The sequence below is a fragment of the Uniformispora flossi genome (genome assembly GCF_049534875.1).
Classification (GTDB): Bacteria; Actinomycetota; Actinomycetes; order Streptomycetales; family Streptomycetaceae; genus Yinghuangia; species Yinghuangia aomiensis.
In genome coordinates this window covers 427,363-484,401 of record NZ_JBMULZ010000001.1, presented here as the reverse complement: position 1 = coordinate 484,401, position 57,039 = coordinate 427,363, and the positions used below count along the sequence as shown (strand labels likewise).

Annotated in this window: 50 protein-coding genes and 1 pseudogene (1 of these 51 only partly in view); 24 read left to right on the top strand and 27 right to left on the bottom strand. The window is 71.7% G+C overall.

Annotation, left to right across the window (positions count from 1 at the left end; translation table 11 throughout):
- From ACPA54_RS02170 to ACPA54_RS02120, 11 genes are all read right to left on the bottom strand, one after another.
- Positions 1-851, bottom strand: the start of a protein-coding gene (locus ACPA54_RS02170; RefSeq protein WP_423526175.1) for an SDR family NAD(P)-dependent oxidoreductase. The gene continues 5,326 nt to the left of window position 1, outside the view; 851 of the gene's 6,177 nt are visible here — the first part of the coding sequence; it begins with the start codon at positions 849-851; its stop codon lies beyond the left edge, outside the window.
- A 59-nt stretch (positions 852-910) separates the two neighbouring features.
- Positions 911-2,494 carry a PfaD family polyunsaturated fatty acid/polyketide biosynthesis protein gene (locus ACPA54_RS02165; protein ID WP_423526173.1) on the bottom strand — a complete coding sequence of 528 codons (1,584 nt, stop codon included), beginning with the start codon at positions 2,492-2,494 and terminating at the stop codon, positions 911-913.
- 21 nt (positions 2,495-2,515) lie between these two features.
- Entirely contained in the window at positions 2,516-3,646 is a 1,131-nt protein-coding gene (locus ACPA54_RS02160) for an SDR family oxidoreductase (RefSeq protein ID WP_423526171.1), read from the bottom strand.
- 205 nt (positions 3,647-3,851) lie between these two features.
- Entirely contained in the window at positions 3,852-4,520 is a 669-nt protein-coding gene (locus ACPA54_RS02155; protein WP_423526169.1) for a hypothetical protein, read from the bottom strand.
- A gap of 30 nt (positions 4,521-4,550) precedes the next feature.
- Positions 4,551-5,966: a tetratricopeptide repeat protein gene (locus tag ACPA54_RS02150; protein WP_423526168.1), complete on the bottom strand. Its 1,416-nt coding sequence runs from the start codon at positions 5,964-5,966 to the stop codon at positions 4,551-4,553.
- A gap of 136 nt (positions 5,967-6,102) precedes the next feature.
- Complete coding sequence (locus ACPA54_RS02145; protein WP_423526166.1) at positions 6,103-7,437, bottom strand: C25 family cysteine peptidase; 1,335 nt, start codon at positions 7,435-7,437, stop codon at positions 6,103-6,105.
- On the bottom strand, positions 7,434-9,338 hold the full coding sequence (locus ACPA54_RS02140) for a hypothetical protein (protein ID WP_423526164.1): 1,905 nt from the start codon (positions 9,336-9,338) through the stop codon (positions 7,434-7,436). The genes ACPA54_RS02145 and ACPA54_RS02140 overlap by 4 nt, the downstream gene beginning before the upstream one ends.
- Positions 9,326-10,267: an AAA family ATPase gene (locus ACPA54_RS02135; RefSeq protein WP_423526162.1), complete on the bottom strand. Its 942-nt coding sequence runs from the start codon at positions 10,265-10,267 to the stop codon at positions 9,326-9,328. Before ACPA54_RS02135 ends, ACPA54_RS02140 begins: the two co-directional genes overlap by 13 nt.
- Before the next feature lie 38 nt (positions 10,268-10,305).
- Positions 10,306-11,313 carry a hypothetical protein gene (locus ACPA54_RS02130; protein WP_423526160.1) on the bottom strand — a complete coding sequence of 336 codons (1,008 nt, stop codon included), beginning with the start codon at positions 11,311-11,313 and terminating at the stop codon, positions 10,306-10,308.
- On the bottom strand, positions 11,310-11,696 hold the full coding sequence (locus ACPA54_RS02125) for a hypothetical protein (RefSeq protein ID WP_423526158.1): 387 nt from the start codon (positions 11,694-11,696) through the stop codon (positions 11,310-11,312). The genes ACPA54_RS02130 and ACPA54_RS02125 overlap by 4 nt, the downstream gene beginning before the upstream one ends.
- A gap of 320 nt (positions 11,697-12,016) precedes the next feature.
- Positions 12,017-12,733: a hypothetical protein gene (locus ACPA54_RS02120; protein WP_423526156.1), complete on the bottom strand. Its 717-nt coding sequence runs from the start codon at positions 12,731-12,733 to the stop codon at positions 12,017-12,019.
- A 477-nt stretch (positions 12,734-13,210) separates the two neighbouring features.
- Here ACPA54_RS02120 and ACPA54_RS02115 point away from each other — a divergent pair, with 477 nt between their 5' ends.
- The 3 genes from ACPA54_RS02115 (at position 13,211) to ACPA54_RS02105 (ending at position 15,058) form a co-directional block, all read left to right on the top strand.
- The gene (locus ACPA54_RS02115; protein ID WP_423526154.1) at positions 13,211-13,495 is read left to right on the top strand and encodes a TM2 domain-containing protein; all 285 of its coding nucleotides are present in this window, start codon (positions 13,211-13,213) and stop codon (positions 13,493-13,495) included.
- Positions 13,488-13,940: a DUF2752 domain-containing protein gene (locus ACPA54_RS02110; RefSeq protein WP_423526152.1), complete on the top strand. Its 453-nt coding sequence runs from the start codon at positions 13,488-13,490 to the stop codon at positions 13,938-13,940. The genes ACPA54_RS02115 and ACPA54_RS02110 overlap by 8 nt, the downstream gene beginning before the upstream one ends.
- A gap of 719 nt (positions 13,941-14,659) precedes the next feature.
- Positions 14,660-15,058 carry a DUF2795 domain-containing protein gene (locus ACPA54_RS02105; RefSeq protein ID WP_423526150.1) on the top strand — a complete coding sequence of 133 codons (399 nt, stop codon included), beginning with the start codon at positions 14,660-14,662 and terminating at the stop codon, positions 15,056-15,058.
- A 122-nt stretch (positions 15,059-15,180) separates the two neighbouring features.
- On the opposite strand, the gene ACPA54_RS02100 is transcribed toward ACPA54_RS02105, so the two are convergent.
- Positions 15,181-17,442, bottom strand: coding sequence for an MMPL family transporter (locus ACPA54_RS02100; protein WP_423526148.1), 2,262 nt, complete (start codon positions 17,440-17,442; stop codon positions 15,181-15,183).
- Positions 17,443-18,069: 627 nt separating this feature from the next.
- Here ACPA54_RS02100 and ACPA54_RS02095 point away from each other — a divergent pair.
- The 3 genes from ACPA54_RS02095 to ACPA54_RS02085 are packed head-to-tail and all read left to right on the top strand — an operon-like array spanning position 18,070 to position 21,882.
- Complete coding sequence (locus ACPA54_RS02095; RefSeq protein ID WP_423526146.1) at positions 18,070-18,675, top strand: (2Fe-2S)-binding protein; 606 nt, start codon at positions 18,070-18,072, stop codon at positions 18,673-18,675.
- 7 nt (positions 18,676-18,682) lie between these two features.
- The gene (locus ACPA54_RS02090) at positions 18,683-19,699 is read left to right on the top strand and encodes an FAD binding domain-containing protein (RefSeq protein ID WP_423526144.1); all 1,017 of its coding nucleotides are present in this window, start codon (positions 18,683-18,685) and stop codon (positions 19,697-19,699) included.
- Complete coding sequence (locus ACPA54_RS02085; RefSeq protein WP_423526142.1) at positions 19,696-21,882, top strand: xanthine dehydrogenase family protein molybdopterin-binding subunit; 2,187 nt, start codon at positions 19,696-19,698, stop codon at positions 21,880-21,882. The genes ACPA54_RS02090 and ACPA54_RS02085 overlap by 4 nt, the downstream gene beginning before the upstream one ends.
- Here ACPA54_RS02085 and ACPA54_RS02080 read toward each other — a convergent pair.
- The 3 genes from ACPA54_RS02080 to ACPA54_RS02070 form a co-directional block, all read right to left on the bottom strand.
- Positions 21,870-23,339 carry an MFS transporter gene (locus tag ACPA54_RS02080; RefSeq protein ID WP_423526140.1) on the bottom strand — a complete coding sequence of 490 codons (1,470 nt, stop codon included), beginning with the start codon at positions 23,337-23,339 and terminating at the stop codon, positions 21,870-21,872. The two genes, ACPA54_RS02085 and ACPA54_RS02080, sit on opposite strands and share 13 nt — an antisense overlap.
- 246 nt (positions 23,340-23,585) lie before the next feature.
- Positions 23,586-24,500, bottom strand: a complete 915-nt coding sequence (locus ACPA54_RS02075) for a LysR family transcriptional regulator (protein WP_423526138.1) — start codon at positions 24,498-24,500, stop codon at positions 23,586-23,588.
- Positions 24,501-24,717: 217 nt separating this feature from the next.
- Positions 24,718-25,491: an SDR family oxidoreductase gene (locus ACPA54_RS02070; protein ID WP_423526136.1), complete on the bottom strand. Its 774-nt coding sequence runs from the start codon at positions 25,489-25,491 to the stop codon at positions 24,718-24,720.
- Positions 25,492-25,914: 423 nt separating this feature from the next.
- Here ACPA54_RS02070 and ACPA54_RS02065 point away from each other — a divergent pair, with 423 nt between their 5' ends.
- Positions 25,915-26,223 carry a hypothetical protein gene (locus ACPA54_RS02065; protein WP_423526134.1) on the top strand — a complete coding sequence of 103 codons (309 nt, stop codon included), beginning with the start codon at positions 25,915-25,917 and terminating at the stop codon, positions 26,221-26,223.
- Positions 26,224-26,227: 4 nt separating this feature from the next.
- Here the strand turns inward: ACPA54_RS02065 and ACPA54_RS02060 are convergent, their stop codons facing one another.
- Both ACPA54_RS02060 and ACPA54_RS02055 read right to left on the bottom strand, forming a co-directional pair.
- Positions 26,228-27,151, bottom strand: a complete 924-nt coding sequence (locus ACPA54_RS02060) for an ROK family protein (RefSeq protein WP_423526132.1) — start codon at positions 27,149-27,151, stop codon at positions 26,228-26,230.
- 64 nt (positions 27,152-27,215) lie between these two features.
- The gene (locus tag ACPA54_RS02055) at positions 27,216-28,130 is read right to left on the bottom strand and encodes a GntR family transcriptional regulator (protein ID WP_423526130.1); all 915 of its coding nucleotides are present in this window, start codon (positions 28,128-28,130) and stop codon (positions 27,216-27,218) included.
- Between the two features lie 294 nt (positions 28,131-28,424).
- On the opposite strand from ACPA54_RS02055, the gene ACPA54_RS02050 reads away from it, so the two are divergent.
- Genes ACPA54_RS02050 through iolD form a run of 10 tightly spaced genes read left to right on the top strand, consistent with a single transcriptional unit; the run spans position 28,425 to position 39,341 of the window.
- Entirely contained in the window at positions 28,425-29,579 is a 1,155-nt protein-coding gene (locus tag ACPA54_RS02050; protein WP_423526128.1) for a Gfo/Idh/MocA family protein, read from the top strand.
- A complete protein-coding gene (locus ACPA54_RS02045) occupies positions 29,576-30,556 on the top strand; it encodes a sugar phosphate isomerase/epimerase family protein (protein ID WP_423526126.1) in 981 nt (326 codons plus the stop codon). The genes ACPA54_RS02050 and ACPA54_RS02045 overlap by 4 nt, the downstream gene beginning before the upstream one ends.
- Before the next feature lie 52 nt (positions 30,557-30,608).
- Positions 30,609-31,997 (top strand): ABC transporter substrate-binding protein, encoded by a 1,389-nt coding sequence (locus tag ACPA54_RS02040; RefSeq protein WP_423526124.1) that lies wholly within the window; start codon positions 30,609-30,611, stop codon positions 31,995-31,997.
- Positions 31,994-32,950, top strand: a complete 957-nt coding sequence (locus tag ACPA54_RS02035) for a carbohydrate ABC transporter permease (protein WP_423526122.1) — start codon at positions 31,994-31,996, stop codon at positions 32,948-32,950. Before ACPA54_RS02040 ends, ACPA54_RS02035 begins: the two co-directional genes overlap by 4 nt.
- Before the next feature lie 3 nt (positions 32,951-32,953).
- Positions 32,954-33,784, top strand: a complete 831-nt coding sequence (locus tag ACPA54_RS02030) for a carbohydrate ABC transporter permease (protein ID WP_423526120.1) — start codon at positions 32,954-32,956, stop codon at positions 33,782-33,784.
- A gap of 5 nt (positions 33,785-33,789) precedes the next feature.
- On the top strand, positions 33,790-34,608 hold the full coding sequence (locus tag ACPA54_RS02025; RefSeq protein ID WP_423526118.1) for a 6-phosphogluconolactonase: 819 nt from the start codon (positions 33,790-33,792) through the stop codon (positions 34,606-34,608).
- Positions 34,545-35,717, top strand: a complete 1,173-nt coding sequence (gene iolC, locus ACPA54_RS02020) for a 5-dehydro-2-deoxygluconokinase (RefSeq protein WP_423526116.1) — start codon at positions 34,545-34,547, stop codon at positions 35,715-35,717. Before ACPA54_RS02025 ends, iolC begins: the two co-directional genes overlap by 64 nt.
- Entirely contained in the window at positions 35,714-36,610 is an 897-nt protein-coding gene (locus tag ACPA54_RS02015; RefSeq protein WP_423526114.1) for a Cgl0159 family (beta/alpha)8-fold protein, read from the top strand. The genes iolC and ACPA54_RS02015 overlap by 4 nt, the downstream gene beginning before the upstream one ends.
- Positions 36,607-37,473: a 5-deoxy-glucuronate isomerase gene (iolB, locus tag ACPA54_RS02010; RefSeq protein WP_423526112.1), complete on the top strand. Its 867-nt coding sequence runs from the start codon at positions 36,607-36,609 to the stop codon at positions 37,471-37,473. The genes ACPA54_RS02015 and iolB overlap by 4 nt, the downstream gene beginning before the upstream one ends.
- Positions 37,470-39,341, top strand: coding sequence for a 3D-(3,5/4)-trihydroxycyclohexane-1,2-dione acylhydrolase (decyclizing) (gene iolD, locus ACPA54_RS02005; RefSeq protein ID WP_423526110.1), 1,872 nt, complete (start codon positions 37,470-37,472; stop codon positions 39,339-39,341). The genes iolB and iolD overlap by 4 nt, the downstream gene beginning before the upstream one ends.
- Positions 39,342-39,584: 243 nt before the next feature.
- Here iolD and ACPA54_RS02000 read toward each other — a convergent pair whose 3' ends face one another.
- The 3 genes from ACPA54_RS02000 to ACPA54_RS01990 form a co-directional block, all read right to left on the bottom strand.
- A complete protein-coding gene (locus tag ACPA54_RS02000) occupies positions 39,585-40,394 on the bottom strand; it encodes an SAM-dependent methyltransferase (protein WP_423526108.1) in 810 nt (269 codons plus the stop codon).
- Positions 40,395-40,553: 159 nt separating this feature from the next.
- Positions 40,554-41,975: a VWA domain-containing protein gene (locus tag ACPA54_RS01995; RefSeq protein ID WP_423526106.1), complete on the bottom strand. Its 1,422-nt coding sequence runs from the start codon at positions 41,973-41,975 to the stop codon at positions 40,554-40,556.
- A gap of 72 nt (positions 41,976-42,047) precedes the next feature.
- On the bottom strand, positions 42,048-42,695 hold the full coding sequence (locus ACPA54_RS01990; protein ID WP_423526104.1) for a TetR/AcrR family transcriptional regulator: 648 nt from the start codon (positions 42,693-42,695) through the stop codon (positions 42,048-42,050).
- Positions 42,696-42,877: 182 nt separating this feature from the next.
- Between ACPA54_RS01990 and ACPA54_RS01985 the strand changes: the two genes are divergently transcribed.
- From ACPA54_RS01985 to ACPA54_RS01975, 3 genes are all read left to right on the top strand, one after another.
- On the top strand, positions 42,878-43,996 hold the full coding sequence (locus ACPA54_RS01985; RefSeq protein ID WP_423526102.1) for a DUF1214 domain-containing protein: 1,119 nt from the start codon (positions 42,878-42,880) through the stop codon (positions 43,994-43,996).
- Between the two features lie 101 nt (positions 43,997-44,097).
- The gene (locus tag ACPA54_RS01980) at positions 44,098-45,321 is read left to right on the top strand and encodes a sulfotransferase family protein (RefSeq protein ID WP_423526100.1); all 1,224 of its coding nucleotides are present in this window, start codon (positions 44,098-44,100) and stop codon (positions 45,319-45,321) included.
- Between the two features lie 403 nt (positions 45,322-45,724).
- Positions 45,725-45,970 carry a YgaP-like transmembrane domain gene (locus ACPA54_RS01975; RefSeq protein WP_423526098.1) on the top strand — a complete coding sequence of 82 codons (246 nt, stop codon included), beginning with the start codon at positions 45,725-45,727 and terminating at the stop codon, positions 45,968-45,970.
- Between the two features lie 34 nt (positions 45,971-46,004).
- Here ACPA54_RS01975 and ACPA54_RS01970 read toward each other — a convergent pair whose 3' ends face one another.
- From ACPA54_RS01970 to ACPA54_RS01960, 3 genes are read right to left on the bottom strand one after another with little or no spacing between them, the layout of a single operon-like run.
- Entirely contained in the window at positions 46,005-47,285 is a 1,281-nt protein-coding gene (locus ACPA54_RS01970; protein WP_423526096.1) for an NAD(P)/FAD-dependent oxidoreductase, read from the bottom strand.
- Positions 47,286-47,323: 38 nt separating this feature from the next.
- A complete protein-coding gene (locus tag ACPA54_RS01965) occupies positions 47,324-48,976 on the bottom strand; it encodes an MFS transporter (RefSeq protein ID WP_423526094.1) in 1,653 nt (550 codons plus the stop codon).
- Between the two features lie 45 nt (positions 48,977-49,021).
- Positions 49,022-50,194 (bottom strand): saccharopine dehydrogenase family protein, encoded by a 1,173-nt coding sequence (locus ACPA54_RS01960; RefSeq protein WP_423526092.1) that lies wholly within the window; start codon positions 50,192-50,194, stop codon positions 49,022-49,024.
- Positions 50,195-50,452: 258 nt separating this feature from the next.
- On the opposite strand from ACPA54_RS01960, the gene ACPA54_RS01955 reads away from it, so the two are divergent.
- The 4 genes from ACPA54_RS01955 to ACPA54_RS01940 all read left to right on the top strand — a co-directional run bounded on the left by ACPA54_RS01955 (position 50,453) and on the right by ACPA54_RS01940 (position 54,468).
- Entirely contained in the window at positions 50,453-51,043 is a 591-nt protein-coding gene (locus tag ACPA54_RS01955) for a TetR-like C-terminal domain-containing protein (RefSeq protein ID WP_423526090.1), read from the top strand.
- 213 nt (positions 51,044-51,256) lie between these two features.
- Positions 51,257-53,044: a DEAD/DEAH box helicase gene (locus ACPA54_RS01950; RefSeq protein WP_423526088.1), complete on the top strand. Its 1,788-nt coding sequence runs from the start codon at positions 51,257-51,259 to the stop codon at positions 53,042-53,044.
- A 2-nt stretch (positions 53,045-53,046) separates the two neighbouring features.
- Positions 53,047-53,607: a hypothetical protein gene (locus ACPA54_RS01945; protein ID WP_423526087.1), complete on the top strand. Its 561-nt coding sequence runs from the start codon at positions 53,047-53,049 to the stop codon at positions 53,605-53,607.
- Positions 53,608-53,730: 123 nt separating this feature from the next.
- The gene (locus ACPA54_RS01940) at positions 53,731-54,468 is read left to right on the top strand and encodes a hypothetical protein (RefSeq protein ID WP_423526085.1); all 738 of its coding nucleotides are present in this window, start codon (positions 53,731-53,733) and stop codon (positions 54,466-54,468) included.
- Positions 54,469-54,472: 4 nt separating this feature from the next.
- Here the strand turns inward: ACPA54_RS01940 and ehuA are convergent, their stop codons facing one another.
- The 4 genes and pseudogenes from ehuA to ACPA54_RS01920 all read right to left on the bottom strand — a co-directional run.
- On the bottom strand, positions 54,473-55,294 hold the full coding sequence (gene ehuA / locus ACPA54_RS01935) for an ectoine/hydroxyectoine ABC transporter ATP-binding protein EhuA (RefSeq protein ID WP_423526083.1): 822 nt from the start codon (positions 55,292-55,294) through the stop codon (positions 54,473-54,475).
- 76 nt (positions 55,295-55,370) lie between these two features.
- Positions 55,371-56,033, bottom strand: a complete 663-nt coding sequence (gene ehuD / locus ACPA54_RS01930; RefSeq protein ID WP_345674796.1) for an ectoine/hydroxyectoine ABC transporter permease subunit EhuD — start codon at positions 56,031-56,033, stop codon at positions 55,371-55,373.
- Positions 56,030-56,728 carry an ectoine/hydroxyectoine ABC transporter permease subunit EhuC gene (gene ehuC / locus ACPA54_RS01925; protein ID WP_423526081.1) on the bottom strand — a complete coding sequence of 233 codons (699 nt, stop codon included), beginning with the start codon at positions 56,726-56,728 and terminating at the stop codon, positions 56,030-56,032. The genes ehuD and ehuC overlap by 4 nt, the downstream gene beginning before the upstream one ends.
- A 25-nt stretch (positions 56,729-56,753) precedes the next feature.
- Positions 56,754-57,039 (bottom strand): annotated as a pseudogene (locus ACPA54_RS01920) (ectoine/hydroxyectoine ABC transporter substrate-binding protein EhuB); the annotation flags it as partial.

Here is a 57,039-nt window from a genome sequence, read left to right as displayed (position 1 = left end):
TCGGCCAGCCGCTTGAGGGCGTACATCACCAGGCCCTCGCCCAGCATGGTGCCGTCGGCGCCGTCCGAGAACGGGCGGCAGTCGCCGGTCGGCGACAGCGCGGGGGTCTTCGAGAAGCACATGAACGTGCCGATGTCGTTGAGCGTGTCGACGCCGCCGCTGATCATCAGGTCGCTGCGCCCCAGCGCAAGCTCGGCGACCGCGTTGGTGAGCGCGGCAAGCGAGCCCGCGCAGGCGGCGTCGGTGGTGTGGTTGGTGCCGTGCAGGTCGAAGCGGTTGGCGATCCGGCCGGCCACGACGTTCGGGAGCAGGCCGGGGAACGTCGCTTCCTGCCACGGCACGTAGTGCCCGGCGATGCTGTCGCAGATGGCCTGCGCCTCGGCTTCGGGGATCCCGTTCTCGCGCAGCGCCTTGAGCCACACCGGCCGTTGCAGGCGGGCGTTCATCTGGGTCAGGAGCTTGAGCGGACCCACGCCCAGGATGACGCCCGTACGCTCCCGTTCGGCCTCGCTCAGGCCGCCGACGTCCGCAACGACTTGCTCGGCCACCATGAGGGCGAGCATCTGCGCGGTGTCCGTCGCGGTCATCGTGGCGGGCGGGATGCCGAACGCCAGCGGGTCGAAGGGCACGTCGGGCAGGAACGCGCCGCGACGGGCGTACGTCTTGTCGGGGGCCGCGGGGTCGGGGTCGTAATGGTCCTCGACGAGCCAGCGCGTCGCCGGGACATCGGAGATCAGGTCGCGTCCCGCGACCACAGTGCGCCAGAAGTCGCCGGCGCTCCGCGAACCCGGGAGCAACGCACCGATTCCGACCACGGCGACGGGAACCTGGGTGCGCTGTTGCTGCGGCATGCTTCCTCTTTCGTGCCGTGTGGTGGGGATGTGCCGACGGTGCCGGTGGCGGTGCGGGGTCAGGCGAACCGGCGCGGCGTGAACGCGAACGCGGCGGCGGGCACCGCGACGCCGTACGTCCGGAGTTGGTGGGCGCGGGTGTGCACGGCCGCGCCTTCGAGAAGGTTGAGGGCGATCTGCACCACCGTGCGGTTCGCCGGGGCGGCCAGGAAGCCGCCCGCGGTCCAGCGGTTGAACGCCCCCATCGCCGGGCCGCACCAGAGCTGGTAGTCGGTGCGCCGGGCGGAGTCCCCGGAGATCGCCCAGCGGCTGGAGTTTCCCAGGTACCAGCGGAAGACCAGCGCCATGCGGTGCTTGGGATCCCGCTCGGCGCGGGTGATCTCCGCGGGGTCGCGGGCCGCCCAGAAGCGGCGGGTCTCCGCCCAGACGTCGTCGATCGACGCGCGCAGCACGCCCTCTTCGATCTTGGCGCGCACGGCCGGCGGGAGGGCTTCCAGCGAGGGGTAATCCCGGTAGGCGTCGTACAGCTGTCCGGCGCGGGTCGCGAACATCGTTCCACGGCGTAGCACTTGCAGGCGGACACCCATCTCGAACATGTCGGCCGCGGGTGCCATCGTGACGTCGGCGACATCGGCCTCGGACAGCATGGCTTTGGCGTCGTCGGAGATACCCGCCTCGACGGCGACCTGGTTCACCGACCCGGTCACCACGTACTCGGCTCCCAGGGCGAACGCCGCGGCGACGGCCCCCGGGGTCCCCAGTCCGCCGGCCGCCCCGATACGGACGGGACGGGCATACCCGAACCGCCGGACGACCTCGTCGCGCAGCATCAGCATGCGGGGGAGCAGCGCGCTCAGCGGCCGGTTGTCGGTGTGGCCGCCGCTGTCGGCTTCGACGGTGACGTCCTCGGCCACCGGAACCTCGGCGGCCAAGTCGGCTTCCTGCTGCGTCAGCTCGCCCCGATCCACGAGGGCGCGCAGCATTTCCGCCGGGGCGGGCGAGAGGAACTTCTCCGCGACCTCGGGGCGGGAGACCTTGGCGAACACGCGGGTTGCGCGGACGATACGCCCGTCCGCCGCCCGCGTCAGGCCGGAAGCCGAGCACAGCACCACCGCGGGCGTCAGTCCCAGGTATGCCGACGCCGAGACGCACGGCACCCGGTGGCGCGTCAGCAACGCGGCGACCCGGTGTTCCAGTTCCGGCTCGTTCGGCGAATGGATGAGGTTCACACCCCAGTTCGTTGCCTCGCCGAGCTGCGCCGCCAGCTCGGCGACCGCCCGCTCGACCGCGTCGAACGCGAGACCGCCCGCCCCGAAGAACCCCAGCATCTCCGCGCGGGCCATTGCGACGACCATGCGCGTCGTCGCAATGCCATTGGCCATCTCGCCCGCCACGTACGGGAAACGCACCCCGTGGGCCTCGCAGAAGGTGCGCCCGCCGAGCCATTCCGGGTAGAGCGGCGGCAGCGTGCCGACGCAACGCTCGGCCGGCCGGGTTCCCATCATCAGGCCGAGCCTGCGGCCGGGGGGATCGGACACCACCTGCGCGTGCTCGCGGACCCGCGCCGCGCAGGCGGCGATCCCCTCGGGGGAGAACACCGGCTCCGCGGCGGCAACCGGGCCGGGGGCGGCCAACAGGGACATCAACGTCTCCATCCGGCAGAGTCACGGTAACGACGCGCTACCGCCGGACAGCAGCGACGCCGGCTCCGGTGGTGGCGGCAGCACGCCGGAGAGCAGGTAAGGGAGATCGACGCGGCGCCGCGACGGCGACGCGCCCAGGGCGCAGCGCACGCGGGTGTCGTCGTAGCGCCGCCGGTGGTGCAAGTACGGCGTAAACCCCGGATACAGGTCGGTGGCCGCCTCCAGCGGAGACGCGTCGACGGGGCGCTGCGCCACTACTTCGACGCGCACGGGCGCCAAGCGTTCCATGACGGCGGTCACGGTGCCGATCGGGACGTCGTGGCCGTGCACGACGTGGTAGGTCTCGACGCCGCCCGAGCGCTCCCGCGCACCCAACTCGACCATGACCCGCGCGGTGTCCTCGACCGGCATCAGGTTGAGGTGCCCGCGCGGATGCCCGGCGAGCCGCAGCCGCAGCGGTGCGCCGCCCGCCCGGGGACGGCCGACACCGCGCAGCAGCGTCTGCAGCATGTCGTCGATGAACTGGAGCGGATGCTCCGGGAGTTCCGGATGCGGCGGTACGTCCGAGACCAGGATGCCCGGCCGCAGGACCAGCGCGGGGCGCCGGTGTTCGCGGGCCCATGCGCGGACCAGCAGCTCGGCCTCGTATTTGGACCGCTCGTACGCGTTCTCGAATCCGTGGCCGTCGTCCAATTCGTCCTCGTAGACTACGCCTTCGCGCCGTGCCCCGGCGACGAAGGCCGTGCTGACGTGGTGGACGACAGGTCGGCGGCACCCGGACGCGGCCAGCGCCAAAACGTTTCGGGTGCCTTCGACGTTCACCCGTCGCAGCCGCGCGGGATCGTCGTCCAAGCGGATGTTGCCCGCGCTGTGCCAGACGACGTCGACGCCGTCCGCCAACTCCCGGTAGGCGGCCGCGGACAACCCGAGCTGCGGCTGCGTCAGATCGGTGTCCACGATCCGCAGGCGGTCGGCCAGTCCGGCATCGAACTCATCTGCTGCATCGGTGAGTTCATAGAAGCGCATGATCCGGTGCAATGCCCCGCCGGACCCGGCGTGCGCGAGAACCGTCAGCATCCGATGCCGCGCCAGCAACTCCCGCACCAGCCTCAGCCCCAGGAACCCGGTGGCGCCGGTGAGAGCAACATGCACGAGCTGACGGCCCCAGACAGTCTGCGGAAGGTGACGACGGGCACCCGGCCGCGACCGACCGGGGCACGGCGAGCTTAGGCAGTTCGGGCGATCCACCCGCGGCCGAATTCCCTCGAAAGGGTCGGGTGAGGCGGGGGTTTCACTCGTACGGGGGTAACCGTGCGGGAGTTGTCGGCTGGTCCCCTCGGTCGTTCGACCGAGAGCGTCAGGCGTGGGATTCGGAAGCCTCCGGCTCGGGCTGGGCCAAGTCGTGGATGCCCTTGCCCTCGGAAGCCCTCACCAGGAAGTCCTCCCAGACCTCGGTGATCCCCGTCTCCTCCTCGTAGCTGAAGCGCACGGGCTCGCCGGTGCGCTTCAGGCGACCGGCCGTCATGATCAGTTGCGGACGGCTGTACTGCGGCAACCCGCACAAATCGAGTTCGGAGGGGCTCACGAGTTCTACGGTGCGCCCGGTGCCGTCGGCCATGTAGGTGACCCGGCACCGCGAGGAGTCCATCGAGTCCCCCGCCCATGCATAGACCGAGGGCAGCAGCCCGCGGTCGGCGAGGATGTCGACGGCCCGTTCGATCATCGCGCAAGCGGATGCGATCTCCGCGTCACCGGGGAACTTCTCCGCGGCATGGACGACGCGGTTCCGCACATCGACCACGCTGCCGCTTTCCAGCATCGCAGCCACGTCGCGGAGCGCGGCCAACAGGTCGCGGCGGCTGTCCTCACTCAGATCCAGGATGAGCCGCGTGTGGAGGAAGGGGAAGGCGTAGATGGAATACGACTTCGCAGCGAAGTAGGGCGTGCTCTCGGTGGGCCTGCGGAACGCGTCGGGGGTTTCGAGCGCAATCTCGCACTTCGCCGCCAGGACCCGGAAGGACTGCACGAGTACCCCGAGGGAGTTCCGGGGCCGACGCTATTCGGTGTCCCGTGCGCGCAGCCGGGCAAGGGCGGAACGCGACAGCTTGGTTTGGGGATGTGCCGGTCCCAGAACGCGGCTGCGGTCCGCCACCACCGCCTCGAATTGCCGTACTGCCTCCGCGGTGTCTCCCACTTGTGCCCGCCAATGGGCCAGATGGTGACGGGAGTTCAGAGTGCCTGGGTGGTCGGGTCCCAGCACGCGGGTGCGGTCCGCGACCACGGCTTCGAACTGCCTTACGGCACCTGCCGGATCTCCTGCCGAGCCGGACCAGAGGGCCAGTTCGTGGCGGGCGGTCACCGTGTCCGGATGATCCGCTCCCAGCACGCGGGTGCGGTCTGCGACCAGGGCTTCGAACTGCCGGACGGCCTCCTCCGCGCGCCCCGCCCTGCCCGTCCAGTGCGCCAGATTGTGCCGAGAGCCGAGCGTGTCCGGGTGGTCCGGCCCCAGCACCCGGGTGCGGTCCGCGACCACGCTTTTGCCGTGCCGGACCGCCCTCGCGGTATCCCCGGCCTGACCCAGCCAAAAGGCCATGTTGTGCCGTGCGATCAATACGTCCGGATGAGCCGATCCCAGAATTCGGACGCCGTCGGTGACGACCGCCTTGAATTGCCGTACCGCCTCCGCCGGATCTCCCGCTTGCCCTGACCAGAACGCCAATTCGTGTCGTGACGTCAGAGTGTCCCGGTTGTCCGCTCCCAGGGCACGCGTGCGGTCTGCCACCACGGCTTCGAATTGCCGGACCGCCTCCGCCGCGTCCCCCGCCCGTCCCGTCCAACGTGCCAGGTTGTGCCGCGAGGCCAACGTTCCCTCGTCGTCCGGCCCGAGGATGCGGGTGCGGTCTGCCACCACGGCTTCGAATTGCCGTACCGCCTCCGCGGCATCGCCCGCCTGCCCCGACCAGAACGCCAGGTCGTGCCGAGCGGCCAGCGTACTGGGGTGATCCGCGCCAAGGTCGGCCGCACGCTCCGCCACGAAGCCGGCGACGGTGTTCCTCTCACGGGCGGCAGTGCCTTGTTCGAGGTTGCGCAGCCATAGTTCAATCGCGCCCTGCCGCACAACCGAGACCTCGGGAACGGCTTCGCCGAGCGGCTCTTCCGGAGGTGACGCGGTTTTGTGGGCCGGTGTCGGAACAACGACGACCTCCACCACCCGCTCGGCTGCCCCGTCGTCGGCGTCACCCCGCTCGATCATGAGAGACCGTGACCAGAAGGGGATACCTCCGGCGGTGACCAGGCTGACGCGTAGTTCCCAGAGAGCGTCCTCCCCGGCCGCGGGGTCCGGAGTCACCACGAACCGGGCGGGACCGTAGGTGCCGCCAAATCGGTGCAAGGCCAGCAGACCGTCGCCGACCGACCGCACCGTGACACCACCGCGTCCGTCCACCATGCAACCGACGATGTGCTCCTCCACGTCGTCGCCCCACTCCGGTCCGTCTCCGTCCGGCTCGAGGTCGACGGTTACCAGGTAGTCCCGCCCTGGCACTGCCTGTCGGGGCCAGGCGATGACGGGCCGGAGCCGGATGGCGTCCGACCGACGCCGGTGTCCCTCACTCGTCATCGCCCGTACCTCCTCGCGGCGGGCAGATCCGAAGCCTTGCGTAGGGGTGTCCGAAGTACACGTAGGTGTACGCGTCGAAGAACCCCTCGAACTCCGCCGCGTACGGCGCGCGGTCTTCCTCCTGGTTCGCCAGCGCCACCCGCCGGGCATATTCGGCCCGATGCCGCATCAGCTGTTCCGCGATCACGACATGGTCCCGCACGCAGGCTTCCATCAGCCGGGCGGCGAAATCGTGTGAGTGATCGATGCTGATGTCACCGGTCGTTGCGATCACGCCACGTGCGCCGCGTCGAAGGAAGACCTCCGCGAAGCTGCGCCCGTCCGCGCCCACCGGGCGAGCCGTGTTGCATCCGTTCAGGAGCACAATCGCGCCGGCGCGGGCGAGTCCCGGCATGGGGTCCGACAGCCTGTCCAGCGACGACTTCCCCAATCTGGAGTTCCTGCCGTCGTCGCCGCGGTGACCGTGATAGCGAGCGACAACGAGCGCGACCTCCGGAATGTCCTCCATCAGTCTCCGGTACAACGCGTGCATGGACCGCGTGCGCGCCTCCACTTCGTACGGCGACAGCGCACTCGACGCATCGCCGAGCCCCGCGTCGAACTCGATGTCCTCACTCACCAGCACGCCACCCTCGCAGCCGTCCGGCGAGGCGTCGTACGTCCACATCCGCGCTCCGTCGAGCACCGATGTCCAGCGCACCACGGGAATCAGCTCGCCTAGCCACCCCTGGCGTTCCGCGCCGGCCACCTTGCCTTCGAACTTGAACAGTTCCCAGGGCATTTCGTCGCCCGTGTCGTCCCAGACCACCAGCTTGGGCGCGTCCTGATCCGCAAGGAAGCCGCGCAGCCACATGACCAACGTGCCCATGCTCGACCAGGCAGCACGCACCTGGTCGTACGCCTCGCCCCACGCGTCCGCCTTGCCGTTCGCATTCTGGTCTTTTGCGCGCGTCACCAGGTCCGCGACGCGGATGTCACGGACGTACTGGGTGCCGAGTTCCCGCTCGGATGCCGCGACGGCGACCTTCCCCTTGTGGTGGAAGTGCAGCTGCACGCACCGCCGCCCCTTGAATTGGGTGCTGGTGACGCGCAGGAGTGCCACGTCGGGGGGTAATGCCGCGGAGAGGTGTACGTCCGTCGCTTCGAAGTCCCTCGGGTCCGTTTCGCGGCCCGCGGTGTCTCTGTCGACGGCTGCTCCCGACAGCACGGTGTCGGGGTCGGTCTCCGTCCCGATGCGCGCGGCGGGAACGGCACGGTCCGCGGTCAGAAGCCGCTTGACGGGTGCGATCAGCCGTTTCACCGAGCGGCGTTGGTCTTGGCTCACGCCCCCTCCGGGCCGGTGCCACAGGGGGAGACCGCCGTCGTGTCGTCCACGGTCCACAGCCGTCCGCGCAAGGCGATCGCCAGTTCCGCCGGAAGATCGGCATACGCCCGTCGCCCGGGTGCGATGACCGCGGTGTCGACCCGTCCGAGCTTGGCGATGGCCCGGGCCCCGGTCAGGGCGTCATCCACACCCCGTCGACCGACCCGGCGCGGCGTTTCACCCCGCAGGCTCGCCGCCAACGGGACATTGCCGCGCCCGTCCGTCACCGCGACGAACAAGACGGTCCCGACACCGGAGCGCCCGCGCCGTACGAATCGCCGGACCTCTTGCGCCGCCAAATCGATCGCGTGCGCCAACGGGGTCGCGCGCCCGGGAGCGCGGTCGAAGCAGGCCAGGAGCTGCGGGTCGAGCAGGGAAGCGGCCCGGCAGCGCTCGGCGCGCAATTCGGACTCGGTGTCCCGGTGACCGAGTTCGATGGCGGTCACCGCCGCCTGGGCCTCGTAAGCCCAGCGGAGGTGTGGGGCGAGCGCAGGGTGCCAGTCCCAGCCCTGGCGGCACGAATGATCAAGGAGCAGCACGAGCGCGGCCGAGGGGACTCCGCCTCGACGGTAGCGGCGCAGGTCGGCCGCCGAGATGAGCAGGCCCCGGTCGTGCGGATGCGGATCGGCCGCGGTCCGCATCCGCCTGGCGGCTTGGAACTTCGCGGCTTCCAGGACCGTCGGCACGATCGCCGCCGCACGCGGATCCCGGGTGGAGACGCTGCCGAGCGGCCGTCCGTACTGGTAGCGCCCCGCCATTCCCGGCAGATGGAGTACCAGCGACCGTGGTTCGGGAAGTGCGTCGGGGTGATCCTCGGGGTAGCTCGTCCAGACCTCCGGCACTGATTCGGCCGGCTCCGACCGGTCCGTATGGTCGGGACTCGCCACGGCCAGCCGCCCCGAAGGCTCCGCCTCGTCGGTTCCTTCGCCATACCCGGTCATGTCGTCGGAGCTGCGGCCCTCGGTGGTCGAACGGTCGACCGGCGCGGTCCGGGTAAGCCCCAGCAACGCCACAGCCCTGTCGATGTGTTCGGAGATGACCTCGTCCTCGTCGGCGCTGCGGGCAAGCCAACGTGCCATGCGCGCCGCGGAGAGATCGCGCCTACGGGTTACGGCAAGATCGACAGCGCCGACCAGACGCAGACATGCCTGGGCCGACATGCGGGGCATGCCATGTTCGGCAGTATCCGGCGGCTCCCGCAGCCACCTGCTCAACAGGCCGATGTCCAGGTCCGACGGGTCCAGCCGGTCTCCCCAAGAGTCGTTCTGAAGGCGTCGCAGGTCCGTGGCCAGCCCACCGGCATCCACACGCATCGGAAAGCGGTCGAGCACATGTGGTGACAGGTTCATCGCGTCGACCCGGCGGCACGCGGCAATCCAGCGCGCCCGCGGCGCCCATCGGGCCCGGCAACCCGCCATTTCCACAGATGCGGCGTCGGCCCCTGCCACCGTGACCACCGCGCGCAGCACGACGGGCCCGGCGGAGGCCAGATCGGGGACCACCACGACCGGCGGCGCTTCGCCGGGCAATTCGGCAAGCGGGCCAGGGCCGATCCGGAAACCGTCCCGGGTCGGACGAGTGTCGGTCCACAGTTCGGCGTCGGTGTGCCACGGTCTGAGAGTGACGACGCGTGAGCCGACATACGGATGTTTCCCGTCCGGCTGCCCAGCACCTTTCCGCGTCCGCTGCGCCGTCCGCGTCATCCGAGCCGCAACTCTCGTGGCGAGCACCTGCAGCCAGTCCGGGTCCAGGTCGATGAGCAGGACGCCACCGCCTGCGTGCTCGTCCGCCAGGCAAGCGAGTACCGCTGCGACGCGCTCCGCGACCGTTGGGCCCTGACCCGCGGTCATCAGTTCCGCCACTCCGCGACGGCGTCGGCGACCCGCTTGTCATCCTCCTCGGTCCAGTCCGGCATCGTCCCGGTTTCGCCGCGTGAGCGGCGGTGAATCAGGGCGAGCTTGGCCACGGCCTTGACATGCTCGACACCGACTTCCGGGCTCCCGGTCAGTGCCGCATACGCTCGTGCGCTGCGCAGCAGCACCAACTCTCCGCGATGTCCCACCAGCTCGAAGGCACCGGCGATCGCGGCGCAGGCGGCGATGGTGTGCGGGCCAAGGGGCAAACCTGCCACCCGGGTCCGTGCGGTGCGCAGCTCGGCGGCGCGCGTAGTGCCGGCTCCTGCGTCCGACCCGGTCTCGAAGGAGAGCACCGCCTCGATGATCCGCGCGCGGTCCGCCGTATCCGTTACCGCGTTCGCCTCCGCCACGAGCGCGAAGCGATCGAGGAGTTGCGGACGCAGGGCGCCTTCCTCCGGGTTCATGGTCCCGACCAGCGTGAACTCGACACGCCGCGCAGGTTCGGCGAGGTTCTCCCGTTGTACGTCCAGGATTCCCGTGGACACCACGTCGAGGATGATGTTGACGAGGAAGTCGTCCAGCAGGTTGATCTCGTCCACGTACAGCATTCCGGCAGCCGACTCTGCGGCGTCGACCAAAAGCCCCTGTTGGGGTTTCGCCTCACCTTGCATGAGCTTGTCGATGTGCCAGCCGCCGAGCACCCGGTCCTCGGTCGCCCCGATCGGCAGCGTCACCGGAAGCTCGCCCGCCACCATCACGGCGAATGCCCGAACAGTCGTGGTCTTCGCGGTGCCGCGCTGACCGGAAGCCAGTACACCGCCGATTGCCGGGTCGACGTAGGCAAGTTCGAGCGCGAGCTTCAGCTCCGCCTGGCCGACTACCAGTTCGTACGGTAGGACCCGCCGTGCGGCGAGGTCTCCGTTGCTCTCCGGCACGGCGGCTGCCGGGTTCGGGACGGGGCGGTCGGCTCTTGTCATGGGTTCTGCCCCGTATTCGGCGGAGTCGTCGGTGGCGTGGCGGGGATCGGAACTGACGACGGCTCGGCGAATCCGAAGGTCGGCGCCAACGGCAGTCCCTGCCGCCACAGCATGGACAGCTGCTCGTTCAAAGCTTGCTCGTCGGCCCAAGTCCGAGGACGCGGCACGGCCAGTGCGTCGTACATGTCGAAGCGATGCAGGTCGAACGCGACGTACAGAGCATCGCCGTACGCCAAGGCCTGCTGCACCGCACCTTGATATGCCGCGACCGCGACCGCCAAGGGCAGCAGCGCGACCAGCGTCCACCATTCGGTGCGGCAGAGAACGACCACGGACACAGCCGCCGTGGCTGCCATCGTCACCGACAGCCGGGCGGATGCGTCGAGGCGGTCGCGGTGGTCGTCCACGATTGCGAGCATGCGCTCGCCGAGGACCGGATAGAGGCGCGGCCAGGCCGCGACCGTGTCCAGCCCGTAGACCCGACCGGCGCGGTCCTCGGCGGCGGCGAGGGCATTGCCGAGCGCGGTCGCACGCAGCACGTGCGTCGGTTGCGGGAACCTGCGGCGGAGTTCGGTCGCCGCCAGCCCTGCTTGGCGGATCTCCGCCGCGCCGACCACGGCGGCGGCCGGGACCTGCGCTGCGGCTTCGAGCCTGTTCCGACACCGCAGTTGCCGCGCATGCAACCGGCTTCCCCCCAGCCACGTCGGCCAGTTGCCCTCGACCGCGGCGACCATGACGCCCTGCAAGGGTTGGAGCAGCAGCGCAACGAACGTCACGCCGACCACGATTGCGCCGATCCGGACGGCGGTGAGGCCGCCGGCAGCCTGCCAGGCGTGGTCAAGACTCATGCCGCCGTCGGCGGGTGCGTGCCAGGCGCGTGCACCGGCGCCCACGAGTGCCAGCACGAACAGCACCGCGGCATAGATCGGAAGGTAGCCGGTCAGCATGAACCGGCGGCCGGTGTCCAGCCCGGACTGAGGTGTGACCGACCCGCCCAGTCTCACGGGCGAAGCGCCATCGGGCCGTGCGCGGGCGCGGTGTCGGTGCATTCGGGCACCGTGCGTGGATCGTGCATCACACGCGTTGTCTCGGCGCCGCACTGTGCGCAGTAGTACACGATGCGCTTGAACTCGGTGGGTTTGCCGCTGAGGCGGGCCCTGTCGGCGGCCCCAAGGTCGGCGGCTGCCAGGCGCGCCGCGGCGATCGAAGCCGGTGTCGCGGTACCCAACACCGTTCCGTCGGCCACTACGACGACAGCCTTGAGTCCGGGGTGTGCCGCGAACAGCCCCTGGATCACCCGTGCGACGTCCGGCGCGCGGTCGGCGGTGCCGACCGTCACGCGGACTTCGCTGCCGACCGCCGGGTCGGCCTCGCCGTCGAGCAGCACCGCAAAGCGTTCCCGGAGCCACTCGATCCCCGACTCGGACATGCGCCCCCGCCACGTCGATCCTGGCCACGACGCCGTGGACGGCGCGGGACCCGAGAGGGCTCATGATAGAGATCACCGCCTCGGGAATCCGGCGATTCGTGGCCTCTCACCACCGTTCGGCCCAGTTCCGCGAGCCGGCAAGCGGCACGGCCGTTCGACCACATGCAGTGGCGTCCGGTTTTCCGACTCCGGAACGGTTGCGACCGGGACACCGCCGCTGAGGCTTTTCCCTCTATGCGGTTGGTTGCAGTAGGGAGAAAGCCGTTCAGCTCCGAGAGTCAGGCAGAGCCATTCTCGGATGGGGGCGGCGTGCTCTCCGTCGTCGAGGGCCACGCGGTCGGAGGCGGGCCAAACGCGCGACGAGCGGCCCGGGCGGTCATCGTTGCCAGGGCAGCGTTGGCGCCGCCCCCTATCACGGCGCCGATACCGAACGGTGCCACTCGGCCGAGCACGATGATTCCCTGCTTGGTCCCGTACTTCGTGACGAAGTTCTTCCCCAGGACCTTGTTGATCTGACGCAACGTTTCGACAGGCACCTTGGCGACGACCTGTCGCCCCCAGTGTTGCCCCGTACGCTCGGCGACCTTGGTGATCGTCGCCGAACCGCTCCCACCGAGCATGACGCCCAGCACGATTGTTCGGCGGCGTTCGATCTCGTCGATGCGGACCCCGTGGACTTCGGCGACCGAGAGCGCGAAGAGGGCGCTCAGTTCCAGCGAGGTGAGAATTTCGCCCGCCGACATGGTCAGTGCGATCCCCGTGCCGACGCCGGGAGCGGCCGCCGCTCCTCCGACGGCGGCGCCGGTTCCCGTCAGGGCACTCACGTACATCCGCTCGAGATTGCGAACGACCTGTGCCGGAGTCGCCTCCGGGTTCCGCTGGCGGGCGCGGGCGATGTTCTTGCGCACCAGCGGGCTCTGGGCGTCAATTGCCTTGTCCAGGAGGTCGAGGACTCGCTGCCCACGCACCGGCTCGTCGGGGCCACCTGTCGCCATACCGTGAGCTTCTCCTCAGGTTGCCGTGCCCATGGGGTTGCCGGTTCGCCCTGGCGGAGCCGGCTCCGCGGTCGGGCCAACCGGATCATCAAACGGCAAAAGGCAAGGCGGCCACGGCGGTTGGTCCCGCCGGCCGCGACGCCGAACTCTACAACGAGGAGGGGGACTTCATCGAGCGAATGTTCGGTAAGTCGGCCTTTCCCGGCCATGCTGCCCGATGCGAGACCGGGCATCAGTGGGCAAATCCTGCCTCACCATGCAGGGTTTAGTTACGCATAGTGAGTGGGGTAGGTGAAAACTGCCAACTGGGTGGGAGTGGCAGGTGGGCTTCCCTAATATCAGCGAACCGCCCAGGGAGAAGAAGCGGTTCTTCTCGGTCTGCTGTGACTTCCTGCGCGCTTCTCTGCCGACGATCCCGGCCTCACGCACGGCCAACGTCGGTTACTTAAAGCAACCCTCACGCTTCAGGGAGTCCCCATGTCCTACGCCGCCCCCGGCGCGCCCGTGCCGGACCCGAACGCGCCGTTCGGCTACGACCCCAGCGGTCGTCCGTTCTCGCAGAAGTCGAAGGTCGCCGCCGGCGTCCTTCAGATCCTGCTGGGCACTTTCGGCGCCGGCCGCTGGTACACCGGCCACAAGGGCATGGCGCTCGCCCAGCTGTTCACCTGCGGCGGCCTCGGCATCTGGGCGCTGATCGACGGCATTCTCTTCCTCACCTCGAACGACCGCACCGACAGCAAGGGCTTCGTCCTGCATGGCTGACCGGGCATACGACGCCGGTACGCGCGGCCTGCGGCACAATCGCGCCGGCCGCGCGTACCGGCGTGCCCGTCCCCTCCTCGCGCCGCTCGGCCTCGCCGCCGCTGCCGCCGCAGGCAGCGCATACCTGCTCCTCGGCGCGAACCCGCACGACCCGAACTCCCTGCTTCCGGCTTGCCCGTGGCGCTGGGTCACCGGATTCCAGTGCCCGGCATGCGGCGGCACACGCATGGCGTACGACCTGCTGCACGGCGACCTTGCCGCCGCCTTCACGGACAACCCCGTGCTCCTCGTACTCGGCGTTCCGACCGCCGCTTTCCTCTTCGCCGGCTGGCTGCGCGCCGGCATACGCGGCGAGCGCTACCAAGTACCGATCGGGCGCCACGCCCAGACCGCCATCCTGGCCATCGCCGCGCTGTGGGTCCTGGCCCGAAACCTGGTCATCTGAATGGCTACTGCCGCCCGATGAAAGCGGTGTGGGAACGAGCCGTCCAGCCCGAGGAGTACGTGATCTGGCGAACAGCCCGTCGAACCAGGCACCGCGCGCCGTCATCGTCGTTTACCAGCGCCCGGTCCGCCCGGGCCCGCCTCGCGGAACGACTGCGGGAGTTGCGGCTCGCCTCGTCCGCGTACGCCGCGGGCCTCGGCGTCAACCGGGCCCCCGCGGGCAGGAGTCCCGATTCCACCAAGTCGCCCACGGAAATCCACGGTTCACCCGACATCGCCTGGGCGGGAATCGCCGCCGCCGCGGGATAGCTCGGCGCGTACGACTGCTCACCAAGCAGCTCGAACGCCTCCCGGACCACCTCGGCAATCAACCGCCGCCGCGCCGCAAGGAAGCCCTCGTGCTGACGACCTCTACGAAGAACCGGCCGCCGACCTGAAGGCCCGCCTGGCCGCATTGGCGGAGCCGGAACTCGTGCCGCGTATCGAGATCACCCACATCGACCAGCCGGCGCACCGTGTCACGGGGAAGAACGCCGCTCCGGGCCGGGGCCGGAACCGGGTGGACGACCGGGTGGAGCTGCGGACCTTCTTGCCGCGCCGCCCTGCCGATGCGCCCTGACGTCCCGGACCGTGGCCCCGGCCGGGGTTTCCGACGCGTCGGGACGGAAAGCCGCCTCATCACAGCAACCGCCGGCCGGTGCCACGGAAAGGAAGACGGCAATGCCCGACGACCGAGGCAGTGACAAGCACGGTCCGATGCTGGACGACGCGATGCGGTCCGAGGTCGACAGCGAACTGCGCAGCGGCCACTCGAGCCGCATGCACGAGTGGCGGGAGGCCGAACCCGAGGGCGACGACCAGGCCCCGGCATTCCCGAGAGGCGGACCGCAGCCGGGCAGCAGCGAAGGGCTCACCCCCGCGGACGTCGAGTTCAGGTCCCAGCTCGCACGGCACCTGGACCGGTCCACCTTCCCCGCCGACCGCAACGCCCTCGCCCGCGGCCTGGTCGCGCACCACGCGCCTGATCCGCTGGTGCAGGCCGTCCGCGGGCTGCGCCGCGGCCGGACGTACCGCAACGTCGACGAGGCCGCCCGGGCGATCTTGCACCCGAAGGGCTGAGGCCCGGGAGTTCCTCGAGAACGTCGTCGAGCCGCACGCCGCATCTCGCACGCCGCAATGCCGCAGCCCGGCGGGTCCGGAAGGACCGTCGCCGGGCTGCGGGTGCCGGGGTTTGCGGGAGGTCAGACGCCCGCGGGTTCGCGGTCGCGGTCGTCGTCGGCGGACGGCCGACGCGGTTCCGCGGTGGCGCCGTGGCCGGCGGCGATGTGCTTGCGCAGGCTGTCGCCCTCGACGTCGACGTTCGGCAGGATGCGGTCGAGCCACTTGGGCAGCCACCACGCGGACTTGCCCAAGAGGGCGAGCACGGCCGGGACGAGTGCCATGCGGACGACGAACGCATCGAGGAAGACCGCTGCGGCGAGGCCGAATCCGATCATCTTGATCATCGAATCGGTCGCCCCGATGAAGCCGGCGAAGACCGCGATCATGATGATCGCCGCGGCGGTGACGACGCGGGCGCCGTGCCGGAAGCCGTCGACCACGGCCTCGCGCGGTTTGGCCCCGTGGACGAACGCCTCACGCATGCCGGTGACCAGGAACACCTCGTAGTCCATCGCCAGGCCGAACACCACGCCGACCAGGAAGATCGGCATCATGCTCATGATCGGGCCGGTCTGTTCGACGCCGAAGAGTCCGTTCAGCCAGCCCCACTGGAAGACCATGACCACCGCGCCGAGTGCCGCGGTGACCGACAGGAGGAAGCCGAGGGCCGCCTTGAGCGGTACCAGGATCGACCGGAACACCGCGATCAGCAGCAGGAACGCGAGCCCGACCACCAGGGCCAGGTAGGGGAGCAGCGCGTCGTTGAGCTTCTGCGAGAAGTCGATGTTCAGGGCGGGGGTGCCGCCGACGAGAGTGCGTGCCCCGGTGTCCGAATCGGCCCGCTCGACCACGCTGCGGATGTCGTGGACCAGCGTCTCGGTCTTGGTGTCGCTCGGCCCGGTGGAGGGGGTCACCTGGAAGGTGGCGAGATGGCCGGCACGGTTCTGCACGGCCTCGCCGACGGACGCCACGCCGCGGCCCTTCAGCGTCTCGACCTCGTGGCGGACCGCCTGCACCGCGGCGTCCGGGTTACTGGTCTTGGCGGTGTCGACGACCAGCAGCAGCGGCCCGTTGAAGCCGGGGCCGAAGTTCTCCGCGAGGATGTCGTACGCCTGCCGCTGCGTCGTACTCGTCGGCTTCGCGCCGTCGTCCGGCAGGCCCAGGTTCATGCTCGCCGCGGGCACCGCGATCGCGCCGAGGCCGACGACGGTCGTCAGGAGCACCGCCACCGGGTGGCGGAGCACGAAGCGCGCCCAGCGCGAGCCCATGTTCGGCTTGTCGGCGGCCGGCCGCGTTCCGGCCTCGGCGTGCCGGGCGGCACGCTTGCGGTCCTTGCGTCCGAAGATCCGCTTGCCCGCGAAGCCGAGCAGGGCCGGGACGAACGTCAGCGCGACCAGGACCGCGATCACGACGGTCGACGCGGCGGCCAGACCCATCTCGGTGAGCATGGGGATGTTCACGACGGCCAGACCGGACAGCGCGATCACCACCGTCAGCCCGGCGAAGACCACCGCGGACCCGGCGGTGCCGACCGCCCGCCCGGCGGCTTCCTCGGGCTCCCGGCCCAGCCGCAGCTCGCTGCGGTACCGGGAGACGATGAACAGCGCGTAGTCGATGCCGACCGCGAGGCCGATCATCATCGCCAGCGTCGACGTGCTCTCCGACAGGTCGAACACGCCCGCCAGCGCCGTGATCCCCGCGATGCCGACGCCGACGCCGAGGATGGCGGTCAGCAGCGGGAGGCCCGCGGCGATCATCGCGCCGAACGTGATCGCGAGGACGACGGCGGCAATCGCCACACCGATGATCTCGCCGTTGCCGACGCTCGACTCGGCCTGCAGCGCGTCACCGCCGACCTCGACGGTCAGACCGGCGGCCTTGCCCTGCTGCACGGCGCCTTCGAGCACGTCCCGCGTCGAGTCCTTGAGCAGGTCCGACCCGACCGTGTAGTCCACGGTGGCGTAGGCGGTGGAGCCGTTCTGGCTCACCGTCGCCGCGGAGAACGGGTCGGACATCCCGGCGACCTCAGGGGTGCCCTGGAGGGCGCCCATCGTCTTCTCCACACCGGCCCGGTTCTGCGGCGCGTCGATGCGCTGGCCGTCGGGGGCGCGGAACACGATCCGGGCGGTGGCGCCGCCGCCGGCCGCGTCGGGGCTGCGCTCGTCCAGGAGGTCGATCGCCTTCTGCGCTTCGATCCCGGGTATCGAGAACGGCTTCGCGGCGGGCTTGGACGCGGACGCGGCACCCACGCCGACGGCGACCAGCACGGCCACCCAGAGCAGGAGGACCAGCCGCCTTCGGCGGAACGCCGCGCGTCCGATGCGGTACAGGAATGTGGCCATGGAAGGTGTCTCCGGGTGGTCGAAGGCAGAAGCCCTGGGCGAAGGCAGGCAAGGGGGAGCGCTCCGTGGCGCGGCAGTGCCGCGCACCGGACGGACCGCGGAAATGCCGACGGGTACCGCGGCGGAGGCACGCGGCACGTCGGTGTCGACGGAGCGGAAGTGAAGGAAGGAAAGAGAAGAAGGAAAGGAGTCGAGGGGCGCGGGAACGGCAGCGCGTTCGGCGGACGCGGCCTACGGCCCGGGTCGGGCCGTCATCGACGGGTCAGGCGTTGCCGCGTCTGCCGCGGGTCCGGACGCGCGCCGTGGCCCGGCAGAAGGGCTGCGCGGTGTCGTCGGCGGACCGGCGGTGCGGGTCGTGCATGCGGGAAATCTCCAGAGTGGGCGAATCCGCGGTCGGCCGAGCGGCGACCCGCAGGATTCGTCGGGTGTCGAACTCTGACAAGTATTCCGGCGGATTCCCGCCCGCGGCTCGTCCCGAGGTTCCGAAAGGCACTACTCCCACGGGCGTAGGGCCCTCCGGCCGTACCCTCCGCGCGGTGCGGGCGTGTACGCCGCGACCGGTTCGGGTAGCCGCCACCATTCCGGGCCGCTGGAGCCCGGAGAACCGCGAGCGGTGAGGGAACGACCATGCCCGGAACGCGTGCCGAGGGCGGCGAGGTCGAGGTCGAGCTGCGGGTCAACGGAGAACCGCGGCGGGTGCGCGTCGAGCCGCGGGTCACCCTGCTGGACGCGCTGCGCGAACGCCTCGCGCTTACCGGCCCCAAGAAAGGCTGCGACCTGGGCCAGTGCGGTGCCTGCACGGTGCTCCTCGACGGACGGCGCGTCACGTCCTGCCTCACGTTCGCGGTCATGCACCAGGGCCGCGAGGTCACCACGATCGAAGGGCTGGCCGGCCCCCTGAGCGAACCCCGAAGCGACCCCCGAACCGACGCCCGAAGCGGCCCGAGAAGCGACGCCCGAAACGGCACCGCAGCCGACCCGGAAGCCGACCGGGAAGCCGGATCCGAAGACGCGCTGCACCCGATCCAGCAGGCGTTCGTCGATCACGACGCCTTCCAATGCGGTTTCTGCACGCCCGGCCAGATCATGTCGGCGGTCGCCCTGGCCGACGAGGGGCACCTGGGCGACGACGACGAGATCCGCGAGTGGATGAGCGGCAACCTGTGCCGCTGCGCGGCGTACCCCAACATCGTCGCGGCGATCGCCGCGGTCCGGGACCGGAAAGAACGGTAGGCCACCTGTGCGGCCCTTCTCCTACACCCGTCCCGCCGACCTCGAACAGGTCTGGCGCGAGCACGGTCCGGACACCATGTACATCGCCGGCGGCACCAATCTCGTCGACCTGATGAAGTGCGGTGTCGCCCGGCCCGCACATCTGGTGGACATCGGCGCCCTGCCGCTGGACCGCGTCGAAGCGGACGCGGGGACGCTGCGCGTCGGCGCCCTGGTGCCCAACAGCGACTTGGCCGCCCACCCCGAGGCGCGCCGGATTCCGATGCTCGCGCAGGCGCTGCTGTCCGGCGCGTCGCCGCAGTTGCGGAACCTGGCGACGCTGGGCGGCAACCTGATGCAGCGCACCCGGTGCGGATACCTCAGGGACACCGCGATGCCGTGCAACAAGCGGGTCCCCGGGTCGGGGTGTGCGGCCATGGACGGCGCTCATCACGGCCACGCCGTACTCGGCACGAGCGAGCACTGCATTGCCGTACATCCGTCCGACCTTGCCGTCGCGTTGGCCGCGCTCGACGCGCGCGTGTCCGTCGCGGGGCCGAACGGCGCTCGGGAGGTTCAGGCCGACGCCTTCCACCTGCTACCCGGCGACACTCCGGAGCGCGAAACCGTCCTGGGGCCCGGGGAATTGATCACCGGAGTAGCGATCCCGCTGGAACCCGTCGGAGCGTATTCGCATTACGTGAAAGTGCGCGAGCGCGCGTCGTTCGCGTTTGCCATGGCCTCGGCCGCGGTCGGGCTCGATGTGCGCGACGGGGGGATCCGCGACGCCCGGATCGCGCTCGGCGGCGTCGCCACCGTCCCATGGCGGGCGCGCGCCGCGGAACGCACCCTGATCGGCGCCGCCCCCGATGCGGCGGCGTTCGCCCGCGCCGCCGACGCGGCGACCGAAGGCGCGCGGCCGCGGCGCGACAACGCCGACAAGGTCGGTCTCATCCGCGGGGCCGTCCTCCGGGCACTCCACGCGCTCACCGCCCAACCCCCACCGCCGCCGACGGCGACCCCACGCGACGGAGCGCCCGCATGAACGCGATCGGAGCGCCGTACCCGCGCAGAGACGGCCGCGCGAAGGTCACCGGGGCGGCGCACTACACGGCCGACATCGCCCTGCCCGGCCTCGCGTACGCGACCGTCCGGCAGAGCACCATCGCGAAGGGCCGGATCACGCACACGGACACCGCCGCGGCGGAAGCGGCGCCGGGCGTGCTCGCGGTGCTCACCGCGGCCACCATGCCGCGACTCGTACCGGTGGCGTCGTTCTACTCGGCCGGGGCCGGTCCCGTGGGCGACGGCCGGCTGCCGCTGTCCGACGACCTGGTCCACCATCACGGGCAGCACATCGCGGTCGTCGTGGCCGAGACTCCGGAGCAGGCGACCGCGGGCAGCGAACTCGTCCGGGTCGACTACGACGAGGAAAGCCCGGTCGTCCGCATCGAGGACGCCCGCCCGGAAATGCCGCCGGGACGTGAGGACGTCGTGCGCGGCGACCTGGGCGCCGGACTGGCCTCGGCCGACATCCGCATCGACGCGCACTATGCGACGCCCGCGCAGCACATGAACTCCATGGAGCCCTGCGCGACGACGGCGCACTGGTCCGACGACGGCCGCCTCACCGTGTACGACTCCACCCAGTTCCTCGGCGGCGTCCGGGAGGCGCTCGCCACCGCGTTCGCGTTGCCGCTCGACCGGGTGCGTGTTCTCTCCGAGTTCGTCGGCGGCGGATTCGGCAGCAAGGGCACGGTCTGGCCGCACGTCCTGCTGGCCGCCGCCGCGGCGCGCGTCGTCGGACGGCCGGTCCGCCTGGTACTGACACGTCCCCAGATGTTCACCTCCTGCGGAAACCGGCCCACCACCCGCCAGCACGTCGTCCTCGCCGCCCGGCACGACGGTGTGCTGACCGCGATCGAGCACGAGGCGGTCACCGCCACGTCGCCGGGCGAGAACGTCGTGGAGTCCACCGGAGGCTCGACGCCGATGCTGTACGCGTGCCCGAACGTGACCGTGCGCCAGCGCATCGCCCGCCTCGACATGCCGCCGCCGACCTTCCAACGCGCCCCGGGCCGCGCCCCCGGCTCCTTCGTACTGGAATCGGCCATGGACGAACTCGCCCACGCCCTGGGGCTGGACCCGATCGAACTGCGGCTGCGCAACCACGCCGACACCGACCCGGTGTCCGGCCGCCTGTGGTCCGGCAAGCACCTCAAGGAGTGCTACCGCCTCGGCGCGGAACGGTTCGGCTGGTATCCGTACGACCCCACACCCGGTGCCCGCCGCGACGGCGACCTGCTGATCGGCACGGGCATGGCGACCGCGACCCACGCGATGGACCCCGGCCGCGCGTCGGCGCAGGCCGAACTGCGGGCCGACGGCACGGCGGTGGTCAGTGTGGCCTCGCACGACATCGGCACCGGGACCTACACGGTTCTCGGCCAGATTGCCGCGGATGCCCTCGGGCTGCCCGTCGACCGCGTCGCCGTGCGGCTCGGCGACACCGACCATCCCGAGGCGCCCCCGTCGATCGGGTCGCAGACAGTGGCCCACGTCGGTCCGGCGGTGCGCCGTGCCTGCGAGACGGTCCGCGACGATGTCCTCGCGCGGGCGGCCGCCGACCCCGACTCGCCGTTCCACGGCCGACGGACCGCCGACCTCGACCTGACCGCGGACGCGCTCGCCGCGGAACTGCGCCGCGCCGGCGGCGAGGCGGTGACGGCGGTCGGCCACTACCGGCCGGATGCCGGGACCCCGTACGCCGTCCACTCGTTCGGCGCCCTGTTCGCCGAGGTGGCGGTCGACGCGGTGACCGGAGCGGTGCGTGTCCGGCGACTGCTCGGGGCGTTCGACATCGGCCGCGTCGTCAACCCGCGCACCACGCGCAGCCAGCTCGTCGGCGGCATGACCTTCGGGCTGGCACAGGCGCTCATGGAAGCCACCACGACCGACCCGCTGCGCGGCCACGTGGTGGAACCGCACTTCGCCGGCTACCACATCCCGGTCAACGCCGACATCGCCGACGTCGACGTCCTGCTCGTTGACGTGCCCGATCCCCACATCAGCGACCTCGGCGCCCGCGGCGCGGGCGAGATCGGCGTCGTGGGCTCCGGCGCCGCGATCGCCAACGCCTACTTCCACGCCACGGGTATCCGGGCCCGCGAACTGCCCATCACTCCCGCGCGTTTCGTTGCGGAGGGGAGCGCGCGTCAGGGCGCCTGATCCGCGAGCGGTGTGTGCTCACCGGAAGGCGCGCCATCGGGACGGGGTTCGGCCTTGCCCGGGGTGCGGTGGCGGTCGTTCCGCGGGATCACCAGGGCCAGGACCAGACCCGCGGCGCAGCCCGCGAGGCCGATGGACAGCACGGTGACGAACGCGGATTGCGTCGGCGCGCTGGGGCCGCCCGGGAAGTCGCGGGTGCCGTTCGCCAGCACCGCGCCGGTGATGGCGGCGCCGATGGCGGTGCCGGTGGAGCGCATGAGGCTGTTGAGGCCGGTCGCGGCGGCGGTGTCCTCGGCCGGTACCGCGCCGATGACGAGCGCGGGCATGGCGGCGACGGCCAGGCCGATGGCGAAGGAGATCACGCAGGTGGCCATCAGGACGTGCCACGGTCGGCCGAGCAGCCAGGGGGCGGCGGCGTAGGCGACGCAGAGCAGGCCCGCGCCCGCGACGAGCGAAGTCCGGGGGCCGTGCGCGCGGGACAGGCGGCTCGACAAGGACGCGGCGGTCATCGTGGCCACTCCGGCCGGCATGAGGACGAGGCCGGAGACGGCCAGGGAAAGGCCCATCCCGTAGCCGGTGGCCTCGGGCATCTGCAGGATCTGCGGCCACACCAGGCTCTGGACGTACATGCCGAAGCCGACGACCAGCGTGGCCGCGTTGATCGTCAGGAGGCGCCGTCCGGAGGCCCGCCGCAGGTCCACCAAGGGCTCGCGGGTCCGCAGCTCCCAGACCGCCCACAGACCCAGCACCAGCACGCCGCCGGTGCCGAGGCCCGCCACCGTGGGGCTGGTCCATCCCCAGTCCCGGCCTTTGCTCACCACCAGCAGGAGCGACCCGAGTCCCGCGCACAGTCCCGCCGCACCCAGGCCGTCGAAGCTGCCGCTGCGGCGGCCCGGCCGGGCCGGGACGACGCGGGTGACGGCCGCGGCGCACAGGAGCCCGAGCCCGGCGGTGACCCAGAACATCACGTGGTGGTTCGCGGTCTGGACGACGAAAGCCGCGACCGGAAGCCCGAACGCATAGCCGGCGCCGCTGGCCGCGCTGATCATGCCGACGGCGGAACCGAGCGCCGCGGCGGGAAGCTCCTCGCGGGCGATGCCGATGGACAGCGACACCACGCCGAAGGCCGCGCCTTGCAGGGCACGTCCGGCGATCATCGGCGCGAGCGAGTCCGCGAGGGCGCAGACGACCGATCCGCAGGAGAGCAGGAGGAGGGACGCCAGCAGGAGCCGGCGGCGGCCGTACATGTCGCCCAGGCGCCCGGCGATGGGATTGGCCAGTGCGCCGGTCAGGAGGGTGACCGTGATGACCCAGGACGTGTCCGCGGGGGCTGCGTGGAGCAAGTGGGGGAGGTCGTGGAGCAACGGGACGACGAGGGTCTGCATGACCGAGACGACGACGGCGCACGCCACCAGGACGGGGACGAGGGCCCGGGGCCGACCGGCGGGTTCGTGCATCAGGTCGCCTCCGGGCGCCGCCTGACGGTGCGTCAGGATTCGGTGGTGTCCCGGCAGTCCTACCGGCCCAGGGGCGCCGCATCAACAGCGCCGTGTCCTGCTGTGCGGGCTCTGACCTGGGCATATATCGGCCGCGGTGATGAGTCGGGCTGCCTTGCCGCGGCTTGCGGCGCGACCGACCGGCGTGATCGATCGCCGTGATCGATCGGTGGGGACGATCAATCGGTGGGGCGGCCGTGGTGAAGGTCACGCCCCGACCGGCCGGAGGCCCTCCGTCTCCGCGAACAGCGCCGTGACCACGCGGACGAAGCCCGGCAGCGCCGGATGGCGCTCGTCGACGCGCCACACCAGGTGCCGGTCCAGGCCCGGCACGGCCTCGGCGATCGGCACGTACCGGACGCCGGGAATCGGCTCCCGGCGCGCCTGGTGCTCGAACACGATGCCGACGCCGAACCCGGCCAGGACCCGCGCGGCGACGTTGTCCCCGCCGACCACGGTGCCGGCCGGGGCCACGGGCTTGCCGGTCCGGCGCAGCGCCTCGGCGAAGCGGTCGTACAGCTTGGGGTTGATCTCCCGAGGCCAGCCGATCAGGGGCTCGTCGGCGATCGCGCCGAGCGGGACCTCGGCTTCCCGGCCGAGCGGGTGCCGGTCCGGCAGGACCGCCACCAGCCGTCCGTGCTGGACGACGGTGGACGCGAACGTGTCGTCGAGTTCCGGGGTCCAGCACAGGGCCGCGTGCAGGCGGCGGTCCCGCAGCAGCTCCATCTGACGCAGTGTCGGCAGCTGTCGGAACGTCGGAACCGCGGTCGGCGAAAGCCGGCGCAGCGCGGGGACGGCGCGGGAGACCAGCATCTGCCCGAGCTCGGGAGGACAGCCGACGACGAGTTCCTCGGTCTGTTCGCGTGCGAGGGCCCGGGCCCGCTCGTAGGCCGAGGCCAGGGCGTCGTATGCCGCGCGGGCCTCGGGCAGGAACGCCTGCCCGACCACGGTGAGCCGGACGAGCCGGGTGTGGCGCTCGAACAACGGCGCCCCCAGGTCGCGCTCCAGCCCGCGCACGGCCTGGCTGACCGTGGACTGGGCGAGCGACAGCGCGTCGGCCGCCCGGCCGAAGTGCAGGTGGTCGGCGACGGCGAGGAAACACTCCAGCCTGCGGATGTCCATGGGCGTCCTCTCCGCTCTGTCCGGCGGCAATCTACCGGGGCGGAAAGGGCGGCCGCCCCGGTGCCGGGCCACCCTGGCGGCCGGTCGGGGCCGGCGGGCGGCCGCCGCTGTCGTCGGGGATGCGGATCGTCGGCGGGTGCCCGGTGATGCCGGGGCCGTCGACGATCCGCGCCGTGGGTCGGGTGCGGCAGCGCGGGACAAGTTGCGTCGGTCCCGCTCAGGCGTCGGCCAGCCAGGCTTCGAAGGTCGGGCCGGCGAGCCGGGCGTGCGGTCCGGGGAGGAGGGCGCCGCTTTCCAGGAGGTCGCGGTCGGGGGTGTTCGGGTCGCTGACCTCGACGACGTCGACGGTTTCGCCGCGGGCGGCGTAGACGAGCTTGGCGACCTCGGCGAGGTTCTCCTCACGCGGTCCGGCGATCTCGGGGAACGGGCGCTGCGGGGTGGCGCTTTCGGGGGCGGGGCCTTCGGCGAGGTCGGCGAGGGCTTCGGCGACGGCCGAGGCGGCGACGAGCTGGGTGCGCATGACGGGGACGTAGGCGGTGTCGCCCTGGCGACCCCAGCTCACCAGGAGTTCGACGAATTCGTGGAACTGCGCGGCGCGCAGGATCTGGACGGGCAACGGGCCTGCCGTCAGGGCGTTTTCGTGGACGACCTTGGCGCGGTTGTAGCCGCCGGTCGACTCGTCGATGCCGATGATCGACACTGAGACGATCCGGGCGACGCCGGCCGCGGCGCCCGCCTCGTGCAGGTTCTCCGCGGACGCGGTGAAGAACGCGACGGCTTCCTTCTCGTCCGGGGACGGCGTGCTGGCGGTGTCGACGACGATCTCGACACCGGCGAGTGCGTCGGCCAGGCCCTTGCCGGTGACCACGTCGACGCCTGTGGCGCGCGACAGCGCCACCACATCGTGGCCGCGCTCCTCGAGAATCCGGACGACGTGGCTGCCCAGGCGGCCGGTCGCACCCACAACGGCGATCTTCTTCGGCTCGGACATGGCGGTTCTCCTCGGTGCTCGCTGGTGCTCGCGGGGCGCGAACGGGGTTCCGCCCCCGTTCCCGTTTTTGTTCGACGCAGCACTGACGGATGCGGTGCGGACGATGTGACAGGCGCGCCGAATATCTTTCGTGGCGCATCCCCGATCGCGGCCGCCATCCGCACGGACGCCACTCGGGGCGCCTCCCGGGCGACACCGACCCCGAGACGCCGGCGGCGTTCTACGCCGCCGTGATCCAGGGCATGAATCAGCAGGCCTGCGACGGAGCTTCGCGCCAGGTCCTGGAAGCGGTGGCGGAATCGGCCATGCGGGCCTGGCCGGACACGAAGGCGTGACAATCACGCACACGTTTGAGTCAGCCGGTTCTCCGTGCGGCACCGCGCTTGCATCCTGGACATCAGGATGCGGGCAACGGGGGTGCGCGTGGATACAGCGTGCGGGTGTGCCGGGGCGTTGTGGCTGCTCGACCCCGTCGTCATCGTGGCACTGTTCGTTGTCGGCGCGGTGCTGGCCGTGTTCCTGCTCCTCGTGCTGATCGCGCTCGCGTACGGAATGACGCTGTCGGGCGGTACGGCCGTGCGTGGCGCGGTGCGTCACGTGCGGCAGCAGGGCGAAGCCGACGAAGCCCACGACGAGGACGACCCCGACGAGCCGCCCCCGCTCCCGATGTTCACGTGGTACGAGGAGACGGCAGACACGTCGCGTCGCCCGCGCTTCGGCCGGTCGAGCTGAGCGGTCAGCGTGCGCCGGGCAGCAACGCCGCCCCGATCAACCCCGCGTCCGGCCCGAGTTCGGCGCGGCGGAGCGGCGGCGGCCCCGGGCGGGCGGCGGTGAGCGCCGTATAGGTGCGGGTGAGGGCCGCGGAGACCGGGCCGTCGGTGGTGCCGAGGCCGCCGCCGAGGACGACCGCACGGGGGTCGAGGAGGCGGACCACGGCGGCGAGGACGGTGCCGAGGGCGCGGCCGGCGGTGTCGAGGACGGCCGCGGCGTCGGGGTCGCCGTCGGCGGCGAGGGCCGTGACTTCCCGGGCGCCGGGGGTGGGGGTGCGGCCCAGGGCGGTGTAGCGGTCGCCGATGCCGCGGCCGGAGGCGAACTGTTCGAGGTTGCCGGCGAAGTCGGGGGCGACCGAGGCGGGGACTTCGAACTCGCCGAGGGCGATGGCTTCGCCGCGGGCGCCGGGCCAGACCGTGCGGTCGACGACGAAGGCCGACGACAGGCCGGTGCCGAGGGAGACGTACAGGAAATCGCCGAGGTCGCGACCGGCGCCGTGTGCGGCTTCGCCGAGTGCGCCGCAGCGGACGTCCGAGCCGACGGCGCGGGGGACGTCTTCGAGGCCGGCGGCCTTGAGCGCGGTGTCCAGGGTGTCGAGAGGCTGGTCGTCCCAGGCGAGGACTTCGCGGCTGGTCACCAGGCCGTCGGCGGCGACGTACTCGGGCAGGCCGACGCCAAGGCCGGCGACGTCGAGGCCGCGGGCGGCGGCCTCCGCCAGCAGGTCGGCGATCGCGGCGGTGGTGCCGGCGAGGCCGGGGTCGCGGAGGCGGCCCGCGGTCGCGGTGCGGCGTTCGCGGCGCAGGACGATCGTGCCGTCGGCGGCGACCAGCCCGGCGGCGATCTTGGTGCCGCCGACGTCTATGCCCGCGGTGACGGTCGTGCTGTGCATGGTGGCTCTCCGGGCGGGTGGGTCCGGACCCCGCGGTCCGGCAGGCAGGCGGATCGGGCGGGGGTCAGGCGCCGCGCAGCAGCGTCGCCTCGAAGCGGTACGCGTCGCCGCGGTAGATCGCGCGGCCGAGGAGGACCGGGGTGTCGGTCTGGTCGTGCGTGATCTCGTCGCAGACCAGGACCGGGCTGCCGAGGGGGATGCCCAGCAGGTCGGCTATGCGGTGGTCGGCGGCCTCGGCGTGGGCGGTGTAGGCGCTGCGCATGACGTGCACGCCACTGTCCTCAAGAAGGGAGAAAAGGGATATATCAGTCAAATCAGATGAGGCGACGGTGTCTTGTGCGCGCGCCAGCACCGTGGTGTCGACGCACACCGGCACGTTTTCGAGCCCGCGTACGCGCACGATCTCCACGACCGGGGAGGCGGGTGCCGCACGCAGCCGCTGGGCTTCCTCGTAGGTCGCCGAACGCAGTTCGCAGGACAGCACCTGGGCGCTGGCGGTCAGGCCGCGGGCCCGGGCGACCTCGCTGAAGCTCTTGAGCACGCTGGGGGGTTCGCTGACCATGTCGGCGCGGACGAACCAGCCGCGCTGGGCCGACGCGTGGACGCGGCCCTCGGCCTCCAGGATCGCGAGGGCGAGGCGCAGGCTGCTGCGGCTGACCCCGACCCGCTTGGCCAGCGCCCGCTCGCCGGGCAACTGGCTGCCGGGCAGCCAGACGCGCTGGTCCAGCAGGCGGGAAAGCTGCTGGTGGGCGAGCTGCACAGCCGGGCCGGCCGAAGCCAGGGGCGGTGGTCCGGTCTGCACGTCGGCGGCCTCGGCTGCCGGGCCGCCCGGAACGGGTCCGCCCGACGCCGCGCCCGCGGGTATCGCCGGCGCCGGCACGGCTGCCCCGTCCGCGCGGCTATCGCCGTGCCCCGGCGGGGAGTTCCGGTCGCCTTCCGAGTCCCCCATGCGCCGGTCGAGCGCCTCGTTGGTGGTCATGAGCGGGGACTGTACCAGGCTGACCAATCGTCAGACCAGATGTGAATGTGGTCCAATCTCTGGACTAACTGGTCTGAGGTGGTGCAGGATCACCGAGGCGCCAGGAAGCGGAACATCCGATTCCGGAAATCCCCCCGCCGCCCGCACCCGCGGCGCGGCCCCGGTGGACCGTCCTCCGGAAGAGGCCCGCTTCCCGGCGTCCGCGGCATCCCGCGCGGTGCCGCCACCGCAACGACACCCGCCGCGGCCGGACCGCCCGGGTCGTCCCGTAACGCAGGAGCCGAGGAAGCCTCTATGCCGGTACGTCAGCCCGTCCGTCTCGCCGTCGTCGGCGCCGGGACGATCTCGCAGTCGGTCCACCTGCCGGCCGTACACCGTCTCGCGGCGCTGTTCGAGCTCGCCGCCGTCTGCGACCTGTCCCCGTCGCGCGCCGCCGCCGTCGCCGCACGCAACGGCGTGGGGGTCCGCGGCACCAGCGACTACGCCGAGATCCTCGCCGCGCCCGACGTCGACGCCGTCCTGCTGGCCACCCCCGGCACGCACGCCCGCGACGCCCGCGCCGCCCTGGAGGCCGGCAAGCACGTCCTCGCCGAGAAGCCCCTGTGCCTGACCACCGCCGAGGCCGCCGAGCTGGGCGCGCTCGCCGAGTCCAACGGCCTCGTGCTGCAGGTCGGCTACATGAAGATGTACGACCCGCTCACCGAGGTGGCCGCCGCCGAGCTGGCCGCCCTGGACACCCCGCGTACCGTCCGGGTCACCGTGCTGCACCCGGCGGACGAGCCGCAGGTCGAGCACCTGCGCATGGCGACGCCCGCCGACGACGCCGACATGTCCGTCGTCGAGGCGGCCATGGCCTACGAAGCGGAGCGCACCGCCGAAGCCCTTGGCGACGTCCCCGCCGAGCTGGCCCGCTACTACCGCGACGTGCTCAACGGCTCGGTCATCCACGAGCTGTCCGTGCTCCGCGCCCTCGGCTTCACGCTGCCGGACACCTTCGAGACCGCCGAGCTGTGGCCGTGGCCGGTCGACGGCGAGCCGCCGTGCCTGCTGGCCACCGCCCCGCTCGGCGCGGACGGCGCGGCCCGCCTGGTGCTGAACTGGAACTGGCTGCCCGACCACCCGGACTACGGCGAGGAGATCGCCGTCCTCGCCCGCGACGGGCGGCTGCACCTGGACATGGCCGCGCCGTACCTGACCGACGTGCGCAGCTCGCTGCGCGTCGAGCGGGCCGCGGACGGCGTGCGCCGCGACAGCGTGGTGCGCACCGGCTACGACACCGGCTTCGTCCGCCAGCTCGAGGAATTCGCGTACGCGGTACGCGACGGCGCCCCGGTGCGTTCCGGCGCGGCCGGCGCCGCCGAGGACATCCGCTGCCTCCAGGCCCTGCTCGCCGCCCTCGCGGCCCGCGCGGGCGTCACCGTCGGCGGCGAAGCGGGAGGTGCCGCATGAGCTCCGACCCGAAGCCCGTGGTCGACGCGCGCGCCAACCGGCCCGCGAACCTCCCCGACGGCATCCGCCTCGGCAACGCCCCCGTCAGCTACGGCGTCTACGGCGAAGCCGCGGGCGGCGACGGCACCTCGCCCGAGGCGCTCCTGAAGTCGATGGCCGAAGCCGGCTACGAAGGCAGCGAACTCGGCCCGCCCGGATTCTTCGGCACCCCCGACGAGACCGCCGCGCTGTTCGCCACGTACGGCCTGGCCCCGGTCGGCGCCTACATCCCCGTGCACTACGCCCTCGGCGACGACGTCGTCGCGTACGACATGGCGCGCATGGAGCAGACCTGCCGCGAACTCGCCGCGTGCGCCGAGAAGTCCGGCGAGGAGCCGCTGGCCATCCTCGCCGACGAGGGCAGCGAGGCACTGCTGCACAACCCGGCCCGGCCGTGGGACGACCGTTCCCTCGCGCTCGACCCGGCCGGGTGGGACCGGCTCGCCGCACTCTCGGCCAAGGCCGTGGAGTTGGCGCGCCGCTATGGGCTGCGCCCGTCGTTCCACCCGCACATCAGCACCTTTATCGAGTCCCCGTGGGAGGTCGACCGCCTCCTCGAACTCACCGAAGTCGGCATCACCCTCGACATCGCCCACCTCCAGCTCGCCGGCGGCGACCCCGTCGCGTGCCTGGACAAGTGGCGCGACCGCATCAACCACGTGCACGTCAAGGACGTCGACACCGGCGTCCTGACCCGCGCGAAGGCCGCCGGGCGCACCGACTTCGACGAGTGGTGGGCGGACGTGTGCGTGCCGTTCGGCCGCGGCGACGTCGACATCGACGCGTTCCTCGCCGACCTCCTGCGCGGCGGCTACCGGGGCTGGCTGCTGGTCGAACAGGACCGCGCCCCGACACCCGCCGACGAATACCCCGCGGTCGCCGCCGAGCAGGCCGCGAACCTCGCCTGGCTGGCGGACAAGGTCGCCGCCCACGCCTGACCCTCCCTCCCGGAGCCCGCCTCCGGAAGAGTCTCCGAACGGAGCAAGGACCATGAAGAAGCTGCGCTTGACCGGGGCCGTGGGGGCAGCCCTGGCCGGCCTGCTGGTGGCCGGCTGCGGCGTCCCCGGCGCCGGGACCACCGCGTCCTCCGGGTTCGACGGCCCGCGCATCACCGAGCGGGTCACCCCCGAGGACGTCGCCAAGCTCGGCGACACCACCCTCCGCGTGCTGGCCGACGCCGGCGAGGAGGACACCCTCAACGCCCTCGTGCCGCTGTACGAGAAGAAGTACCCGAACGTGAAGGTCAAGGTCACCACCAAGGGCTTCGACGACCTGATGAAGACGGTCGTCAACACCCTGTCCGGCGACGACGCCCCCGACCTCGCGCAGGGCAACCAGGGCTACGGCACCGACGGCCCGCTCGTCAAAGCCGGGCTGATCCGGCCGCTCGACGACGTGCTGCGCACCTACGGGTGGGAGAACTTCCTGACCGACGGCACGCTCAAGCAGTGGCGCTGGTCGGCCGGCGGCACGATCTTCGGCGCGGGCAGCCTGTACGGCATATCCCCGGTCACCGAGTACGTCGGCGTCTTCTACAACACCGACAAGCTCGCCAAGCTCGGCATCGAGCCGCCCAAGACCTACGCGGAGTTCACCGCCGCGCTGGACAAGGCCAAGGCGGCCGGCGAACAGCCCCTCATGCTCGGCAACGCCGAGAAGTACCCGGCGAGCCAGGTCATCGGCCTCGTGCAGGCGCAGAATACCCCCAGCCGCGACATCCGCAGCTGGCTGGCCGGGGTGCCCGGCTCGGCGATCACCGACGCCGGCACCGTCGACGCCGCCCGGACCGTGCAGGACTGGGCGGGGCGCGGCTACTTCGGACCCGGCTACAACGGCATCAGCGCGGACGACGCGGCCGCCAAGTTCGCCCAGGGCCAAGGCGTCTTCTACGTCGCCGGGTCCTGGAACGCGCCGAGCCTGCAGGAGAGCATGAACGGCCGCGTCGGCTTCACCCTGCCCACCCGCCCGGACGGCACCCGCGCCACGGTCGGCTCGATGGGCCTGGGCTGGCACATCGGCACCAAGACGAAGAACCTGACCGCCTCGGTCGCGTTCCTCGACATGCTGATGAGCGACGAGTTCGCGCAGAACCTCACCGACGTCGGCCGCACCCCCGTCACCGGACACGGCACCGTCAAGGCGGCCAGCCCGGTCGTCGAGCAGGTCAACGGCATCGGCACCAAGCTGCTCGCGGACGACGGCCAGAACTTCTACCTGGACTGGGCGTCGACCACGATGTACGACACGGTCGGCGCGAAGACCCAGGACCTGCTGGACCGGCGCACCAGCCCGGAGGGCTTCGCCACCGGACTCCAGGACGACTGGAAGGCGTTCCAGCAGAAGCAGCGCGAGGACGCCGCCGCCGGGGCCGGATCATGACCGCGGTCACCGAGGCCCGCACCGCCGCCTCCACCCCGGAGGCGGAGGTGCCGGCCCGGCCCCGCAAAGGCGCGGTCGCCGCGTGGGCCTCGCGGCAGTACTGGCCCGCCTACCTCTACCTGCTGCCCGGCGCCGTGTTCTACGTGCTGTTCGTGCTGCGGCCGCTCGGCCAGACCGCGTGGATCTCGCTGTTCCGCTGGGACGGCCTCACCGAGGGCCGCTGGGCGGGGCTCGACAACTACCGCGACCTGTTCCACGACGGACGCATCCCGTCCGCGCTGGCGCACTCGCTCGTGTTCGTCGTCGCCTACGCGTTCCTGCCCGTCGCGCTCGGACTGGTACTCGCGGGGCTGATGTCCCGCATCAAGGTGCGCGGCCTGACGTTCTTCCGCGCGGTGCTGTTCCTGCCGCAGATCCTCGCCACCGTCGTCGTCGCCGTGTCGTGGCGCTGGATCTACGACATCGACGGCCCGCTCAACGCGGCGCTGCGCGCGGTCGGCCTCGGCGGCCTCACCCGGGCCTGGCTCGGCGACTACGACACGGCGCTGCCCGCCGTGGCCGTGGTCGGCACGTGGGTCATGTACGGCCTGTGCATGGTCCTGTTCCTGGCCGGCGTGCAGAAGATCCCCACCGAGCGGTACGAGGCGGCCCGCCTCGACGGCGCCGGCCCGATCCGCGAGTTCTTCGCGGTGACGCTGCCCGCACTGCGCGGCGAAATCGCCATCGCGCTGGTGCTCACCATCACGTACGCGCTGCGCAACTTCGACCTCGTCTGGAACACCACCGCGGGCGGCCCCGGCACGTCGACGACGGTGCCCAGCGTGTTCATCTACCAGGGCGCCTTCATCACGCGCGAGGTCGGCGGCGCCGCCGCGATCAGCGTGTGCCTGACCGCCGTCGTGCTCGTGGTGACCGGCGTCGTCATGCGCCTCGTCCGCGGAAAGGAGGACTGAGCCGTGCCCACCAACCGCCGTCACACCGTCATCGGTCACGCGATCCTCGTCATCGCGGCGATCGTCGCGCTCTACCCCTTCGTGTCCGTGCTGCTCCTGGCGTTCAGCGAACCGGGCACCAAACGCAGCGGGTTCACCATCCCGAAGTCGCTCAGCTTCGACAACTTCAGCGAGGCGTGGCACCGCGGGCTGTTCTCGCACGCGCTCACGTCCAGCCTGATCGTCGCGGTCGCCGTCGTGGTGGGCACGATCGTGCTGGCCACGCTCGCCGGATACGCCTTCGCGTTCTTCCCGTTCCCCTTCAAGGGGCTGTTCCTGCTGCTGCTGTTGGTGGGGCTGGTCATGCCGTACGAGGCGACCGTCATCCCGCTGTACTACCAGCTCAAGGACTGGCACCTGACCAACACGTACTGGGCGCTGATCCTCCCGCAGATCGGGCTGTCACTGCCGTTCGCGGTGTTCTGGATGCGCACCTTCTTCGTGTCGACGCCGGCCGCGCTGCGCGAAGCCGCCTCGGTGGACGGCGCCTCGAAGTTCCGGGTGCTGCGCTCGATCCTGCTGCCGATGGCGATCCCGGCGATCGGAACCCTGGCCACGCTGCTGTTCCTGTTCGCGTGGAACGAGTTCCTGCTCGCGCTCGTCCTGGTGCCGGACAACCCCGACGTGCAGACCGCCCCACTGTCCCTGTCCTTCTTCGCGGGCAACCGCCGCAACAGCGACCCGGGTGTCACCGCGGCCGCCGCGGTCCTGGTCGCCCTGCCGATCCTCATCAGCTACATCGCTCTCCAGCGCCGCATGATCAGCGGCATGCTCGCGGGCGCCGTCAAGGAGTAAGCACCATGCCAGCCTCCCTTCGCCCGCGCGTCTTCGCCGGCCCCGCCGACCTCGGCCGGGCGCTCGCCGAGGAGATCGCGGACGGAATCGCCAAGGCCGCGGCCGCCGGACACCGCTACGTGCTCGGCTGCCCGGGCGGCCGCAGCCCCAAGCCGGTCTACGACGCGCTCGCCGCGCTGACCGCCGAACGCGGCCTCGACCTGCGGCACGTGGTGATCGCCATGATGGACGAGTACGTGCTGCCGGTCGGTGACGGCTCGTCCGGTGTGTTCGTCGACGTCGACCACACCGCGCACAACTCGTGCCACCGCTTCGCCGCCGACGAGATCGTCGGCCCGCTGAACGCGGCCGCCGGCGAAGGCCGCGGCATCCCCGCGGCCTCGGTGTGGTTCCCCGACCCGGCCGACCCGGCGGCGTACGAGACGCGGCTCGCGGAGAGCGGGATCGACCTGTTCATCCTCGCCTCCGGCGCGTCCGACGGGCACATCGCCTTCAACCCGCCCGGCGCGGCCGCCGACAGCATCAGCCGCGTCGTCGCACTCGCGGACACCACGCGCGAGGACAACCTGGGCACCTTCCCGGACTTCGCCTCGATCGACGAGGTGCCCCGGCACGGGGTGACGGTCGGCGTGGCCACGATCGTCCGGCACTCGCGACGCGCCGTCATGGTCGTGCACGGCGCGCACAAGCGCGAGGCCGTGCGCCGCCTGGCGGCCGCGGGCGGCTACGACCCGGCGTGGCCGGCGACGCTCGTCGTCGAATGCCGCGAGCCGGACCTGTACGTGGATGCGGCCGCGGCCGCGGCCGACGGGGAAACGGCGTGACCGCGCCGCGGTTCGACCTGGTCACGCTCGGCCGGGTCGGCGTCGACCTCTACCCCGAGCAGGTGGGCGTCGGGCTCGCCGAGGTGCGGACATTCGCCAAGTACCTCGGCGGCAGCGCCACGAACGTCGCGGTGGCGGCGGCCCGGCACGGGCTGCGTTCCGCGGTGACCACCGGCGTCGGCGACGACCCCCTCGGCGGGTTCGTCCGCGCGGCGCTGCGCGGCTTCGGCGTCGACGACCGCTTCGTCGTGACGGTGCCGGGCGCGCAGACGCCCGTGGTGCTGTGCGAGATCTTCCCGCCGGACGACTTCCCGCTGTACTTCTACCGGCCCGACGCGCCGGACATGCGGATTCGGGCCGACGACCTGGACGCGGAAGCGCTGCGTGCCGCGCGCGTGGTGTGGGTGACCGGCAGCGGACTGTCCGCCGATCCGTCCCGGACCGCCACCCTCGCGGCGATCGCCGACCGGCCGCGCGACGAGGCCGGCAACGACACCGTGTTCGACCTCGACTGGCGGCCGATGTTCTGGTCCCGCCCGGAGGACGCACCCGCCTGGTACGCCCGTGCCCTGGCACACGCGACCGTGGCCGTCGGCAACCGCGACGAGGTCGAGGTCGCCGTCGGCACCCGCGACCCGGACGAGGCCGCCGACCGGCTGCTCGCCCGCGGCCTGCGCCTGGCCGTGGTCAAGCAGGGCCCGCACGGCGTCCTCGCGCGCACCCCGTCCGAGGAAGTCCGGCTGCCACCCATGCCCGTGGACGTCGTCAACGGCCTCGGCGCGGGCGACGCGTTCGGCGGCGCGCTGGTGTCCGGCCTGGTGGCCGGCCTGCCGCTCGCCCGGACGCTGGAACTCGCCAACGCCGCGGGCGCCTTGGTCGCCGCCCGGCACTCCTGCGCGGACGCGATGCCGACGACCGGCGAACTCGACGAGTTCATCCGCACCGGAGTGGCCCCGCCGGAGGCGCCTGCCGACCGGTCCGTTCCGGCGGCACCTGTTCCCGCGAACCCTGCTTTTGCGGCACCTGTTCCCGCGGCACCTGTTCCCGCGCCGTCGGCCGATATCCCGGCCGCCGCCGCGTCCCGTACCGACAACGGAGGATCCCGTTGAGCACCGAGACCAGCAACGCCATCGCTTCCGTGGTCCGCACCCGGCTGACCGACCCGGCGGCGATCCGCCGGACGGCGGACGCCCGGCCCCGGTTCGCGCGTGAGGGCTTCGCCCGGCCGCTGTTCATCCTCGCCGCGGACCACCCGGCGCGCGGCGCGGTCGCCGCGGGCGGCAACCCGACCGCGATGGGCGACCGGCACGAACTCCTCGCCCGCTGCGCCGAGGCGCTCGCCCGGCCCGGCGTCGACGGTTTCCTCGGCACCCCGGACATCGTCGAAGACCTCATGCTGATGGGGGCGTTGGACGGCAAGCTGGTCCTCGGCTCGATGAACCGCGGCGGCATTCCGGGTGCGACGTTCGAACTCGACGACCGCTTCACCGGCTACGACGCGCGCGGCATCGCCGAGGGCGGCCTGGACGGCGGCAAGGTCCTGCTGCGCGTCGACCCCGCCGAACAGGGCACCGCCGAAACCCTCCTCGGCACCGCGAACGCGGTCAACGACCTCGCCGAGCGCGAACTCCTTGCGCTGATCGAGCCGTTCAAGTCGGTGCGGGAGAACGGCAAGGTCCGCAACGTCCTCACCGCGGACGCGCAGATCTGGGTCAACAACATCGCCGCGGGCCTCGGCCGCACCTCCGCGTACACCTGGCTCAAGGTGCCGGTCGTGGACGAGATGGAGCGCATGATGGCCTCCACCACCATGCCGACGCTGCTGCTCGGCGGCGAGGGCGGCGGCGACGTGGACGCCATGTACGCGTCGTGGCAGAAGGCGCTGGAGATCGAGCACGTGCGCGGCCTGATCATCGGCCGCACGATGCTGTTCCCCCACGACGGCGACGTCGCCAAGGCCGTCGACACCGCGGTGTCGCTGCTCGGGCGGGACGACGCATGAGCCTGCACCTGCGCTACGGCGCCACGGGGTCGGACGGCTTCACGGTGGAGGTGACGCCGGAGGCCGCGGGCTGGGCGTACAGCTCGCTGCGGGTGCTGGAGCTGGCCCCGGGCGGGTCGGCGACGTTCGGGACCGGGGACAGCGAGGCGATCGTGCTGCCGCTGTCCGGCGCGTGCTCGGTGGCGGTCGACGGCAGGTCCTTCGAACTGACCGGTCGTGCCGACGTGTTCGCGCGGGTGACGGACTTCGCGTACGTGCCGCGCGATGCCGAGGTGACCGTCACGTCCGAGGCCGGCGGCCGGTTCGCGCTGCCCGCCGCCCGGTGCGACCGGCGCCTGGAGGCCGCCTACGGGGCCGCGGAGGACGTCTCCGTGGAGATCCGCGGCGCCGGCAGCGCGACCCGCCAGGTGAACAACTTCGCGTCGCCCGACGGCTTTCCCTGCGACCGGCTGGTCGCGGTGGAGGTACTGACGCCGGACGGCAACTGGTCGTCCTACCCGCCGCACAAGCACGATGAGGCACACGACGGCGAAGCCGTTCTCGAGGAGATCTACTACTTCGAGATCGGCGGCAGCCCCGCGGCCGCACCCGGCTTCGGCTACCAGCGCGTCTACGGCTCCGGTGTCGACGAACTGTCGGAGGTCCGGCAGGGCGACGTCGTCCTGGTGCCGCGCGGCTACCACGGGCCGTCGATGGCCGCCCCCGGCTACCCGATGTACTACCTCAACGTGCTCGCCGGGCCGCACGCCGAGCGGACCATGGCCTGCTGCGACGACCCCGACCACCACTGGGTGCGGGACTCGTGGGAGTCCCAGGAGACCGACGCGCGGGTGCCGATGTGCGACGCGTGGGGTGCGCGGTGAGCCGCGGCACGCGGCGGCTGACGACCGCCCAGGCGCTCGTGGCCTTCCTCGCCCGGCAGTACACCGAGCGCGACGGCGTCCGGCAGCGGCTGATCGAGGGCTGCTTCGGGATCTTCGGGCACGGGAACGTGGCCGGGATCGGGCAGGCACTGCTCCAGCAGCCGGGCGATCTGGCGTACCACCAGTCGCGCAACGAACAGGCGATGGTGCACGCCGCCGTCGCGTACGCCCGCACCAAGCGCCGGCTCTCGACGCTGGCGTGCACGACGTCGGTGGGCCCGGGCGCCACCAACATGGTCACCGGGGCGGCCCTGGCGACCGTCAACCGGCTGCCGGTCCTGCTGCTCCCCGGCGACACGTTCGCCACCCGGGTCGCCTCGCCGGTCCTGCAGGAACTCGAACTCCCCTACGCCGCGGACATCTCCGTCAACGACGTGTTCCGTCCGGTGTCGCGGTTCTTCGACCGCGTGTGGCGGCCGGAGCAACTGCTGTCGTCGGCGACGCAGGCGATGCGCGCCCTCACCGACCAGGCCGAGACGGGCGCCGTCACGCTGGCGCTGCCGCAGGACGTCCAGGCCGAAGCGTGGGACTTCCCCGAGGAGTTCTTCGCGGACCGGGTATGGCACATCCGCCGTCCGGCACCGGACGACGCGTCCCTGGGCGCGGCGCTGCGGCTGCTGCGGGACGCCGCGCGTCCGCTGATCGTGGCGGGCGGCGGGGTCGTGCACTCCGACGCGTCGGACGCGCTGGCCGCGTTCGCGGCCCGCACCGGCATCCCGGTCGCGGTCACCCAGGCGGGCAAGGCCGCGCTCCCGCACGGCCACCCGGCCGCGGTCGGAGCGGTCGGCCACACCGGCACGACCGCCGCGAACGCGCTGGCCCGCGACGCGGACGTGGTCATCGGCATCGGCACGCGCTGGCAGGACTTCACCACCGCGTCGCGCACCCTGTTCGCCGACCCCGACGTGCGGTTCGTCAACGTCAACATCGCCGCCTTCGACGCCGCCAAGCAAGCCGGCGTCTCGGTGGTCGCCGACGCGCGTGCCGCGATCGAGGCCTTCGACCGGGAACTCGCCGATTGGCAGGCTCCCCACGTACACCGTTCGCGGGCCGCGGAACTCGCCGCGGACTGGGACCGGGTCGCCCAGGCCGCCATCGACCACGCACACACGCCCCTGCCCAGCCAAAGCGAAATCGTCGGCGCGGCCAACGCGCTGATGGGCCCGCGCGACGTGGTCGTAGGCGCGGCGGGATCGCTTCCCGGCGACCTGCACAAGCTGTGGCGCCCGGCCGACCCGCTGGGCTACCACGTCGAGTACGGGTTCTCGTGCATGGGCTACGAGGTCGCGGGCGGCCTCGGCGTCAAGATGGCCGCACCGGACCGCGAGGTCGTGGTGATGGTCGGCGACGGCTCCTACCTGATGATGGCGCAGGAGATCGCGACCGCGGTCGCCGACGGCATCAAACTGGTGATCGTGCTCGTCGAAAACCACGGCTACGCCTCGATCGGCGCCCTGTCCGAATCCCTCGGCTCCGCGCGCTTCGGCACCAACTACCGCTACCGCGACGCCGAAACGGACCGCCACGAAGGCGGCATACTCCCGGTCGACCTGGCCGCGAACGCCGCCAGCCTCGGCGCCCGCGTCCTGCGGGCAACGACCCTGCCCGAGTTCCGCTCGGCATTCGCCGAGGCCCTGGCAGCGGCGGAAACGACGGTGGTCCACGTCGAGACGGACCCGCGCGTGCCCTCACCGTCGTCGGACGCATGGTGGGACGTCCCGGTCGCGGAGGTGTCGGAGTTGGAATCGACACGAGCGGCACGGGTGGCTTACGAGGAGGCCAAGCGGGGGCAGCGGCCGCTCGTGTGAGGGGGCTGTGGCGCGGGGGTTCCGCGGGGGTAGCGAGGGGGCGGTGAGGGGCGGTGCCCGGTCGGTTGTGAGGGTGATCGACCGGGCACCGACGCCGGGGCCTTGCGGCTCAACGCGGGTTTCGGCCGCGGTTGGCGTCACACGTGACAGTGCACATGCACCAGGAGTGCGTCGCCGGACAGATCGATCAAGTAGCGGGGACTGGTGAGCCCTTCAAGCGGCGTTCTGCGCTCAGCCGCCGGGTCAGGCCCCCGCCGTCCTCCGCAGCTTTCCGATCCCGCCCCACGACACCCGCTGATACGGCGGCAGCGGGTCGGCGATCGGGGTTGCGGGACGCCATGCCGCCAGGGGGACGACGCCCGGTTCGACGAGGTCGAAGCCGGCGAAGAAGGCCTCGATTTCGGCGGAGCTACGGAAGCGGCCGCTGCCGAGGGTGCGGAGCATCAGCTTCTCCATCTCGGCCGCCTCGGGGCCACTCGCGCAGAAATGGGTGAGGTAGAGGTAGCTGCCGGGGGCGACGGCGTCGCGGTAGGCGGCGACGACGCCGTTCGGGTCTTCCGCGTCGCCGAGGTGGTGGATGACGCCGAGCATCAGCAGGGCGATCGGGCGGGAGAAGTCGAGGAGGCCGACGACTTCGGGGCGGGACAGCACGTCGGCGGGGTCGCGCAGGTCGGCGGTGGCGACCTTGGTGTACGGGTTGCTCGCGAGCAGCGCGCGTCCGTGGGCGAGGACGATCGGGTCGTTGTCGATGTACGCGACGCGTGCCTCGGGATTGACCGACTGCGCGATCTCGTGCGTGTTTTCGCCACTCGGCAGCCCGGAGCCCAGGTCGAGGAACTGGTCGATGCCCTGCTCGGCGAGGAACCGCACGCCGCGCCCCATCATCGCGCGGTGCGCCTGCGCGCCGATCCGGGCACCGGGGAGAACCCGCAGCGTCTCGTCGGCTATCGCCCGGTCGACCTCGAAGTTGTCCTTGCCGCCGAGGATCGCGTCGTACACGCGGGCAACGCTGGGTACGGAGACGTCGATGCCCTGGGGATCCCAGTCGCGCATCGGATCGCTCGTCCCCCCGGCCGCCTGCACCGCCGTCCCAGGTGTTTCAGGTGTCTCCAACGCCGTTCCCCCGTCCGCTCGTTGATGGCACGTCAGGGCCGCACCGGAGGCAGAGTAACCGAACGGTCGCACGTACGGGTCCGCGGCGGCGTGTGTCGTTCAGAAGCGGGCGATCCCCGAGGCGGTTGCGGCGGTGAGCCAGTTGGCGTAGGCGGCGAAGAGTTCCGGGAACAGTGCGGGGTCGGTGATGAGGCCGGGCTCGTCGAGGGCGAGGAAGTCGCAGTTGGCGGCGGGGCGTGCGGGGAGGTCCGTGACGACCTGCCGGAGCGTGGTGAAGGCGGTGGGGCCGAGGCCGATGAACTGCCAGAAGACCGGAAGCGCGGCCGCTTCGGTGAGGGTTCGGGCGAGCGGGGCGGAGTCGGTGAGGTCGGAGGCGGTGAAGAAGAGGACCAGGGTGGGGCGGCTGCCGGCGGGGGCGTCGTAGGTGTCGGCGAGTTCGGCGGCGACGCGGGCCTGGTTGGGGATGATGCCGTGGCGGAGCGCGTGCAGGCGGTCGCGCTTGAGCCAGTAGGGGAGTTCGGCGACGGACAGCTTGCGACGTAGGCGGGTATGGCGGTTGACGTACGCCCACACCTCCGCCTCCGCGTCGTCCGCCGCGCAGGCGGCCACCGCGGCGAGGCGTTCGATCAGTGCGGTGATCGCGGCGTGGTTTTCCATGTGCTCCTGGAGCGTGAGGCCGCCCGGCCGGCGCGCCTGGGGCGGCCTGATGATGTCCGCCATGTCGGCCGAGGCGTCCATGGCCACCACGACCCGTGCGCGGAGCCCCGACAGCCCGCAGGCGGCCATGGCCGCGGCGGCATCGCGCTTGCGGTACTCCATCCGCAGCGCGAGGGCGCGGTCGGAGAGGCGGGCGGAGTCCGCGGCGGGAGGGAAGCCGCCGAGGGCGGGGCCGGGCGTCGGCGGGGGTGCGGCGGGGCGTGCGGGCAGCGGGGGAGGCGTCGAGGGGCGGGGTGGGACGGCTGCTGGGGTCGGTGCGTGCGGTGTGGGTGCCGCCGCGTGGGAATCGTCGTCCACCGTCACGCCGTAGTCCTGTGCGAGTCCGGCCAGGCCGGAGGCGTACCCCTGTCCCACGGCGCGGATCTTCCAGGCAGCGCCGCGGCGGTAGAACTCGGCCAGGACCAGCACGGTCTCCGGCCCTGTGGCGGTGACGGCACACGTGGCGGCGAACCCGGCGCCGAGGGCGGTGACTTCGGTGCGGAGGCCGGCGACGTCGGCGAAGGCGCGTCCGTCCGTGGACGCGGCGACGATGACGCGGGCCACGTCCGCGGGCAGGACGTCGAGTGCGACCCGGACGCATGCCTGGCCCGGAGCGTCCGAGGCCGTGCACCGCACCGCGCCGTTGCCCCCGGTCGGCTGGTTGTAGAAGACGAAATCGGCGTCCGAACGCACCTTGCCGTCGGTACCGAGCAGGAGAGCGCACACGTCGACGGCCGGGGCTCCGGGGCGGGCGTCCCAGGTCACCGTCGTCGCGAAGGCGCGTTCCGAGACGGGCGCGTTGGCGCCGGCGGAAAGGGTCAGCATGGCCTCATTGTTCGATCGGCCGCGGCACCCGGAATCCGCTGTCGCGAAACGGTGACACGAAGCGGCCGTGATTCAGGGGTGACCCTGAGCGGAGGGCCTGGGCAGTTCCTGCTGCGCTGCCCGCGAGCCGAACGCCCACGTCAGCAGTTGCGTCAAGTGGGCGGTGATCACCGGGGGTTCCGCCCGGTCCAGGAGCAAGTGCATCGTGATGGCGCCGGTGACGGTCTCCGTGGTGAGGACCGGGTCGATGTCCGGGTGGACTTCGCCGCGGGCTTGGGCGGCGGTGAGCAGGGCGTCGAGGGAGTGGCGGATCGGGGTGATGAGGTGCTTGGACAGGCCCGGCAGGGTGTCGGAGGTGCCGATTTCGGCGAGGAGGCCGCGGACGCCGGCGCGCACGTCCGGGCGGGCCGCGTGGGTGACCATGGCGTCGACCCAGGTGCGGACGTCGTGGTCGAGGGGGCCGGGGAAGGTGCTCGGCCAGGTCGTGGCCTCGGCGGCGAACATGGCTTCGGAGACGAGGGCTGCCTTGGTCGGCCACCAGCGGTAGACGAGCTGCCGGGTCACGCCCGCGCTGCGGGCGACTTCGGCGAAGGTGACGCCGGGGTAGCCGTCCGCGACGAGGATCGCGCGGGTGGACGTGAGGACCGCGCGGTGGCGTTCCAGGTCGCGGGGTCGGCCGGCGGGGCGCGGGCCGCGCGCGGTGCTGTGTTCCTGGGTCACCACGATCTCCCGAGTGTGCGCGCGAAAGGGCCCGGATCGCCCCCGGGCGACGCTACTTGATGCCGGTCGGCGAGCGGAGATTCGGCGCCTCCGGCCCTTCATCTATTTCCATACACCTTGTATGTTAACGCGGCCGGTGGGACACGGCGTGCAACTCGGCGTGCCACGAACAGGAGACGACGATGAGCGAGACGACGGCCTACGAAGCTCTGGAGAGCGTCCGCGCGCTGCGTGAACTGCACGCCGCGATCGGCACCCGGCTCGACGGGGTCCTCGCCGACGCGCGTACCGAGGACGAGGCGGCGCAGGCGGCGCTCATGCTGCTCCGGGTGCTGGCGATGTCCGTCGAGGTGTCCGCGGACGGCCACCCGCGCGCCCCGCACTTCACCCGGATGGACACGCCCGGCCGCAAGGTCGGCGGCGACAATCCGGACGCGGAGTACGACTCGCTCCGGCTGAACGGCGCGCACCGCTACCGGATCCGGGGCAACGCCGGGACCGTCGCGCACCTGAGCATGACGTTCACCGCGGCGGCGGGGGAGCGGCGCAGCACCTTCGACTACCGCAACCAGAGTTCGCTCGGGCTCGACGGCGACGGCGACTTCACGCTGGTGCTCGCGCCGACCGAGCCGAGTGAAGCGGGGACGTGGATCAAGACGCCCGAGGGGCCGTACTCGATCCTCATCCGCCAGTTCATCGGCGACCGTACGCAGGAGAGCCTGGCCACGTACTCCGTCGAGGTCCTGGACGACGCCGAGCAACTCGCGCTGGTCCCGCACCGCGACGGCGAGATCGCCGCCGGGATCCGCGGGGCCACCGGCGCGTTCCGGTTCATGACGTCGCTGAACCGCATGGTGCACCCGGAACTGTTCGACACCCCGCACCAGTTCGTCATCACGAACTCCGACGCCCTGGGCGCCGACGTGAGCGGCATGGACAACCTCTACATGCTCGCCACGTACGACCTCGGCGCGGATGAGGCGCTCGTCGTCGACCTCCAGCCACTCGACGCCGTCTACTGGAACATCGCCGTGATGACGCGGTTCCACGAGACCCTGAACCACCGCAGCCGGCCCACCAGCCGTACCAACGCCGAGGTCACGCCCGAGGCCGACGGCTCGATCCGCCTGGTGCTCACGCACGGCCGCCCCGTCCACCCGAACTGGCTCGACACCGCCGGGCACCGCTACGGCGTGCTCATCCTGCGCTGGGTCGGCCCCCGGGACGCGGTCGTCGACCCGCCGTCGGCCCGCGTGGTGGCCGCCGAGGACCTCGACGCCGTCCTCGACGCCGGACGCTGACCCGCCCCCCAACGCCAGCCCCCCACGCCACGCCACGACGGACGCACGCACGCACGACCGAACGCACGCACGCACGCACGACCGAACGACAGGAGCAGACGATGGCAGACGGCGGGCGGTTCGAGCTGTATCCGCGCCCCGCGTGGGTCCGGCACTTCAACGCGATGGGCGATGCGGCGGGCGGGGCCGAGCGACTGGTCCCGCTGGACGTCGACGCGATGTGCCAGTCCGCCGTCGACTCGACGGGGCTGAGCGACTTCGGCGACCTCGACGGCGACTGGCCGGCCCGGCTCAAGGCGCTGACGGCCGCCATCGACGACAGCGCGAACATGCACGCGTTGGGCCGGCTCATGACGCGCGCCGAGATGATCCGATGTCTGCGCACGCGGCTGTGGGTCACCGAGGACCGGCGCAGGCGGCCGGGTGTCGCCGACGAGCGCATTGCCGCCCCGGTGCTGGTCACCGGCCCGGCCCGGTCCGGCACCTCGCTCCTGCTCGAACTCCTCGACCTCGACCCGGCGTTGCGCGGACCCAACGGCTGGGAGATCGCCGACCCCGGTGCGGTCGGCGGAGGTTCCCGCGAGGAGCGGATCCGCCGGGCCGCGGGCGAGTACGAGCTGTGGGGCGACGTGCAGCCCGAGTTCCTCGCGGTGCACGACCTGAAGGCGGCCTATCCGCAGGAGTGCATCCATGTGCAGATGCCCTCGTTCTCCGGCATGTACTGGCGGATGGCCGCGGACATCCCGGCCTGGGCCCCGGACCCGATGGCGGCGATGAAGTTCCACCGCGCGGTGCTCCAAGCCCTCCAGCACGGGCAGGACCCGGCCACGTGGGTCCTCAAGACGCCCGTCTACCTGGGCACCCTGGACCTGGTCTTCGCGCTCTACCCCGACGCTTGGGTGATCCACAACCACCGCGACCCGGTGAAGACCACCGTCTCCGGAGCGAGCACTCTCGCGACGGTGCGCTGGCTGCGCAGCGACGACGTGGACCCGGCGGCGGTCGGCAGCGACGACGGCATGTGCCCGATCATGCTGAACGTGATGCGGCGGCGCGTCGCGGGCGAACTCCCGGACCGCATCATCGACGTGCACTTCGCCGACCTGCTGGCCGATCCGGCGGGCGCGGTCGAGCGCGCCTACGCCACGATGGGCCGCGAGTTCACCGGCGCTCACGCCGACGCCATCCGCCACTACGTCGCCAACCGCCCGCAGGGCGCGCTCGGCACGCACCACTACACGGCCGAGCAGTTCGGCATCGACAAGGCCGCCTTGCGGGAGCGGATGCGGCCGTACACGGACCACTACGGGATCCGGCTGGAGTGACGCCGCAGCCCCCGCGCCGAGGGATGGAGGCACGGGGGCTGGAGGTACGTGTCCGGCGTCGCGGGGCGCGGGGGCCGGAGCGTGCGGGCTACCCGGTCCGCCTCGTCGGCGGCGCGTCACGACCAGCGGTGCTGTGCCCGGCGTGCGGACTGCCGCACCGGCTGTGGCCGGCCAGGCAGCAGGCATCGCCGCACCGGCTGCGGCCGGCCACGTGGCAAGCATCTGCGCGCCGCCGCCGGCCTCCCGCGCGGGTTCTCCGCTCGACGGCCTGCCTGCGCGGCGTTCCGCTCCTTCGACCCGCCCACCGCCATGCCGTATGCTCGAAAATACCTAGGGGGGTATTTTTCACCACTGTGGTTCGAGCACCGTGGCCGGGCCCCGCGCCCGCCGTCGAGGAGTGAGCATGCGCCGATTCGTTGTCTTCATGGGTGGCCACAAGGGCCGGGTCATCCGCGCGGGGATGGGGCTGGCCATGATCGCCGCCGGTGCGAGCGCCGGCGGCGGCTGGTGGGCGCTGGCCGCCTTCGGCGTCCTTCCGCTCGCGACCGGCGTCCTGGACCTTTGCCCCGTCGCCCCGCTGATGCGGCTGCCGGTGGCGGGCAAGGCGTTCCGCGTGTGCACGGTGACGGAGGGACGCGCGCGTCGGTGACCCCGACGGGGGCGGCGTCGCCGGGGCCGGGCGCCTACCCCGCGGGGTCGAGCCACCGGGCCGCGAACAGCTCCCGGGGCAGCCCGTCCCGCCAACCGCCGGTCGCGGCGAGGTGTGCGGTCAGGCGGCCGACCTCGTCGGCGGCCATGACCCCCCGTTCGCCTTCGGTCGCGACCACGAGCCCGTCGTCCACCACGTCGATGTACGGGTGCAGGCTGTGGTTGGCGGACACCAGGCAGGGACGGGTGTGCGCGGCGCCGAAGGCCTTGTCCGGCATCAGTTCGGCGAGCAGCGCCCGCGCGGTGCCGATGTCCCCGGGGACCCCGCCGGTCCGCACCCACGCGCCGATGTCGGCTGCGGTCGTCAGCGGGTTGGCGAGGACGCTGTCGCCTGCGCACTTCACGTACCACTTGCCGTCGGGGTAGCGCAGGGGCGGCATGACGATCCCGCCGTACGCGACACCCCGGGCGCCCGCCTTGAGGTACATGAGGCCGGGATACCCGTCGAACTCCGCCGGGTCGGCGACCTCCACCAGGGTCACCGTCGCGCCGAACACCTCCATCGCCAGCGGGCGCGGCAGGAAGCCATTGGTGTTGGTGGACGCGCCGGTGGCCACGATCACCGTCCCGGCGCTCCACCGCTGCCCGCCACGAGTCGTCACCGCGCGGCGGCCGGACGTCGACGGACCGACGTCGACTACCGAGTCCCGTACCAGGACGGCTCCGGCGGCGCTGGCCGCGGCCAGTTCGGCTCGGGTGAGGTCGCGCGGGTTGACGATCAGCGCGTCGTGCTGGCGCACGCCGACGTGGCCGGCTTCGAAACGCAACTTCGGGTATGCCGCGGCCAGTTCCGCACCGCCGAGTCGCTGTACGTCCTTGCCGAGGTCCCGTGCGTTGGCGACGAACCGGTCGGGGTCGAACCACGCGGCCAGTTCGGGATCGTCGATCCCTTCCGGCATGACCGCGACCGACTCGATCGCATGGGTGAACGACACGCCGGTGCGGTCGGCGAGGTCCGCGAAGCGGCGTACCGAGCGCAGCGCCATGAGCGTGGTGGCGAGCGGTACTTCGAGGACGTGGCACAGGCGCCCTTGGTCGTAGTGCCCGGCCCACACGCCGTCGTGGTCGGCGAAGCCGGCGGGCTCCTCCGGGCCCACGACCAGGACGGATGCACCTTGTTCGGCGAGGTGGCGGGCGGTCGCCGAGCCGATCGGGCCGGCGCCGACGACGACGGCGTCGTAATGGGGACCGACGTCGTCAAGGGCATCGGCGCCGTCAAGAGGACCGGTGTCGTCAAGGGGATCGGTGACAGGCAAGACACGTGCCTTTCGGTGGGGAGGGGCCGTCCCGGAGGTCAGGCGTTCTCGAGCTTCGCGGGCGCGACGGGCAGGTCCGCGGACTGGCCGCCGGTCGCCGGGGTGCGTCCGGACTTCATGAACAGGCTGATGCCCAGGGCGATGACACCGGCGACGGCGGCGGCGAAGAAGCCGGCGGTCCATCCGCTGTCGGTGAAGACCTGGTCGATGTCGAAGGTCGACACGTGTCCGGTCCCGTCGTCCATCGACGCCCGGTAGGGGTGCGCGGCGAGGATGGACGTGAGGATGGCGGTGCCGAACGCGGCGCCGAACGACTCCGCGAGGGTGAGCATTCCGGCGGCGATGCCTTGCTGTTCCTCGGGCACGGCCTCGATGACGAGGTTGTTGTCGGAGCCGTAGTAGAGGCCGGTGGCGAGGCCGAAGACGATGCCGATCGGCAGCAGGATCTGCCACGAGCCGTGGAAGAAGCCGTACAGGCCCATCGCCGCGGTCATCAGCAGCAGCGACCACACGTAGGGCAGACGCAGGCCGCGCTTCTTGCCGATGACGCCCGCGGCGGGGCCGGACACCATCGAGGGCACGGTCTGCCAGGTCATGAGGTGCACGGCCAGCGCGGTGAGGCCGAAGCCGAGCGCGTACGAGATGTCGCCGTGGAAGGTGATCGCGGGGGCGATCTGGTCGGGTGTGGTCCCGGCCTCTTGGGCGACGCCCGCGACGACGGCATCGTTGACGACCTTGCCGTCGGTCTGCGCCATGTACGCGAGTGCGTAGCCCTGGATGCCGACCATGATCTGGGAGAACAGGCCGATGGCGAGCAGCAGCGAGACCTTCGGCGCTTTGAGGAGGTCGGGGTCGATGATCGGGTCCTTGGCGCGCCGTTCCCAGGCCGGGAAGACCAGGAGCAGGGCGACGCCGCCGGCCGCGTACCCCCACGCGCTCGGCCGGCTCCAGCCCCAGACCTGGCCTTCGGAGATGTAGAGCAGGATGAGCGCGGCCCCGGCGCCGAGGAGGACCGAGCCGATCCAGTCCAGCGACTGCCCGACGCGCACGTCGCTCTCCGGGACACACAGGGCGACCAGCGGCAGCAGGAGCGCCGTGTAGACGACGAGGAACCAGAACATCGAGCGCCAGCCCCACGTGTCGCTGAGCCAGCCGCCGAGGAACGGGGTCGCGAGGGACGAGACGCCGATGCCGGTGGCGAGGGCGCCGACGGCGATGGTCACGTACTTGCGCGGCAGGATGTCGCGCAGCAGGCTCGCGGCCACGGCGGTGATGGCGAACGACGTGGACTGGAAGGCCCGTCCGACCAGGAACAGGGTCCAGTCGTGCGTCGTCGCGCAGACCACAGAGCCGACCAGGAACAGCAGCATGCCGCCGACGAGCAGCAGCCGCTTGCCGAAGAGGTCCCCGAGTTTGCCGATGATCGGCGTGGTGGCGCCGCCGACCAGGCCGATGATGATGACCATCCAGCTCAGATCGCTGCCGACGGACGGGAACGAGTGGCCGATGCGCTCGGTCGCGGTGGCGACGAGTGTGTACTGCATCGGCGCGACTTCGGTGGCGAGGACGATGAGCAGGACTACGGCCCACATGCGGGCGCGGGCGTCCTCGGGGAGGCGACCTCGGCCGCCGGGCCGCGCGGGCTCGGGTGCGTCGGGTCTGGAACCGGGGTGGTGCGCTGGTGCGGGCATGGCGGAACCCCTCGGGAGGCGGACGCAGGGCGGGAGGGAAGCGGGTCAGACCATCCGGGCGGTCTGCTCGACGCGCATGGTCAGCGTGTTGCCGAGCTGCGGCAGGACCTCGCGCAGGAACGGCTCGGGGTCGAAGCACGCCTCGGGGGCGAGCACGCCGGTGCGGTCGACTTCGCCCTTGATCAGGCGGTGCAGGAAGGCCGCCGCGGGGATGGCCGTCGTGTCGGCGCCGTCGGCCAGGTCCAGTTCGGCCATGTCGGTGTGCGACTCGACGGTCACGACGGCCGGTGCGCCGTCGATCTCTCCCTCGGCGCGTATGTGGAACACGGCGATCAGCGGGTCGCCGGAGACGTCGATCTGCACGGCCGCTTCGCCTTCCGCCGAGCAGAAGTGCCGGGCGGTGTAGGCCTGCGGCGACATCGGCATGCCGTCGCCGCGCTCGGGGCCGAGCAGTCCGAGCGCGCCGAGGTTCCGGTAGATCGCGTTGCCTTCCTCCTGCCACCAGGTGAAGCGGCTGGTGGCTTCCTTGAGGCCGGGGACGAACTTCGGGAGGGTGAGCGGCTCGGCGTGGCCGAAGTAGCCGAACTCCCGGTTGCCCAGCGGCGGGAGGAGCGGGAACGTGCGACGGTCCGCCCAGGCCGGGACCTTGCGGTACTCGCCGTCGAGGAACTGGGTGACCTCGCCGCTCAGCGAGTGGAACATGTGCTCGAGGATCGTCGCGCCGAGGTTGGCGACGAACGGCAGCCCGAGGACGACGTGCACGGCGTCGGCGCGGTCGAGGCGGTCGCACGCCATGCGGGCCATGAGATTGGTCGTGCCGGGCGCGGAGCCGCAGCCGGTCAGGACCGTGACGCCCGCGGCGCGGGCCCGCTCGTCGTACCGGTTCTGCGTCACGAGTGCTTCGGCGACGTCGAATTCGTCGCAGATGTCGATGTAGTGCGCGCCGGCGTCGACGGCCGCGTCGATGATCGGCAGGGCGAAGCGGTAGAAGGGGCCGACGCCGTTGAACACGACGTCCGCGCCTTCCAGCACCTTGGCGAGGCTGCCGGGGTCCGTCGCGTCGAACACCTCGGCGCGGGCGCCGGTCCGGGCGGCGAGGCCGCGGGCCGCCGTCTCGTCGATGTCGGCGACGACCAGCTCGTCGATTTCGGGGAAGGCGGCGGCGCGGTCGGCGACGCGGCCGGCGACCGAGCCGCAGCTGAGGATGACGACCTTCATAGTGAAGTCCTTTGCTGTGTCAGGTTCTTGGTATGCGAAGGCAAGCGCGCAGGGATGACCGACGCCTGCCGGTCGAGGTGCGGCGGTGGGGTTTCGTGCGGGAGGGCCTGGCGTCGGCGCGGGGACGGCGGGAGTGGCACTCCGGCGGGGCCTGGGCTGTGCGGTGACGCGCCGGGTTCGGGTGGCCCGGCATGATGCACATGGTGGAGCCGCCACCCCGTTAAAGTCAACAGTGTGACCCTTTAGAAGGTGGTGGGGATGTCAGAGGAGACCACGCCGCGCGAACGCGTGCGCTCCGGCGGGCGCAGCGAGAAGGTCCGGCAGGCGGTGGCGCGGACCGTGCTCGACCTGCTCGCCGAAGGCGTCGTCGACTTCGGCGTCAGCGACGTCGCCGTCCGCGCCGGCATCAACCGCAAGACGGTCTACCGGTGGTGGCCCACCTATACCGACCTGGTCCGCGAAGCGCTGGGCGAACACTCCGGAGGCGTCGAAGTCCCCGACACCGGATCGTGGCCCCGGGATCTCCGGCTCCTCGCCGAACGCCTGTCGGTGTTCTTCGCCAGCCCGGTGGAGGTCAGCACCAGCGCCATGATCGCGGGCCGCCGCGAACCCGAACTCAAGGCGTTGATCCTCGAACACTTCGAACCGGTGCAGGAGCAGTGGCGCGAGGTGGTCGCCCGGGGGATCGCCCGCGGCGAGGTGGACCCGGCCTGCAGTCCGATCGCGGTCATGAACATGCTGGTCAGCCAGCTGATGATGGCGCCGCTGATGCTCTACCGGCCGATGGCGGAGGACGAGATCGAGGCGCTGGTGGAGCTGGTCGTGCGGGCTACCCGGCCGATCGGATAAAGCGCGCAGAAAATACCGCAGGGAATTTGACAAATCGATGGCGGGTGTGTCTTCGAATGGCCATTGACAAAGTCGCCCGCAGGTGGCTCGGGTATATTTGACAAGGCTGAATTTCCCTGCCCTCGGCGGTAGTTGGATGCGCGATTGACAAACTTGTGAATATTGCCTACGGTCCCGGTCTCCATGTATTCGAGGATCGTTCCGGGGGTATTTATGGCAGTGGCGCCAACGTTGTCGGAAAGCCAGGCCACCTATCTGCCCGGTCGGCATATGTTCGCGCTGTGGAGCTGGTCCGGACGTGCCGTGGGGACCGCTCCGGGGGTCGGGGACGTCGACACCGTGGCGCTGGTCGTGCCGACCGCGGACCTCGGCGGGTTCGAGGTGGCCGACGTGCCCTGCGTGCTGGTGGAGCCGGACGCGCTCGTCGACGCACCGCTCGACGCGCCCGGCCGGTCGGTGGAGGTCTGGCGGGAGCGGATCGCGGGCGGCGAACCGGCCCTGCCGCTCGCCGCGCACGCGGTCCCCGACGCGACGGGCGTCGCCGTGGTGTCGGCGGAGCACGCCGCGGCCGTATTCCGGCAGACCGACGCCACGGCGCGCGAACTGGCCGGCACGCTGGAGGCGAAGCTGCGGCCGTACCAGGTCCGCGGTGTGGGGTGGCTGCGCGAGACCCTCGCCGCGCACGGCGGCGCGGTTCTCGCCGACGAAATGGGCCTGGGCAAGACCCTGCAGACCATCGGCCACCTCGCCGCCGAAGCCGAGGACGGGCCGCAGCTGGTGGTCTGCCCCACCACCCTGGTCGGCAACTGGGCCCACGAGATCGCGCGTTTCGCACCCGGCTTGCGGACGGCCGTCTGGCGAGGCGGACCGCTCGAACCGGCGGACCCCGGGACGGTCGTGCTCACCGGCTACCCGACGCTGCGCCTGCACAGCGCGGCCATGGCCGGACACCACTGGGCCACCGCGGTGTTCGACGAGGCACAGGTCCTCAAGAACCCCCGCACACAGATCTCCAAAGCCGCACGGAGCATCGCGGCGGACGCCCGCATCGCCCTGACCGGCACCCCCGTCGAGAACCGCCTCGACGAACTGTGGGCGCTGCTGAACCTGGTCGCACCGCACCTGTTCGGGCACCGGACGCAGTTCCGGCGCCGCTTCGCCCGGCCGATCGCGGAGGGCTCCGCGGCCGCCGCGGCCCGGCTGCGCGGGGTGATCGAGCCGGTCGTGCTGATGCGGAAGAAGGCGCAGGTCGCCAACTCCCTGCCCGCCAAGCTCCACGCCGATCTGCTCTGCGACCTCACCGAGGAACAGCAGCAGGTGTACGACCGGCTGCTGGAGCAGGCGATCGACGACGGCTTCGGCAGCGGGGTCCGGCGCCAGGCCCGGGTGCTGGCGGCCTTGACCGCGCTCAAGCAGGTCTGCAACCACCCGGGCCTGGTCACCGGCGACCTCGGTGAGCTGGCCGGACGCTCGGGAAAGCTCGATCTCTGCACCGACATCGTGGCCAACAACCTCGATGCAGGGGCGCCGACCCTGATCTTCACCCAGTACCGGCAGACCGGCGAACTGCTGGTGCGCCACTGCGCCGAACAGTTCGGCCTGGCCGTGCCGTTCTTCCACGGCGGCCTGGACCAGGACCGCCGGAACGCCATGGTCCGGGAGTTCCAGGCCGACGACGGCCCGGAGGTGCTGGTGCTCAGCCTGAAGGCCGGCGGCACCGGGCTCACCCTCACCCGGGCCGCCGACGTCGTCCACTACGACCGATGGTGGAACCCCGCCGTCGAAGCGCAGGCCTCCGACCGCGTCCACCGGATCGGCCAGACGCGCACCGTCACCATCACCACGCTCACCACGGGGACCACCGTCGAAGAGCACATCGCCGCCATGCACGCGCGCAAGTCCGCGCTCTCCGACGTCACCGACATGTCCGGCGTCGCCGAACTCGCCCGCATGGACGACGACCACCTGATCGCGACGCTGCGCAGGAAGCGGGACAACTGACCATGCCCGACAACGACTTCGGCTACACGGTGTGGGGCAGGGACTGGGTCCGGCTCGCCGAGCCGCTGAGCCAGACCCGCCCGGACCCGCAGCTGCCGCGCGCCCGCCGACTCGCCCGCGACGGCCACGTGGAGGCCGCGATCGACGGCGGCACCGTGCGCGCCGTCGTGCGGCACGGCCGCCACACCCTGGCGACCGACATCGAGGTCGCACCGATGCCGCGGGAGGCGTCGGCCGAGATCTCCCGGCGCCTGTCCGGCGGTCAGCCGGTGCTCACGGAAGAGCTGTACCGCGCCGTCGCCGCGGCGGGGCACCCGCCCGCACCGCAACTCGTGCGCGTCGCATGCTCCTGCCCGGCGGACGTCCCGCGCTGCGTGCACGTGCTGGCCGTCTACTACGACATGGCCCGCCGCATCGACGACGACCCGCGGATCGCGCTGGAGGCCCGGGGCTTCTTCCGGGTACCGCCCGAGACCGCCAAGGTGTCCGCGACGGCGACGCCCCGGCAGTGGGTCGCGCTGAACGCCCTCGACCCGAGGGAGTACTTCACGGGGGCCGGGTAGCCGGCCTCGGGTGTCGTACGTGCCCCGCAGCCCGGAGGACAGCCGGCCGGGCGGCCTTCCCGGACGGCTTCCGCGCGACCGCGGCGGCCACCGGTGGGAAACTGGAGTCATTCATCGTGGTGCGTGAACGCACCGGACTTCGGCCGGGCGATGGGCATGGTGCGAGCTGGGCAGGGCTACTTCTTCCGCGGTTTCCGGCGATGGCCGGTGATCGCCGGGCTGTTGGCGGTGCTGGGTATGCTGACGGCAGGCTCCACCGGCTACGTCGCCGCCGCACCCGGCGTGAGCGCCCCGGCATCCGATCCGGGCGCGCCGACGGCGGCCGAGATGCAGGCGGCGCTTCTGACGGCTGCGGATCTGGGCCCGCCGTTCACGCCCCAGACGTCCACCGGCGGCACCTCCGCGACGACGGTGACCGGTTGTGAACCCCTGGCCGGCATGCTGAATGCTCCGTCCGGCCCCGAGGGGACCCAGGCCGAGGCGGAGTTCACCGCAGGCGACCAGGGGCCCTACCTCGCGGAGACCTTGGCCACCACCCCCGACCAGGTCGCGTTGGCCAACGGCTACGAGCAACTGCGGGCCGCGGTGGCCCAGTGCCGCTCGCTGACGTTCCACAGCGAGGGATCCGCCGTGCTGACCTTCGACGGCACCCCGATGGACTTCGGCGGCCCCGGGTCGGCCGCACTGCGGCTGGACGGCACCTATCAAGGCATCCAGATCAACGGCTACGTGGCCGTCGAGAAGCTCGGCCCGGTGATCCTCGGCTACGTCTACTTCCAGGTGGGAAGCGGATCCTCGCAGCTTGCCGTGGCCTACTACACGCAGGCGGCGGCGAAGGCCCGTCCCTTGTCGGCCGGATGAGCGCTCACGCCTCGTCGAGCACCGACTTCAGGAACCGCCGGGTCCGTTCGTGCTGCGGGTCGCCGAAGAGCTGCTCGGGTGAGCCGGATTCGACGATTTTGCCGTCGCAGAACATCAGGACGCGGTTGGAGACGTCGCGGGCGAAGCGCATGGCGTGCGTGACGCAGAGCATGGTGACGTCGGTGGTGCGGGCCACCTCGCGGAGGACGTCGAGGACTTCGGCCGCGATCTCCGGGTCGAGCGCCGAAGTGACCTCGTCCAGCAGCAGGATGTCCGGCTGTACGGCCAACGCGCGGGCGATGGCCACGCGTTGCTGCTGGCCGCCGGAGAGCTGCGAGGGGTAGGCATCGAGTTTGTCGCGCAGGCCCACGAGTTCGAGGAGGGACGCGGCGCGTTCCTCGGCTTCGGCCTTGGGGACGCCGTGGGCGCGGACCGGGGCTTCGGTGACGTTGCGCAGCACCTTCATGTTCGGGAAGAGGTTGAACTGCTGGAACACCATGGTGATCCGGCTGCGCATGGCCCGGATGTGCTTGTCCGACGCGGGGACGAGCCGGTCGCCGCGCTGTTCGTGGAACAGGGGCTCGCCGTCGATCCGGACGATGCCGTTGTCCGGGCGCGTCAGGGTCATCAGCATGCGCAGGATGGTGGTCTTGCCCGAGCCGCTGGGGCCGATGAGCGTGACGCGTTCGCCCGGTGCCACGTCGAAGCACAGGTTGTCGAGCACGGTCTGGTCGCCGAAGCGCTTTTCGACGTTCTCGAACGCGACGATGGCGGTCGACGGCTGCTTGCTCTCGTCTGCCGCTTCGGCGGCTGCGGTCTCCGTCATCGGGAGTCCTCCTGTTCCGGGGCGTGCGGGTCGTCTGTCCGTTCCGGGTGCGGGGGCTCGTGCTCCCGGACGCGGCTCATGTCTGCCTCACCAGGCCGAAGCGGCGTTCGACGAGCTTCGCCAGGCCGGACATCACGAGCGTGACGACGAGGTAGAAGAGGCCCGCCATGGTGAACGGCTCCAGCGTGCGGAAGGTCTCCGCGTTCAGCTCGCGGGCGGTGGAGAACACCTCCAGGACGGTGATGGCGATGAGCTGCGGGGTGTCCTTGAACATCGCGATCAGGTAGTTCGCGAGGGCCGGGATCACCCGCGGTACGGCCTGCGGCAGGATCACCGAGGTCCACACGCGCCGCCGCGGCAGGTTCAGCGCGGTTGCCGCCTCCCACTGGCCGGCGGGCACGTTGTCGATGCCGGAGCGGAACACCTCGGAGGTGTACGTCGCGTAGTGGATGCCCAAGGTCACCGCACCGACCGTGAGCGGCTCCCAGTCGAGGCCGATCGTCGGCAGGACCGAGAACATGAAGAACAGCTGGACGAGGAGCGGCGTCGAGCGGACGAACTCCGAGACCAGCGCGATCGGCACCGCCACCAGGCGGTGGCGCGAGCGCCGCAGGAGCGCGAGACCGAGCCCGAGGGCGAGGGCGATCAGGTAGCCGTATGCGGTCGCCTCAAGCGCGACCTTCATGCCGTCCCACAGGTCGGGGACGATGTCCCAGGCGTAGTCCCAGTCCCAGCTCATGCCGTCGCCTCCGCCCGTCGCAGCATTCGTCGCAGCATCCCCGGCTCGGGGACGCGGCCCAGCGAGCGCACGGCGCGCCGCTCCAGCAGGCGCATGAGCGCGGTGAGCACCAGCGCGATCACCGCGTAGCCGAAGAGCAGGCCGGTGAAGACCAGCGTGGTCTCACCGGAGGACATGCGGATGAGCTGGCCGTTGAAGGTCAGGTCGGGGATCGACACGATCGACACCGCGGCGGACGCCTTCAGCAGTTCGATGAGGTTGTTGCCGAGGGGCGGCAGCATCGCGACGTAGGCCTGCGGGACCTCGACGTAGCGGATGCGCTGCCACCGCGACAGGTTGAGGGCGATCCCGGCCTCGGTCTGCCCGGGAGGCACCGCCTGGATCGCGCCGCGGACGACTTCCGCGGCGTAGGCGCCCATGTTGAGGCCGAGTGCGAGCATGCCCGCCCACAGCGGCGCGAGCTGCCAGCCGAGCGCGGGCAGGGCGAACACGAACCAGAACGCCAAGACCAGCACCGGCAGGCCGCGGAAGACCTCGATGTAGCAGCCGGCCAGGAAACGCACCGGGCGATGGCCCCGTGTGCGGGCGATGCCCGCGACCAAGCCGAGCAGCAGCATGATCCCGGTGCCGCCGAGGGTCAGGTAGATGGTGTTGAGGGCGCCTTCGAGCAGGAGCCTGAGCTGTCCGGAGGTCATTTGTGTGCCTCCCCGCTTCGTCGGGTCATCCCTGGCACACCTTCTCCGCGGTCAGATCCGGAGCCGGCACGTCGTCCTTGGTGAACCCGAACGGCTGCTGGATGCGCAGCAGGTCGCCGCTGTCGCGGAGCACGTGCAGTTCGCGGTTGAACGCTTCGACGAACCCGGTCTGGTCCGGCCGCACCGCGAACGAACCTGCCGCGGCCAGGAATTCCTGGCCGTCGACGATCGGCCGGTAGGGCGGGGTGACCTCCAGGTTCAGGCCGGACCGCTGCTTCAGCCCCCAGCGCAGCGAGATCGAGGTCAGCGCC

Bases quoted from the DNA above. Each gene is read 5' to 3' on its own strand.
- ACPA54_RS02000 (WP_423526108.1), bottom strand. From the start codon at position 40,394: ATGCGCGACTGGGATCCCCAGGGCATCGACGTCTCCGTACCCAGCGTT.
- ACPA54_RS01985 (WP_423526102.1), top strand. From the start codon at position 42,878: ATGAGCGAGACGACGGCCTACGAAGCTCTGGAGAGCGTCCGCGCGCTG.
- ACPA54_RS02165 (WP_423526173.1), bottom strand. From the start codon at position 2,494: ATGTCCCTGTTGGCCGCCCCCGGCCCGGTTGCCGCCGCGGAGCCGGTG.
- ACPA54_RS02050 (WP_423526128.1), top strand. From the start codon at position 28,425: ATGCCGGTACGTCAGCCCGTCCGTCTCGCCGTCGTCGGCGCCGGGACG.
- iolB (WP_423526112.1), top strand. From the start codon at position 36,607: ATGAGCCTGCACCTGCGCTACGGCGCCACGGGGTCGGACGGCTTCACG.
- ACPA54_RS01965 (WP_423526094.1), bottom strand. From the start codon at position 48,976: ATGCCCGCACCAGCGCACCACCCCGGTTCCAGACCCGACGCACCCGAG.
- ACPA54_RS02120 (WP_423526156.1), bottom strand. From the start codon at position 12,733: ATGGCGACAGGTGGCCCCGACGAGCCGGTGCGTGGGCAGCGAGTCCTC.
- ACPA54_RS01975 (WP_423526098.1), top strand. From the start codon at position 45,725: ATGCGCCGATTCGTTGTCTTCATGGGTGGCCACAAGGGCCGGGTCATC.
- ACPA54_RS02075 (WP_423526138.1), bottom strand. From the start codon at position 24,500: ATGGACATCCGCAGGCTGGAGTGTTTCCTCGCCGTCGCCGACCACCTG.
- ACPA54_RS02070 (WP_423526136.1), bottom strand. From the start codon at position 25,491: ATGTCCGAGCCGAAGAAGATCGCCGTTGTGGGTGCGACCGGCCGCCTG.
- iolC (WP_423526116.1), top strand. From the start codon at position 34,545: ATGCCGCGAGCCGGACCTGTACGTGGATGCGGCCGCGGCCGCGGCCGA.
- ACPA54_RS02060 (WP_423526132.1), bottom strand. From the start codon at position 27,151: ATGCACAGCACGACCGTCACCGCGGGCATAGACGTCGGCGGCACCAAG.
- ACPA54_RS01955 (WP_423526090.1), top strand. From the start codon at position 50,453: ATGTCAGAGGAGACCACGCCGCGCGAACGCGTGCGCTCCGGCGGGCGC.
- ACPA54_RS02025 (WP_423526118.1), top strand. From the start codon at position 33,790: ATGCCAGCCTCCCTTCGCCCGCGCGTCTTCGCCGGCCCCGCCGACCTC.
- ACPA54_RS02100 (WP_423526148.1), bottom strand. From the start codon at position 17,442: ATGGCCACATTCCTGTACCGCATCGGACGCGCGGCGTTCCGCCGAAGG.
- ACPA54_RS02105 (WP_423526150.1), top strand. From the start codon at position 14,660: ATGCCCGACGACCGAGGCAGTGACAAGCACGGTCCGATGCTGGACGAC.
- ACPA54_RS01945 (WP_423526087.1), top strand. From the start codon at position 53,047: ATGCCCGACAACGACTTCGGCTACACGGTGTGGGGCAGGGACTGGGTC.
- ACPA54_RS02115 (WP_423526154.1), top strand. From the start codon at position 13,211: ATGTCCTACGCCGCCCCCGGCGCGCCCGTGCCGGACCCGAACGCGCCG.
- ACPA54_RS01960 (WP_423526092.1), bottom strand. From the start codon at position 50,194: ATGAAGGTCGTCATCCTCAGCTGCGGCTCGGTCGCCGGCCGCGTCGCC.
- ehuC (WP_423526081.1), bottom strand. From the start codon at position 56,728: ATGACCTCCGGACAGCTCAGGCTCCTGCTCGAAGGCGCCCTCAACACC.
- ACPA54_RS02035 (WP_423526122.1), top strand. From the start codon at position 31,994: ATGACCGCGGTCACCGAGGCCCGCACCGCCGCCTCCACCCCGGAGGCG.
- ACPA54_RS01980 (WP_423526100.1), top strand. From the start codon at position 44,098: ATGGCAGACGGCGGGCGGTTCGAGCTGTATCCGCGCCCCGCGTGGGTC.
- ACPA54_RS02095 (WP_423526146.1), top strand. From the start codon at position 18,070: ATGCCCGGAACGCGTGCCGAGGGCGGCGAGGTCGAGGTCGAGCTGCGG.
- ehuA (WP_423526083.1), bottom strand. From the start codon at position 55,294: ATGACGGAGACCGCAGCCGCCGAAGCGGCAGACGAGAGCAAGCAGCCG.
- ACPA54_RS02040 (WP_423526124.1), top strand. From the start codon at position 30,609: ATGAAGAAGCTGCGCTTGACCGGGGCCGTGGGGGCAGCCCTGGCCGGC.
- ehuD (WP_345674796.1), bottom strand. From the start codon at position 56,033: ATGAGCTGGGACTGGGACTACGCCTGGGACATCGTCCCCGACCTGTGG.
- ACPA54_RS02085 (WP_423526142.1), top strand. From the start codon at position 19,696: ATGAACGCGATCGGAGCGCCGTACCCGCGCAGAGACGGCCGCGCGAAG.
- ACPA54_RS02110 (WP_423526152.1), top strand. From the start codon at position 13,488: ATGGCTGACCGGGCATACGACGCCGGTACGCGCGGCCTGCGGCACAAT.
- ACPA54_RS02045 (WP_423526126.1), top strand. From the start codon at position 29,576: ATGAGCTCCGACCCGAAGCCCGTGGTCGACGCGCGCGCCAACCGGCCC.
- ACPA54_RS01995 (WP_423526106.1), bottom strand. From the start codon at position 41,975: ATGCTGACCCTTTCCGCCGGCGCCAACGCGCCCGTCTCGGAACGCGCC.
- ACPA54_RS02055 (WP_423526130.1), bottom strand. From the start codon at position 28,130: ATGACCACCAACGAGGCGCTCGACCGGCGCATGGGGGACTCGGAAGGC.
- ACPA54_RS01950 (WP_423526088.1), top strand. From the start codon at position 51,257: ATGGCAGTGGCGCCAACGTTGTCGGAAAGCCAGGCCACCTATCTGCCC.
- ACPA54_RS02080 (WP_423526140.1), bottom strand. From the start codon at position 23,339: ATGCACGAACCCGCCGGTCGGCCCCGGGCCCTCGTCCCCGTCCTGGTG.